69 protein-coding genes and 1 pseudogene (1 of these 70 running past the window's edge) are annotated in these 51,975 nt (G+C 70.6%); 15 read left to right on the top strand and 55 right to left on the bottom strand.

Features of this window, described 5'->3' with window-relative positions:
- The 3 genes from ACZ61E_RS04005 to ACZ61E_RS03995 all read left to right on the top strand — a co-directional run.
- Positions 1 to 318 carry the end of a Tox-REase-5 domain-containing protein gene (locus ACZ61E_RS04005; RefSeq protein ID WP_469697326.1) on the top strand. It extends 1,899 nt beyond the left edge of the window, so the window shows 318 of its 2,217 coding nt (coding positions 1,900–2,217); the start codon falls outside the window, past its left edge; it ends in the stop codon at positions 316 to 318.
- 73 nt (positions 319 to 391) lie between these two features.
- Positions 392 to 1,105 carry a hypothetical protein gene (locus ACZ61E_RS04000; protein WP_469697324.1) on the top strand — a complete coding sequence of 238 codons (714 nt, stop codon included), beginning with the start codon at positions 392 to 394 and terminating at the stop codon, positions 1,103 to 1,105.
- Complete coding sequence (locus ACZ61E_RS03995; RefSeq protein WP_469697322.1) at positions 1,102 to 1,653, top strand: hypothetical protein; 552 nt, start codon at positions 1,102 to 1,104, stop codon at positions 1,651 to 1,653. The genes ACZ61E_RS04000 and ACZ61E_RS03995 overlap by 4 nt, the downstream gene beginning before the upstream one ends.
- Before the next feature lie 190 nt (positions 1,654 to 1,843).
- Here ACZ61E_RS03995 and ACZ61E_RS03990 read toward each other — a convergent pair.
- Positions 1,844 to 2,200 (bottom strand): annotated as a pseudogene (locus ACZ61E_RS03990) (hypothetical protein); the annotation flags it as partial.
- A 154-nt stretch (positions 2,201 to 2,354) separates the two neighbouring features.
- Entirely contained in the window at positions 2,355 to 3,038 is a 684-nt protein-coding gene (locus tag ACZ61E_RS03985; protein WP_469697320.1) for a hypothetical protein, read from the bottom strand.
- Positions 3,039 to 3,100: 62 nt separating this feature from the next.
- Here ACZ61E_RS03985 and ACZ61E_RS03980 point away from each other — a divergent pair, with 62 nt between their 5' ends.
- On the top strand, positions 3,101 to 3,334 hold the full coding sequence (locus tag ACZ61E_RS03980; RefSeq protein ID WP_469697572.1) for an SRPBCC domain-containing protein: 234 nt from the start codon (positions 3,101 to 3,103) through the stop codon (positions 3,332 to 3,334).
- A gap of 59 nt (positions 3,335 to 3,393) precedes the next feature.
- Here the strand turns inward: ACZ61E_RS03980 and ACZ61E_RS03975 are convergent, their stop codons facing one another.
- The 6 genes from ACZ61E_RS03975 to tsaB all read right to left on the bottom strand — a co-directional run bounded on the left by ACZ61E_RS03975 (position 3,394) and on the right by tsaB (position 7,739).
- Entirely contained in the window at positions 3,394 to 4,650 is a 1,257-nt protein-coding gene (locus ACZ61E_RS03975) for an RNA polymerase sigma factor (protein ID WP_469697318.1), read from the bottom strand.
- A gap of 58 nt (positions 4,651 to 4,708) precedes the next feature.
- Complete coding sequence (locus ACZ61E_RS03970) at positions 4,709 to 5,062, bottom strand: YciI family protein (protein ID WP_469697317.1); 354 nt, start codon at positions 5,060 to 5,062, stop codon at positions 4,709 to 4,711.
- Between the two features lie 137 nt (positions 5,063 to 5,199).
- Positions 5,200 to 5,451, bottom strand: coding sequence for a hypothetical protein (locus tag ACZ61E_RS03965; RefSeq protein ID WP_469697316.1), 252 nt, complete (start codon positions 5,449 to 5,451; stop codon positions 5,200 to 5,202).
- Positions 5,448 to 6,557, bottom strand: coding sequence for a tRNA (adenosine(37)-N6)-threonylcarbamoyltransferase complex transferase subunit TsaD (gene tsaD, locus ACZ61E_RS03960; RefSeq protein WP_469697314.1), 1,110 nt, complete (start codon positions 6,555 to 6,557; stop codon positions 5,448 to 5,450). Before tsaD ends, ACZ61E_RS03965 begins: the two co-directional genes overlap by 4 nt.
- Positions 6,550 to 7,032 (bottom strand): ribosomal protein S18-alanine N-acetyltransferase, encoded by a 483-nt coding sequence (rimI, locus tag ACZ61E_RS03955; RefSeq protein WP_469697571.1) that lies wholly within the window; start codon positions 7,030 to 7,032, stop codon positions 6,550 to 6,552. Before rimI ends, tsaD begins: the two co-directional genes overlap by 8 nt.
- Before the next feature lie 47 nt (positions 7,033 to 7,079).
- Positions 7,080 to 7,739: a tRNA (adenosine(37)-N6)-threonylcarbamoyltransferase complex dimerization subunit type 1 TsaB gene (gene tsaB, locus ACZ61E_RS03950; protein WP_469697312.1), complete on the bottom strand. Its 660-nt coding sequence runs from the start codon at positions 7,737 to 7,739 to the stop codon at positions 7,080 to 7,082.
- A 102-nt stretch (positions 7,740 to 7,841) separates the two neighbouring features.
- On the opposite strand from tsaB, the gene ACZ61E_RS03945 reads away from it, so the two are divergent.
- Positions 7,842 to 8,393: a hypothetical protein gene (locus ACZ61E_RS03945; protein ID WP_469697310.1), complete on the top strand. Its 552-nt coding sequence runs from the start codon at positions 7,842 to 7,844 to the stop codon at positions 8,391 to 8,393.
- A 72-nt stretch (positions 8,394 to 8,465) separates the two neighbouring features.
- On the opposite strand, the gene ACZ61E_RS03940 is transcribed toward ACZ61E_RS03945, so the two are convergent.
- The 7 genes from ACZ61E_RS03940 to glmS all read right to left on the bottom strand — a co-directional run bounded on the left by ACZ61E_RS03940 (position 8,466) and on the right by glmS (position 15,681).
- Positions 8,466 to 8,648, bottom strand: a complete 183-nt coding sequence (locus ACZ61E_RS03940) for a hypothetical protein (protein WP_469697309.1) — start codon at positions 8,646 to 8,648, stop codon at positions 8,466 to 8,468.
- 181 nt (positions 8,649 to 8,829) lie between these two features.
- Complete coding sequence (gene tsaE / locus ACZ61E_RS03935) at positions 8,830 to 9,402, bottom strand: tRNA (adenosine(37)-N6)-threonylcarbamoyltransferase complex ATPase subunit type 1 TsaE (protein ID WP_469697308.1); 573 nt, start codon at positions 9,400 to 9,402, stop codon at positions 8,830 to 8,832.
- A complete protein-coding gene (locus tag ACZ61E_RS03930; protein WP_469697306.1) occupies positions 9,374 to 10,618 on the bottom strand; it encodes an alpha/beta fold hydrolase in 1,245 nt (414 codons plus the stop codon). The genes tsaE and ACZ61E_RS03930 overlap by 29 nt, the downstream gene beginning before the upstream one ends.
- Complete coding sequence (gene alr / locus ACZ61E_RS03925) at positions 10,615 to 11,829, bottom strand: alanine racemase (protein ID WP_469697304.1); 1,215 nt, start codon at positions 11,827 to 11,829, stop codon at positions 10,615 to 10,617. Before alr ends, ACZ61E_RS03930 begins: the two co-directional genes overlap by 4 nt.
- A 91-nt stretch (positions 11,830 to 11,920) precedes the next feature.
- On the bottom strand, positions 11,921 to 13,405 hold the full coding sequence (locus ACZ61E_RS03920; protein WP_469697302.1) for an NAD(P)H-hydrate dehydratase: 1,485 nt from the start codon (positions 13,403 to 13,405) through the stop codon (positions 11,921 to 11,923).
- A 29-nt stretch (positions 13,406 to 13,434) separates the two neighbouring features.
- Positions 13,435 to 13,803 (bottom strand): holo-ACP synthase, encoded by a 369-nt coding sequence (locus tag ACZ61E_RS03915; RefSeq protein WP_469697301.1) that lies wholly within the window; start codon positions 13,801 to 13,803, stop codon positions 13,435 to 13,437.
- Between the two features lie 30 nt (positions 13,804 to 13,833).
- The gene (gene glmS, locus ACZ61E_RS03910) at positions 13,834 to 15,681 is read right to left on the bottom strand and encodes a glutamine--fructose-6-phosphate transaminase (isomerizing) (RefSeq protein ID WP_469697299.1); all 1,848 of its coding nucleotides are present in this window, start codon (positions 15,679 to 15,681) and stop codon (positions 13,834 to 13,836) included.
- Between the two features lie 187 nt (positions 15,682 to 15,868).
- Here glmS and ACZ61E_RS03905 point away from each other — a divergent pair, with 187 nt between their 5' ends.
- Entirely contained in the window at positions 15,869 to 17,746 is a 1,878-nt protein-coding gene (locus tag ACZ61E_RS03905; protein ID WP_469697570.1) for a hypothetical protein, read from the top strand.
- 41 nt (positions 17,747 to 17,787) lie between these two features.
- Here ACZ61E_RS03905 and ACZ61E_RS03900 read toward each other — a convergent pair whose 3' ends face one another.
- Complete coding sequence (locus ACZ61E_RS03900; protein WP_469697298.1) at positions 17,788 to 18,492, bottom strand: TetR/AcrR family transcriptional regulator C-terminal domain-containing protein; 705 nt, start codon at positions 18,490 to 18,492, stop codon at positions 17,788 to 17,790.
- Between the two features lie 55 nt (positions 18,493 to 18,547).
- Here ACZ61E_RS03900 and ACZ61E_RS03895 point away from each other — a divergent pair, with 55 nt between their 5' ends.
- Entirely contained in the window at positions 18,548 to 20,176 is a 1,629-nt protein-coding gene (locus ACZ61E_RS03895) for an FAD-dependent monooxygenase (RefSeq protein WP_469697297.1), read from the top strand.
- A 49-nt stretch (positions 20,177 to 20,225) separates the two neighbouring features.
- Positions 20,226 to 21,227, top strand: coding sequence for a type I pantothenate kinase (gene coaA / locus ACZ61E_RS03890; protein WP_469697569.1), 1,002 nt, complete (start codon positions 20,226 to 20,228; stop codon positions 21,225 to 21,227).
- A 72-nt stretch (positions 21,228 to 21,299) separates the two neighbouring features.
- On the opposite strand, the gene glmM is transcribed toward coaA, so the two are convergent.
- From glmM to ACZ61E_RS03870, 4 genes are all read right to left on the bottom strand, one after another.
- Positions 21,300 to 22,658: a phosphoglucosamine mutase gene (gene glmM / locus ACZ61E_RS03885; protein ID WP_469697295.1), complete on the bottom strand. Its 1,359-nt coding sequence runs from the start codon at positions 22,656 to 22,658 to the stop codon at positions 21,300 to 21,302.
- A gap of 148 nt (positions 22,659 to 22,806) precedes the next feature.
- Positions 22,807 to 23,334 (bottom strand): 30S ribosomal protein S9, encoded by a 528-nt coding sequence (gene rpsI, locus ACZ61E_RS03880; protein WP_147874331.1) that lies wholly within the window; start codon positions 23,332 to 23,334, stop codon positions 22,807 to 22,809.
- Between the two features lie 42 nt (positions 23,335 to 23,376).
- Positions 23,377 to 23,820, bottom strand: a complete 444-nt coding sequence (gene rplM / locus ACZ61E_RS03875) for a 50S ribosomal protein L13 (protein ID WP_023539319.1) — start codon at positions 23,818 to 23,820, stop codon at positions 23,377 to 23,379.
- Between the two features lie 238 nt (positions 23,821 to 24,058).
- Complete coding sequence (locus tag ACZ61E_RS03870; RefSeq protein ID WP_469697294.1) at positions 24,059 to 25,681, bottom strand: ABC-F family ATP-binding cassette domain-containing protein; 1,623 nt, start codon at positions 25,679 to 25,681, stop codon at positions 24,059 to 24,061.
- Between the two features lie 94 nt (positions 25,682 to 25,775).
- On the opposite strand from ACZ61E_RS03870, the gene ACZ61E_RS03865 reads away from it, so the two are divergent.
- Positions 25,776 to 26,654, top strand: a complete 879-nt coding sequence (locus ACZ61E_RS03865; RefSeq protein ID WP_469697293.1) for a hypothetical protein — start codon at positions 25,776 to 25,778, stop codon at positions 26,652 to 26,654.
- On the opposite strand, the gene truA is transcribed toward ACZ61E_RS03865, so the two are convergent.
- The 31 genes from truA to rpsJ all read right to left on the bottom strand — a co-directional run bounded on the left by truA (position 26,622) and on the right by rpsJ (position 44,039).
- A complete protein-coding gene (gene truA / locus ACZ61E_RS03860; protein ID WP_469697291.1) occupies positions 26,622 to 27,530 on the bottom strand; it encodes a tRNA pseudouridine(38-40) synthase TruA in 909 nt (302 codons plus the stop codon). The genes ACZ61E_RS03865 and truA overlap by 33 nt on opposite strands.
- An 82-nt stretch (positions 27,531 to 27,612) precedes the next feature.
- Complete coding sequence (rplQ, locus tag ACZ61E_RS03855) at positions 27,613 to 28,134, bottom strand: 50S ribosomal protein L17 (RefSeq protein WP_469697290.1); 522 nt, start codon at positions 28,132 to 28,134, stop codon at positions 27,613 to 27,615.
- Positions 28,135 to 28,261: 127 nt separating this feature from the next.
- Entirely contained in the window at positions 28,262 to 29,284 is a 1,023-nt protein-coding gene (locus tag ACZ61E_RS03850; protein ID WP_147874337.1) for a DNA-directed RNA polymerase subunit alpha, read from the bottom strand.
- Positions 29,285 to 29,401: 117 nt separating this feature from the next.
- Positions 29,402 to 29,806 (bottom strand): 30S ribosomal protein S11, encoded by a 405-nt coding sequence (rpsK, locus tag ACZ61E_RS03845; protein ID WP_003956432.1) that lies wholly within the window; start codon positions 29,804 to 29,806, stop codon positions 29,402 to 29,404.
- Positions 29,807 to 29,870: 64 nt separating this feature from the next.
- On the bottom strand, positions 29,871 to 30,251 hold the full coding sequence (rpsM, locus tag ACZ61E_RS03840) for a 30S ribosomal protein S13 (RefSeq protein ID WP_469697288.1): 381 nt from the start codon (positions 30,249 to 30,251) through the stop codon (positions 29,871 to 29,873).
- A 185-nt stretch (positions 30,252 to 30,436) separates the two neighbouring features.
- Positions 30,437 to 30,550 (bottom strand): 50S ribosomal protein L36, encoded by a 114-nt coding sequence (rpmJ, locus tag ACZ61E_RS03835; protein WP_003956441.1) that lies wholly within the window; start codon positions 30,548 to 30,550, stop codon positions 30,437 to 30,439.
- Between the two features lie 55 nt (positions 30,551 to 30,605).
- On the bottom strand, positions 30,606 to 30,827 hold the full coding sequence (gene infA, locus ACZ61E_RS03830; RefSeq protein ID WP_003956442.1) for a translation initiation factor IF-1: 222 nt from the start codon (positions 30,825 to 30,827) through the stop codon (positions 30,606 to 30,608).
- 191 nt (positions 30,828 to 31,018) lie between these two features.
- Positions 31,019 to 31,855, bottom strand: coding sequence for a type I methionyl aminopeptidase (map, locus tag ACZ61E_RS03825; protein ID WP_469697568.1), 837 nt, complete (start codon positions 31,853 to 31,855; stop codon positions 31,019 to 31,021).
- Positions 31,856 to 32,083: 228 nt separating this feature from the next.
- Positions 32,084 to 32,746, bottom strand: coding sequence for an adenylate kinase (locus ACZ61E_RS03820; protein WP_469697286.1), 663 nt, complete (start codon positions 32,744 to 32,746; stop codon positions 32,084 to 32,086).
- Positions 32,746 to 34,065 (bottom strand): preprotein translocase subunit SecY, encoded by a 1,320-nt coding sequence (gene secY / locus ACZ61E_RS03815; protein ID WP_078075536.1) that lies wholly within the window; start codon positions 34,063 to 34,065, stop codon positions 32,746 to 32,748. The genes ACZ61E_RS03820 and secY overlap by 1 nt, the downstream gene beginning before the upstream one ends.
- Positions 34,066 to 34,331: 266 nt before the next feature.
- On the bottom strand, positions 34,332 to 34,787 hold the full coding sequence (rplO, locus tag ACZ61E_RS03810) for a 50S ribosomal protein L15 (protein ID WP_078075537.1): 456 nt from the start codon (positions 34,785 to 34,787) through the stop codon (positions 34,332 to 34,334).
- Position 34,788: 1 nt separating this feature from the next.
- Positions 34,789 to 34,971, bottom strand: coding sequence for a 50S ribosomal protein L30 (rpmD, locus tag ACZ61E_RS03805; RefSeq protein ID WP_041985698.1), 183 nt, complete (start codon positions 34,969 to 34,971; stop codon positions 34,789 to 34,791).
- Positions 34,971 to 35,573 carry a 30S ribosomal protein S5 gene (rpsE, locus tag ACZ61E_RS03800; RefSeq protein ID WP_469697284.1) on the bottom strand — a complete coding sequence of 201 codons (603 nt, stop codon included), beginning with the start codon at positions 35,571 to 35,573 and terminating at the stop codon, positions 34,971 to 34,973. The genes rpmD and rpsE overlap by 1 nt, the downstream gene beginning before the upstream one ends.
- 46 nt (positions 35,574 to 35,619) lie before the next feature.
- Positions 35,620 to 36,003 (bottom strand): 50S ribosomal protein L18, encoded by a 384-nt coding sequence (gene rplR / locus ACZ61E_RS03795; protein WP_469697282.1) that lies wholly within the window; start codon positions 36,001 to 36,003, stop codon positions 35,620 to 35,622.
- 2 nt (positions 36,004 to 36,005) lie between these two features.
- Positions 36,006 to 36,545 (bottom strand): 50S ribosomal protein L6, encoded by a 540-nt coding sequence (gene rplF / locus ACZ61E_RS03790; RefSeq protein ID WP_469697280.1) that lies wholly within the window; start codon positions 36,543 to 36,545, stop codon positions 36,006 to 36,008.
- Between the two features lie 21 nt (positions 36,546 to 36,566).
- Positions 36,567 to 36,965 (bottom strand): 30S ribosomal protein S8, encoded by a 399-nt coding sequence (rpsH, locus tag ACZ61E_RS03785; RefSeq protein ID WP_023539333.1) that lies wholly within the window; start codon positions 36,963 to 36,965, stop codon positions 36,567 to 36,569.
- A 210-nt stretch (positions 36,966 to 37,175) separates the two neighbouring features.
- Entirely contained in the window at positions 37,176 to 37,361 is a 186-nt protein-coding gene (locus ACZ61E_RS03780; RefSeq protein WP_003948630.1) for a type Z 30S ribosomal protein S14, read from the bottom strand.
- A gap of 2 nt (positions 37,362 to 37,363) precedes the next feature.
- Positions 37,364 to 37,921 carry a 50S ribosomal protein L5 gene (rplE, locus tag ACZ61E_RS03775; protein ID WP_469697278.1) on the bottom strand — a complete coding sequence of 186 codons (558 nt, stop codon included), beginning with the start codon at positions 37,919 to 37,921 and terminating at the stop codon, positions 37,364 to 37,366.
- On the bottom strand, positions 37,921 to 38,244 hold the full coding sequence (rplX, locus tag ACZ61E_RS03770) for a 50S ribosomal protein L24 (RefSeq protein WP_189107648.1): 324 nt from the start codon (positions 38,242 to 38,244) through the stop codon (positions 37,921 to 37,923). Before rplX ends, rplE begins: the two co-directional genes overlap by 1 nt.
- A 2-nt stretch (positions 38,245 to 38,246) precedes the next feature.
- Positions 38,247 to 38,615, bottom strand: coding sequence for a 50S ribosomal protein L14 (gene rplN, locus ACZ61E_RS03765; protein WP_023539336.1), 369 nt, complete (start codon positions 38,613 to 38,615; stop codon positions 38,247 to 38,249).
- A 117-nt stretch (positions 38,616 to 38,732) separates the two neighbouring features.
- Positions 38,733 to 39,023, bottom strand: a complete 291-nt coding sequence (gene rpsQ, locus ACZ61E_RS03760; RefSeq protein WP_078075544.1) for a 30S ribosomal protein S17 — start codon at positions 39,021 to 39,023, stop codon at positions 38,733 to 38,735.
- Positions 39,023 to 39,247: a 50S ribosomal protein L29 gene (gene rpmC, locus ACZ61E_RS03755; protein WP_030351440.1), complete on the bottom strand. Its 225-nt coding sequence runs from the start codon at positions 39,245 to 39,247 to the stop codon at positions 39,023 to 39,025. The genes rpsQ and rpmC overlap by 1 nt, the downstream gene beginning before the upstream one ends.
- Positions 39,247 to 39,666 (bottom strand): 50S ribosomal protein L16, encoded by a 420-nt coding sequence (rplP, locus tag ACZ61E_RS03750; protein WP_023539339.1) that lies wholly within the window; start codon positions 39,664 to 39,666, stop codon positions 39,247 to 39,249. The genes rpmC and rplP overlap by 1 nt, the downstream gene beginning before the upstream one ends.
- A 5-nt stretch (positions 39,667 to 39,671) precedes the next feature.
- Positions 39,672 to 40,523 carry a 30S ribosomal protein S3 gene (gene rpsC, locus ACZ61E_RS03745; RefSeq protein ID WP_242571925.1) on the bottom strand — a complete coding sequence of 284 codons (852 nt, stop codon included), beginning with the start codon at positions 40,521 to 40,523 and terminating at the stop codon, positions 39,672 to 39,674.
- Positions 40,523 to 40,870: a 50S ribosomal protein L22 gene (rplV, locus tag ACZ61E_RS03740; RefSeq protein ID WP_026290933.1), complete on the bottom strand. Its 348-nt coding sequence runs from the start codon at positions 40,868 to 40,870 to the stop codon at positions 40,523 to 40,525. The genes rpsC and rplV overlap by 1 nt, the downstream gene beginning before the upstream one ends.
- Positions 40,871 to 40,913: 43 nt before the next feature.
- Entirely contained in the window at positions 40,914 to 41,195 is a 282-nt protein-coding gene (gene rpsS, locus ACZ61E_RS03735; RefSeq protein WP_003966956.1) for a 30S ribosomal protein S19, read from the bottom strand.
- A 12-nt stretch (positions 41,196 to 41,207) separates the two neighbouring features.
- Positions 41,208 to 42,044 (bottom strand): 50S ribosomal protein L2, encoded by an 837-nt coding sequence (gene rplB, locus ACZ61E_RS03730; protein ID WP_147874343.1) that lies wholly within the window; start codon positions 42,042 to 42,044, stop codon positions 41,208 to 41,210.
- Positions 42,045 to 42,091: 47 nt separating this feature from the next.
- Positions 42,092 to 42,409 (bottom strand): 50S ribosomal protein L23, encoded by a 318-nt coding sequence (rplW, locus tag ACZ61E_RS03725; protein WP_147874344.1) that lies wholly within the window; start codon positions 42,407 to 42,409, stop codon positions 42,092 to 42,094.
- Positions 42,409 to 43,068: a 50S ribosomal protein L4 gene (gene rplD / locus ACZ61E_RS03720; RefSeq protein ID WP_469697274.1), complete on the bottom strand. Its 660-nt coding sequence runs from the start codon at positions 43,066 to 43,068 to the stop codon at positions 42,409 to 42,411. Before rplD ends, rplW begins: the two co-directional genes overlap by 1 nt.
- 4 nt (positions 43,069 to 43,072) lie before the next feature.
- Complete coding sequence (rplC, locus tag ACZ61E_RS03715; RefSeq protein ID WP_078075548.1) at positions 43,073 to 43,717, bottom strand: 50S ribosomal protein L3; 645 nt, start codon at positions 43,715 to 43,717, stop codon at positions 43,073 to 43,075.
- Between the two features lie 13 nt (positions 43,718 to 43,730).
- Entirely contained in the window at positions 43,731 to 44,039 is a 309-nt protein-coding gene (rpsJ, locus tag ACZ61E_RS03710) for a 30S ribosomal protein S10 (protein ID WP_003948644.1), read from the bottom strand.
- A gap of 506 nt (positions 44,040 to 44,545) precedes the next feature.
- On the opposite strand from rpsJ, the gene ACZ61E_RS03705 reads away from it, so the two are divergent.
- The gene (locus ACZ61E_RS03705) at positions 44,546 to 44,737 is read left to right on the top strand and encodes a DUF1059 domain-containing protein (protein WP_078079541.1); all 192 of its coding nucleotides are present in this window, start codon (positions 44,546 to 44,548) and stop codon (positions 44,735 to 44,737) included.
- 66 nt (positions 44,738 to 44,803) lie between these two features.
- Here ACZ61E_RS03705 and ACZ61E_RS03700 read toward each other — a convergent pair whose 3' ends face one another.
- The gene (locus tag ACZ61E_RS03700; RefSeq protein WP_469697272.1) at positions 44,804 to 45,013 is read right to left on the bottom strand and encodes a DUF397 domain-containing protein; all 210 of its coding nucleotides are present in this window, start codon (positions 45,011 to 45,013) and stop codon (positions 44,804 to 44,806) included.
- The gene (locus ACZ61E_RS03695; RefSeq protein WP_469697270.1) at positions 45,010 to 45,873 is read right to left on the bottom strand and encodes a helix-turn-helix domain-containing protein; all 864 of its coding nucleotides are present in this window, start codon (positions 45,871 to 45,873) and stop codon (positions 45,010 to 45,012) included. Before ACZ61E_RS03695 ends, ACZ61E_RS03700 begins: the two co-directional genes overlap by 4 nt.
- Before the next feature lie 132 nt (positions 45,874 to 46,005).
- On the opposite strand from ACZ61E_RS03695, the gene ACZ61E_RS03690 reads away from it, so the two are divergent.
- From ACZ61E_RS03690 to ACZ61E_RS03675, 4 genes are all read left to right on the top strand, one after another.
- Positions 46,006 to 46,476: an ATP-binding protein gene (locus ACZ61E_RS03690; RefSeq protein ID WP_469697269.1), complete on the top strand. Its 471-nt coding sequence runs from the start codon at positions 46,006 to 46,008 to the stop codon at positions 46,474 to 46,476.
- 94 nt (positions 46,477 to 46,570) lie between these two features.
- Positions 46,571 to 47,467 (top strand): RpnC/YadD family protein, encoded by an 897-nt coding sequence (locus tag ACZ61E_RS03685; RefSeq protein WP_469697268.1) that lies wholly within the window; start codon positions 46,571 to 46,573, stop codon positions 47,465 to 47,467.
- 133 nt (positions 47,468 to 47,600) lie between these two features.
- Positions 47,601 to 48,941 carry a HEAT repeat domain-containing protein gene (locus ACZ61E_RS03680; RefSeq protein WP_469697267.1) on the top strand — a complete coding sequence of 447 codons (1,341 nt, stop codon included), beginning with the start codon at positions 47,601 to 47,603 and terminating at the stop codon, positions 48,939 to 48,941.
- 36 nt (positions 48,942 to 48,977) lie between these two features.
- On the top strand, positions 48,978 to 49,964 hold the full coding sequence (locus ACZ61E_RS03675; RefSeq protein WP_469697265.1) for a BtrH N-terminal domain-containing protein: 987 nt from the start codon (positions 48,978 to 48,980) through the stop codon (positions 49,962 to 49,964).
- Positions 49,965 to 50,027: 63 nt separating this feature from the next.
- Here ACZ61E_RS03675 and ACZ61E_RS03670 read toward each other — a convergent pair whose 3' ends face one another.
- Positions 50,028 to 50,615: a hypothetical protein gene (locus tag ACZ61E_RS03670; RefSeq protein ID WP_469697264.1), complete on the bottom strand. Its 588-nt coding sequence runs from the start codon at positions 50,613 to 50,615 to the stop codon at positions 50,028 to 50,030.
- A 115-nt stretch (positions 50,616 to 50,730) separates the two neighbouring features.
- Positions 50,731 to 51,399, bottom strand: a complete 669-nt coding sequence (locus tag ACZ61E_RS03665; RefSeq protein WP_469697263.1) for a GOLPH3/VPS74 family protein — start codon at positions 51,397 to 51,399, stop codon at positions 50,731 to 50,733.
- A 108-nt stretch (positions 51,400 to 51,507) separates the two neighbouring features.
- On the opposite strand from ACZ61E_RS03665, the gene ACZ61E_RS03660 reads away from it, so the two are divergent.
- Positions 51,508 to 51,696: a hypothetical protein gene (locus ACZ61E_RS03660; protein ID WP_469697261.1), complete on the top strand. Its 189-nt coding sequence runs from the start codon at positions 51,508 to 51,510 to the stop codon at positions 51,694 to 51,696.
- The last annotated feature ends 279 nt before the right edge of the window (positions 51,697 to 51,975 follow it).

Raw genomic sequence — 51,975 nt, 5'->3', positions numbered from 1 at the left:
GGGGTGAAGCGCGGCAAGGAGTACGCGGTGAAGGACCCGGCCACCGGGCGCGACGTCGACTTCGACGGCTGGGACTCCGCCGGGCAGAAGTACAAGGAGGCGAAGTTCGGTTACGGGGGCAAGGTCCGTCCGGATGGCACCCTGGAACCCGCACAGGCCACCAAGTGGGTCGAACAGGCGCGGCGCCAGGTGCGGGTGGCGAACGGCAAGCCGGTCGAGTGGAACTTCTCCAACAAGCAGGCCGCCGACGCCGCGCAGAAGGCGTTCGATGATGCTGGGGTGGACGTGGACGTCGTCCACACGCCCTGGAAGCCGTGACGGGGCTGTGACGGCGAGAAGCGGCGAGGAGCGACAGGCAGATGCACCATCGGGAGTCTCGGGAGTGACGGGCATGGCGAGCGAAACCATCGTGAAGGCGTCCTGGGGTCCCAGGCCCGAGTCCTGCGAGGAGCTGGCCGGCCGCTGGCTGGAGCTGCTGGGGCGGCTGACCGATCTTTCGGCCGGTGAGCTGGCGGACTGGCGGTGGGACACCGACGGGGCCACGCCGGGCGAGGCCGTGCCGCGGGACATCACCGCCTTCGCGGCGGCGGTGGACGCGGCCAACCCGCAGGACGACGCGGACGTCGTCGGCCGCACGGCCGTCGTGGTGGCCCGGCGGCAGGACGGCGGTTACGCGCAGCTCAGGGTGGGGGCGGGCGGTACGGACGGATACACCCCGTTCGGCGCGACGCTGCTGCTCTTCCCCGGCTCCCCGGACGGCGCGGCGCCGCTCACGGACCGGCTCCCGGAGGCACTGGCGGCCGTGGCCGGGGTCTGGGACGCGGACACCGGCAGCGCGCACGACCGTGAGCTGTTCGCGGCGCTGAAGTCCGCCTACGGCCTGCGGGCCTCGCACCCGCGCGCCGGCTGGTCCGTCTTCCTGTCGGCGAACCGGGCCGCGCGGGTGCCCGCGGACTTCGCCGCGCCGCGCCTGGCGGCCGGGCCGGGCGGAGTCGTACTGGACGTCGGCGCCACCACGGACGCGGTGCTCGCGGCGCACAAGGCGCTGGCGGACGCGGGGGCGCTGGCCCCGGCGGCCACCCCGGCGGACCGGCCGAAGCTGTGACCTCCGGCGCTCCGGAGGCTTCGGCGGGGCGGGGACCGGGGCAGACGGAGGGACCGGGGCGCGACGCGCTCGCCTTCAAGGCGGCTGTCGACGCGCGGACCGCCGCCGTGGAACGCCTCGCCACCGCCCCGTACGCGCCGCCCCGGCCGGACGGCGCGGACCCCGCCCGGTCCGCGTCGGGGGCGGATTTCGCGATCGTCGCGCTGCGGGTCAGCGCCGATTTCTACGAGGACGAGGACCTCGGGCGCCATGACGCCGTCCTCGACGCGTACGAGACCGAACTCCGGGGCGTCGTCCACGCCCTCGACGCCCGGTGGGGCGCGCACCGGACCGTGGAGCTGACGGCGTACGCCGACCGGTATCTGGCCGACGAGCCGGTGCCGCCGTTCTACGCGGCCCTGTGCGGGCTGGGCTACTTCGGCGACATCGAGACATGGCGGGTCGGCGGACGGCTGGTGGCCGTGGGGGTGGGGCAGCAGGACGCGGAGGAGCCCGTCGTGCTGTTCGGGGCGGTCAGCGGCGCGCCGGAGCGGTACCCGGCCGGCTGAGGGCACCCCGGACGGCCCCCAGGGGCGCCGTCCGGTGTCAGTCCCCGTCCTTCTCCAGGCGCGGCTTCCCGGGCTTCGGCTCCGTCGGCTCGGTGGACCGCGCCGTGGCTTCCGCCGGCTCCGCGGGCCGCTTCCTCGGCTCCGCCGGTTCGGTGGCGCTGAGCTGCGCGTCCAGGATCGCGGTGTCCAGATCGGTGATGTCGTCCGCGTAGATCCGCGAGAGCGGCTGCGGACCGACGTACTGCTGGCAGTTGCACTGCGCCGGCTCGTACGCCTTCGGTTTCCTGTTCTCGTCCCAGGCGGTCGCGACCTCGACTCGCTCATGGCACTTGCCCTGTCTGTCGTGCTTGGCGAGATGGTGCGTACACCCGCAGACGGGCTCCGGCGGCTTGTGTGACTCCTCAAGGGCGAGCCGGCCGCCCTCGACGAGCTTGAGACGCTCCACTCTCCGCTCGTGCCGGGTGCGCAGCGCGCTCCGGCCCGTATCGGCGACCCAGCTGAAGCCACCGACCATGAAGAAGACGAATATCCACCACAGCCAGTTCATCCGCCGCCCCTTCACCCCATGAAATGGCGCATGCGTTCCACCCAGGATAGAACGGGCGGCGTAGGAACGGCCTCAGGGAGCGGGGGGAGACTTCGGGGCACATCCGGACATCAGGTGCCACTCACGTCCCCCAAATACCACGATTTTCGCGGTTTCAGCGATGGACGCCCGGTCCCGGCGTCCCGGCCGGGTCTCCCGGGGAGGTCGGCGAGGTCCTGGCCGTGGCCAGCCGGACGGCCCAGCGGTAGTGCGCGACGGCCTTCGTCACGCCGATCAGGCCGGCGATCCAGAAGAGGGTGCCCGCGCCCATCAGGTACCAGACCTCCGCGTACGTGTCCTGACCCCGGCGCGCGCTCGCGGGCGTCTCCAGGGCCAGCCACAGACCGAACGCCCCGGCCAGGAACGAGATCAGCAGCCAGCACAGGCTCACGCCCGGCAGCCGCAGCCCCGCGTCGCGCGCCGGGTCGCTCGCCAGCGCCGCCCACCGGTGCGTCAGCGTGCGCATCGCGCCGTCCCGGCGCAGCAGCAGCCCGAGGACGATCCCGCAGGCGGTCATGACGCCGACGCCGAACGCCGCGATCAGCCCGCCCATGACGACGCCGAGCGGATCGACGACCTCCTCGGCCAGCGCCCGCAGGGCCTGCCCCGTCATCAGCCAGCCGAACTGCGCTCCGGCGACGAGCAGCAGGAACTGCGCGAGCCGGGCGAACCCCATGCTTCGCCCCACGAGCAGACCGAGCACGCCCGCACGGTCGGCGAGCAGCGCCTGCTCGTCGGGCCAGGTGCGCAGGTGTACGGGCGGCGGAGGCGGCGGCAGCGCGGGCACACGGCGAGACATGGGGGCGAGCCTATTGCCCGGCCCCGGACCGTCTCTCCGCGCATTGACATGCAGCCAATCGGCTGCCCGAGGCGACCGGCCTCGGCGAGGAGTACCGCGTCAAGGCGGCGGCCGAGGGGCGGTCGAAGGTGACCTTCGAGATCGAGCCGATGGGTTCGACGGTCAGGCTGACCGTGATCCACGACGGCTTCCAGCCGGGCTCCACCGTCCTGTCGAGCGTCAGCGAGGGCTGGCCCGCGCTGCTGTCGAGCCTCAAGACGCTGCTGGAGACGGGTGAGCCGCTGCCCGAGGAGTGAGCCCTTCCCGCGGTACCGGCCGGCGGGCCGCAGGCTCATCGGGTGCGCCCCGCCCCGGCTCACCCGGTGCGGGCCGCCCGGTCCTCCAGGAGGGCGCGTTCCCGTTCGTTGCGGGTCAGTCCGGCTGCCCGCAGGAACTCCGACCGGGCCTCCTCCGCGCGCCCCAGCCGGGCCAGCAGATCCCCGCGCACGCTCGGCAGCAGGTGGTAGCCCTTGAGCGCGGGCTCCGCCGCGAGCGCGTCGACCAGTGCCAGCCCGGCCTCGGGCCCCTCGGCCATCGAGACGGCGACCGCGCGGTTCAGTTCCACGACCGGCGAGGGGGTGAGCGCGGCGAGCCGTCCGTACAGGGCGGCGATCGCGGCCCAGTCCGTGTCCTCGTACGCGGCCGCCCGCGCGTGGCACGCGGCGATCGCGGCCTGGAGCGCGTACGGGCCGGGGGCGCCGCCCAGCGCGTTCGCCCGGGTCAGGGCCTCGACGCCACGGCGGATCAGCCGCCGGTCCCACTGTGAGCGGTCCTGGTCGGCGAGGAGGACGGGCGCGCCGCCGGGGCCGGTACGGGTGGCCGTACGGGACGCCTGGAACTCCAGCAGGGCCGCCAGGGCGTGCACTTCGGGCTCGTCGGGCATGAGTCCGCCCAGTACGCGTGCGAGCCGCAGCGCGTCCTCGCAAAGCCCGGGGCGCAGCAGGTCGTCCCCGGCGGTGGCGGAGTAGCCCTCGTTGAAGACGAGGTAGATGACCTCCAGTACGGAGGCGAGGCGCGCGGCGCGCTCGGCGCCGTACGGCACCTCGAAGGGCACCCCCGCCTTGGCGAGACCGCGTTTGGCGCGCACGATGCGCTGGGCGACCGTCGGCTCCGGCACCAGACAGGCGCGGGCGATCTCGTCGGTGGTGAGTCCGCCGAGCAGCCGCAGGGTGAGCGCGACGCGCGCCCCGGTGGACAGCACGGGGTGGCAGGAGACGAAGACGAGCCGCAGCAGGTCGTCGTCGATGTCGTCGGGTTCGGCGGGCTCGGGCGGCGGCGCCGTCTCCTCCAGGGTGCGGCCGACCTCGGCCAGCTTGCGCTTGTACGTCTCCCGGCGGCGTACGAGATCGATGGCGCGGTGCCTGGCCGTGGCCATGAGCCAGGCTCCCGGTCTGTCCGGGACGCCCGACTCGGGCCACTGCTCCAGCGCGGCGACCAGGGCGTCCTGCGCCAGCTCCTCGGCGATGCCGACGTCCCGCACGACGCGCGCGACCGCCGCGATGATCCTCGCCTGCTCGATCCTGAATACCGCTTCCACCGCGCCCGCGCTGCCGCTGTCTGCCGTCACGGCCACCCATCAGAACACCGGGGGCGGGCGGACGCCAACGCGGGGCGACCGCGCGGGCCGGTGGTTACTCGCCGATCTCGCGGACCTGGATCGAGATCGTCCAGGCGTCCTCGTGGATCTGGAGGAAACGCTTGCTCCACTCGACGGCCTCGGCCTGGTTCTTGGCCTGGAGGATCGAGTAGCCGCCGATGACCTCCTTGGACTCGGTGAAGGGCCCGTCGGTGACCGAGATCCTGCCGCCGGACCACAGGACACGGGTGCCCTGCGCGGACGGGGTGAGCCCGGCGGTCTCCAGCAGTACCCCGGCCTTGTTCATCTCCTCGATGAGCGCGCCCATGCGGTCCATCAGTTCGGGGCTGGGGCCGTCGGAGGGGGTGTTGTTCTCGTCCAGGTGGATGGTGGTCAGATAGCGCGGCATGGTGACTCCTCGGTGTGCGTGCGGGCGGGATGTTCCCCGCCTCTCACCCTTGCGTCGAACGGGCGGGGACCGGATCGACACACGCCGCGAAATCCGTGCGAAGTCTCTTCCCGGGGTCGTGCGCGGGCGCCCGGACGCTACTGGGCCGTCTCGAACCGCCAGCGGTGCACCGGGCGGGCGACGAGTTCACCGGCCGGGGCCGGGAGCTCGGGCAGCTCCGCGTCGTACGGAGCGTCCCACCAGGTCATGACCAGGACCCGGCCGCCGGGGGCGGTGAGCGTCTCGCGGCGCTCCGGGGCGGGGTCGAGCGCTCGCGAGCGTGCCCACGCCAGCAGTTCGGCGGCCCGGCCGGGCGCGGCCTTGGCCTCCCACATCAGTGCGACGGTCATGAGTAGAGGTTGTCCTTGCTGACCTCGTGCACGTGGTCGTGGCCGTGGCCGTGCGCGTGACCCTGTCCCGGTACGTGCGTCTCGGTCACCGGCAGCGAGGAGTCCGCCGAGAGGTCCCAGTCCGACGCAGGCCGGTTCCGCGCCACCATCTCGGCGCCGAGCGCCGCGACCATCGCGCCGTTGTCGGTGCACAGACCGGGCCGGGGCACCCGCAGCCGGATGCCGGCCCGCTCGCACCGCTCGGCGGCCAGCGCGCGCAGCCGGGAGTTGGCGGCGACGCCGCCGCCGATCATCAGATGGTCCACGCCCTCGTCCTTGCAGGCGCGTACGGCCTTCCGGGTCAGCACGTCCACCACCGCCTCCTGGAAGGACGCGGCCACGTCCCGTACGGGCACGTCCTCGCCCGCCGCGCGCCTGGCCTCGATCCAGCGGGCGACGGACGTCTTGAGCCCGGAGAAGGAGAAGTCGTACGGAGCGTCGCGCGGGCCGGTCAGTCCGCGCGGGAAGGCGATCGACGCGGGGTCGCCCTCACGCGCGAGCCGGTCGATCACGGGGCCGCCGGGGAAGCCGAGCTGGAGCACCCGGGCGATCTTGTCGAACGCCTCGCCCGCCGCGTCGTCGATGGTCGCGCCCATGGGGCGCACGTCGGCGGTGATGTCGGGCGCGAGCAGCAGCGACGAGTGCCCGCCGCTGACGAGCAGCGCCATCGTCGGCTCGGGCAGCGGCCCGTGTTCGAGCTGGTCCACACAGATGTGCGAGGCGAGGTGGTTCACGCCGTAGAGCGGTTTGCCGAGCGCGTACGCGTACGCCTTCGCCGCCGAGACGCCGACCAGCAGCGCGCCGGCCAGTCCGGGTCCGGCCGTGACCGCGATCCCGTCGAGGTCACGGGCGCTCACGCCCGCCTCCTTCAGGGCGCGCTCGACGGTCGGCACCATCGCCTCCAGGTGCGCGCGGGAGGCGACCTCGGGGACGACGCCGCCGAAGCGGGCGTGTTCGTCGACGCTGGAGGCGATGGCGTCGGCGAGCAGGGTCGTGCCGCGGACGACGCCCACGCCTGTCTCGTCGCACGAGGTCTCGATGCCGAGGACGAGGGGTTCGTCAGCCATGGATCTCAGTTCTTCCTTGTCCGTGGGGGCCGTCCTGCAACGACAGGCGCATGACGAGCGCGTCGACATTGCCCGGCTGGTAGTAGCCCCGGCGGAAGCCGACGGGCTCGAAGCCGAAGCGCTCGTACAGCTTCTGCGCGCGGGGGTTGTCCACCCGTACTTCGAGCAGCACCTCCTCGCACTCGAAGGCGGTGGCGTGCTGGAGGAGATCGGTGAGCAGCCGCGAGCCGAGCCCGGTGCCCCACTGGTCCCGGGCGGCGGCGATGGTCTGGACGTCCCCGAGGCCGCCGGCGGCGGCGAGGCCGGCGTAGCCGACGATCCGGCCCTCGGAGGTCTCGGCGACGACGTAGCGGCGGGTGGCGGCCGGGCCGCGCGCGTGGGCCAGCTCGGACCAGAACATGCCGGGCGACCAGGCGTCCTCGGGGAACAGGTCGTACTCCAGGGCGAGCACGGTCTCGATGTCCCACCAGCGCATCTCGCGCAGCGCCGGGGCGCTCGGGCCGGTCGCGTCGCTCGTGTCGGTCACCGGGGAGTGACCACCTTGTAGTTCTTGGGCACCTGCGCGTCGGGGCGGCGCAGATAGAGCGGCAGCGGCGGCAGGAACCCGTCGGTGTCACCCGCCGTGAGCCTCTCGGCGGCGAGGGACGCGAGCGCGGCGGCCGACTGGTGCCCGGGGGCGCGGACGTCGGGGAACGCGTCCGGGTACAGCGCGCCGCCCGCTCCGACGACCGGCAGCCCGGCCAGCTCGGCGGCGATGTCGGCGGGCCGGTCGACGGCGGGCTCGGTCAGCCGCGTGCGGGAGTCCGCGTACCGCGCCCAGTAGACCTCCTTGCGGCGCGCGTCCGTCGCCACCGCGAAGGGCCGGTCGAGCCCGGCGGCGTGGGCGAGGCCGTCCAGCGTGCACAGTCCGTGGACCGGGACCCCGAGGGTCGAGCCGAAGGCGGCGGCCGTGACGAGGCCGACGCGCAGTCCGGTGTACGGGCCGGGGCCCACGCCGACGACCAGGTCCGTCACGGCGCCGAGCGCGAGACCCGCCCCGGCGAGCACCCGGTCGACGGCGGGCAGCAGCAGCTCCCCGTGCCGGCGGGCGTCGACCTGGCTCTCGGCGGCGAGGACGGAGACACCGTCGTGGAGGGCGACGGTGACGGCGGGGGTGGCGGTATCAACGGCGAGCAGGAGCACACAAACAGCCTACGGCTCCCGGCACCGGGCACGGCGCCCTGTCCCCTCTCCCGCCTGCTGCTACCGTCACCACCGAGACGTACGTACGAGAGGTGGATCAAGGTGTCCAGGAGCAGCTCGGGATTCGTGGCCGGGCTCACCGCGCTGGCCGTGGCCGCCGTCGGTTTCCTCGCGTACCAGGCGTCGGCGAACGTACCGGACGAGCTCTCGGCGCCGAAGAAGCCCAGCTCCTCGGCGTCCGGCTCCCCCGCGCCGGAGAAGACCAAGGACGCGCACGCGGTGCCCGCGAAGTCGGGCAGCGGTCCCCGCGTCGTCTACGCGCTGGACGCGAAGCGTGTGTGGCTGGCGGGCGGGCCGGGGCCCAAGACGCGGACCTTCGTGGTCATGCCGAGCACGGTGAGCCCGCCGCCGGGGACGTACAAGGTCACGTCGCGGTCGGAGAAGGTCACGGGGTCGGACGGCGTGGACATCGAGCACGTGGTGCGGTTCACGAGCGTCGACCAGGTCGCGATCGGGTTCAGCGCGGCGGTCGACGGGTCGATGGCGAGCCCGGACCCGGCGCTGCGGACGGGTGGCGTGCGGATGAGGACGGCGGACGCCGACGCGATGTGGGCGTTCGCGACCGTGGGTTCGAAGATCGTCGTGGTCCCGTAGTCCGGAGTCCCGCAGTCCGGTGGCCCGTCGGCCCGGTGGCGGACGTGCGTGGGCGCTACGCGGTACGGCGCGCTATGCGGCGTCCCCGGAGTCGCCGCCGTCGGGGACACCGGCCGGGCTCTCGGCGGGCGGGGTCGATACGGCGCTGGCCGCCGCGCACGATGCCAGCAGATCGCTCATCGACACGGACGAGGGATCGGCAGAGGGGACCGTCGGCTCCGACGGTCGCGCTTCGGTGCTCTCTGATGCCGGCATGGATGCCTCCTGAGGCTCCGGGGGCAAGCTTGGTTAGGCAGACCTAACCAAATCTCGTTTACCATGTGACCACGCGCCGCACGGCACACGCAAGAGTTTACCGACGTCTTGTCGGAAAGCACGGACGCCCGGTCGGCGCGGGACTCCCCGGCGCCTCCGGACGGCGGGGACGGACTCCCGCTCAGGCGAACAGCGCCGCCAGGTCGACGCCGGACCAGCGCCCGCCGACGCCCGTCAGGGTCACCTCGCGCCGGTCGTCCCCCTCGGCGGGCGGACCGGCCGCCGCGAGCGGATCCGCGGCCCCCACGGGGCGGTCGATCACCACGTGCAGCCGGTCGTCCGACAGCTCCTCGACCTTTCCCTCGCCCCACTCCACGACCACCACCGAGTCCGGCAGCGACACGTCGAGGTCCAGATCCTCCATCTCGTCCACGCCGCCGAGCCGGTACGCGTCCACGTGCACGAGCGGCGGACCCGAGGTCAGCGAGGGGTGGACGCGGGCGATGACGAAGGTCGGCGACGTGACCGCGCCACGTACGCCGAGCCCGGCGCCCAGACCGCGGGTCAGCGTCGTCTTCCCGGCGCCGAGTTCACCGGTGAGCATCACCAGGTCGCCGGGGCGCAGCAGAGCGGCGAGCCTGCGGCCGAGCTCGCTCATGCGTTCAGGTGAGTCGACGGTGGTACGGGCGGTGATCCGGGCCGTCGCGGCCGTGCGGTCGCCGGTCTCAGCTGCCGGGCTGTGCGGTGCTTCCATACGAACCCACGTTAGTGGCTGCCGGGACGGCGCCCACCCGTACCAGCAGGTCGGCGAGCCGGTCGGTGACCGCCTCCGGATGCTCCAGCATCACCAGGTGTCCGGCGTCGGGCACGATCACCAGCTCGGAGTCCGGCAGCAGGTCCGCGACGGCCTCGCTGTGCGAGCTGGGGGTGACGAGATCGCGGTCCCCGGCCAGCACCAGCACCGGGACGTCCCTGAAGACCGGCAGCGCGTCCGACTTGTCGTGCTCGGTGAACGCCGGGTAGAACTCCGCCACCACGTCGATCGGCGTCCCCTCGATCAGCCGCTCGGCGAACCGCGCGACGGCCGGGTCCACGTCCTTCGAGCTGAACGAGTAGCGCTTGATCAGCCCGGCGAAGAGGTCGGCGGTGGCCCGCCGCCCCCGCTCCACCAGCTCGGTCTGCGAGCCGAGCGCCTTCAGCACACCGGGCAGCACCCGGCGTACGGCGTTCACCCCGGCCACCGGCAGCCCGAAGCTGACCTCGCCGAGCCGTCCGCCGGAGGAGCCGACGAACGCGGCGCCGACGACCCGTTCCCGTACGAGTTCGGGACAGTGACTCGCCAGGGCCATCATCGTCATACCGCCCATGGAGTGGCCGACGAGGACGATCGGGCCCTCGGGTGCGGCCTCGTCGATCACCGCCCCCAGGTCGCGGCCGAGCTGGTCGATCGAGACGGGCACGCCGTCCGGGCCCTGCTGGGCCGCGCCCCGACCGGAGCGGCCGTGGCTGCGCTGGTCCCAGAAGACGGTCCGCACCAGACCGCGCAGCGCGGCGCGCTGGAAGTGCCAGGAGTCCTGGCTGAGGCAGTAGCCGTGGCTGAAGACGACGGTGACGGGCGCCGGGGCCTTGCGGCCGAAGAGGCGCCGGCGGCGCGGGGCGCCCGCGCCGGTCTCCGGGTCGACGTCGTCAACCTCGAAGTACAGCTCCGTGCCGTCGTCGGCGACCGCCGTGCCGGGGGTGCCGCGCAGCGCGCCGTACGGTCCCGCCGAGTCGAGTGCGAGCCGGGCCTTCTTCCGCATGCCCCGGCCCACGGTCAGCCGCTCGACGGCGACGCCCGCGGCGGCCCCGGCGGCGATCACGCCTATCGCCGTGCCGGCGATTCCGGCCAGCCGCCAGTTGCCTCCGCCGTTGGCGGCGCCGGCCGCCTTCGCGGCGGCCGACGCCAGGTCCCCCGCTGTGCCCTCGCTCAACGTCCCGCTCCTCGTCCGTCTCCGCCGGCACCCTCGTCCCGCCCGTCCGCGCCGTCGACGTGGACACGGGGGACGCGGGGGCCGATCCGGGTCACGATCTCGTACGCGATGGTGTCGGCCGCCTCGGCCCAGTCGGCGGCGGTCGGCTCGCCCCGGTCCCCGGGCCCGAACAGGACGGCGGGCGCGCCCTCCCGGACGGCGTCGGCGTCCGGGCCGCTGCCGAGGTCCACCACGAACTGGTCCATGGCGATCCGCCCCGCCACGTGCCGCACCGCCCCGCCGACGAGCACGGGGCCCCGGCCCGACGCGTGGCGCGGGATGCCGTCCGCGTACCCGAGGGGGATCAGGCCGAGGGTCGTGTCGGCGGGGGTGCGGTACCGGTGGCCGTAGCTGACGCCGTGCCCCTCGGGGACCCGCTTCACCAGTGCCACGGACGCGGTGAGCGTCATCACCGGCCGCAGCCCGAAGTCGGCGGAGTCGCCGAGTTCGGCGCTGGGTGAGATGCCGTAGAGCGCGATGCCGGTCCGTACGAGGTCGAAGTGCGACTCGGGGAGGGTGAGGGCGGCCGGGGAGTTCGCGATGTGCCGGACCTCGGGCTCGACACCCGCCTTCTCGGCGTACGCGACCATTTCGTGGAACACGTCGAGCTGCGCGGCGGTCGACGGGTGGCCCGGCTCGTCCGCGCAGGCGAAGTGCGACCACAGACCGGTGACGCGGGCGGTGCCCGCGACCTCGGCGGCGCGGGCGGCGGCGACGAGTTCGGGCCAGTCGGCGGGCTGGCACCCGTTGCGGCCGAGCCCGGTGTCGGCCTTGAGCTGGATCCGCGCGGGCCGCCCGGCCCGCCGCGCGGCCGCGGTCACCTCGCGCAGGGCCCACAGGGCGGACACGGACATGTCGAGACCGGCCTCGATGCCCTCGCGCCAGGGGTCGCCTGGGGTCCACAGCCAGCACAGGATCGGGGCCCGGATCCCGGCGTCACGCAGCGCGAGCGCCTCGTGCGGTGTCGCGGTGCCGAGCCAGCCCGCCCCGGCGTCGAGCGCGGCCCGCGCGCAGGGCAGCGCGCCGTGCCCGTAGGCGTCGGACTTCACGACGGCCATCAGGCCCGCGCCGGGCGCGAGGCGCGCCCGCAGGGCGCGGACGTTCCCGCGGAGCGCGCCGAGATCGATCTCGGCGCGCCCCCGGAGTGCTGAGGTATGAACGGTTCCGGTCATCCCCCACAGTCTCTCAGAGCCACCCGCCCCACCTGGGAGGGTCCACCGCCGGACGAGCCGCGCAGAGCCCGCCCGGCGAGGCCGGCGGGGCTCAGCGCTCCGCCGACACGTCCCGCCACGCCACCCGCAGCGCCGTCCCCACGTCCTCCGCGCTCACCGGCGCCCCCCGCGCCGCGCTCCGCGCCGCCAGACCGTGCAGATACGCGCCCACCGACCCGGCGTCCCGCGCCCCGAGCCCCGCCGCGAGCAGGGAGCCCGTCAGTCCGGAGAGGACGTCACCGCTGCCGGCCGTGGCCAGCCAGGGGGTGCCCGTGGGGTTCACCCGGACGGGGAGTGCGGGGTCCGGGCCGGCCACCAGGGTCGTCGAGCCCTTGAGCAGCACTGTCGCGCCGTAACGGGCGGCCAGTTCCCGGACCGCCGTCAGCCGCGCCGACTCGACCTCCGCACGCGGCACCTCCAGCAGCGCCGCCGCCTCCCCGGCGTGCGGGGTGAGCAGCGTGGGGGCGGTACGCGCCCGTACGGCCGCGGCGTCCAGCCCGCGCAGCCCGTCCGCGTCGACCAGGACCGGCACGTCGGACGCCAGCGCGTCCCGTACGCCCGGCTCCTCGCCCAGACCGGGGCCGACCACCCACGCCTGGACGCGGCCCGCGTCCGCCGGCGGACCGGCGTGGACCAGCGTCTCGGGGAAGCGGGCGATGACCGCGTCCCCGGCGGGCCCGACGTACCGCACCGCGCCCGCGCCGCCGTGCAGCGCGCCCGCCACCGCGAGCACCGCCGCCCCCGGATAGCGCGCCGAACCGGCGACGATCCCGACGACCCCGCGCCGGTACTTGTCGCTCTCACCGGTCGGCACCGGCAACAGCCGTGCCACGTCCGCGTGCTGGAGGGCCTCCAGCTCCGGCACCGGCGGCAGCACGGGACCGAGCCCGATGTCGACGAGCCCCACGGCCCCCGCGTACTCGCGCGCCGGGTCGATCAGATGGGCCGGTTTGTACGTGCCGAAGGTCAGCGTCACGTCCGCGCGCAGCGCCTCCCCCACCACCTCGCCGCTGTCCGCCTCGACCCCGCTCGGCAGGTCGACGGCCACGACCACCGCGTCCGCGTCGCGCGCCGCCCGTGCCAGCGGGACGGCGTCGGGCCGCAGCCCGCCGCGCCCGCCGATGCCGGTGATGCCGTCCACGACCAGATCGGCGGCGGCCACCACGGCGACCAGGGCGGCGGAGTCGGCGGGGCCGGCACCGTCGGCGGTGGTGTTGTCCATGAGCCGCCCGCCGGCGGCCGACAGCGCCGCGAGCCCGCCGGCGTGCGCGCGCCCCGCCGCGAGCAGCACCGCCGTCACCCCGGCCCCGCGCCGCGCCAGCCGGGCCCCGGCGTACAGCGCGTCGCCGCCGTTGTCGCCGCTCCCGACGAGCAGCACGACCCGCGCCCCGTACACCCGCCCTCTCCGCCGCAGCAGATCCGCGCACGCGGCGGCCAGTCCGGCGGCCGCGCGCTGCATCAGTACGCCGTCGGGGAGCCGGTCCATCAGCTCCCGCTCGGCGGTCCGTACGCTCTCCACGCTGTACGCAGTACGCATGCCACGAGTCTGCCGCACCGGACGCGGCGTCACCCCTCCGCGATCACCACCGCCGACGCGATCCCCGCGTCATGGCTGAGCGACACGTGCCAGGCCCGTACGCCCAGTTCCGCCGCCCGCGCCGCCACCGTCCCCTTCACCCGCAGCCGGGGCTGCCCGCTCTCCTCGACGTACACCTCGGCGTCCGTCCAGTGCAGACCGCCCGGCGCGCCGAGCGCCTTGGCCAGTGCCTCCTTGGCCGCGAAGCGGGCGGCCAGGGAGGCGACGCCCCGCCGTTCACCGCTCGGCAGGAGCAACTCCCGCTCCGAGAACAGCCGGTCGGCCATGGCCGGTGTGCGCTCCAGCGACGCCGCGAAACGTTCGATCTCCGCGACATCGATCCCCACCCCGATGATCACTGCACTGCCCCACCTCTCACTCGCCGTGGCTCACTCCACCGTCACGGACTTCGCCAGGTTCCTCGGCTGGTCCACCTCGTTGCCCCGCGCCGTCGCCAGTTCGCAGGCGAACACCTGCAACGGCACGGTGGAGACCAGCGGCTGAAGGAGCGTCGGTGTCACCGGGACACGGATGAGATGGTCCGCGTACGGCACCACCGCCTCGTCCCCCTCCTCCGCGATCACGATCGTCCGCGCTCCCCGCGCCCTGATCTCCTGGATGTTCGACACGATCTTGTCGTGCAGCACCGAACGCCCGCGCGGTGAGGGTACGACGACCACCACCGGCAGGTCCTCCTCGATCAGCGCGATCGGCCCGTGCTTCAGCTCGCCGGCCGCGAAGCCCTCGGCGTGCATGTACGCCAGCTCCTTCAGCTTCAGCGCGCCCTCCAGCGCCACCGGGTGGCCGACGTGCCGCCCCAGGAAGAGCACCGTCCGCTTGTCGGCCAGGGAACGGGCCAGCTCCCGTACGGGCTCCATCGTCTCCAGGACCTGCTCGACCTCCCGCGAGATCCGCGACAGATCACGGATCACGGCGCGGATCTCGTCGCCGTACTTGGTGCCGCGCAACTGCCCCAGATACAGGGCGACCAGATAGCAGGCCACGAGCTGGGTCAGGAACGCCTTCGTGGACGCGACCGCGACCTCGGGGCCCGCGTGGGTGTAGAGGACCGCGTCCGACTCACGCGGGATGGTCGAGCCGTTGGTGTTGCAGATGGCCAGGACGGTGGCGCCCTGGTCGCGGGCGTGCCGCAGCGCCATCAGCGTGTCCATCGTCTCGCCGGACTGCGAGATCGCGATGACGAGGGTGCGGGTGTTCAGGATCGGGTCCCGGTAGCGGAACTCGCTCGCCAACTCCACCTCGCACGGGACGCGCGTCCAGTGCTCGATGGCGTACTTCGCGATCAGCCCGGCGTGGAAGGCGGTCCCGCACGCCACGACGACGACCTTGTCGGCGGCCCGCAGCACACGGGAGGGGATCCGCACCTCGTCCAGGGTCAGCGAGCCCTCGGCGTTGATCCGGCCGAGGAGGGTGTCGGCGACGGCCTTGGGCTGCTCGGCGATCTCCTTGAGCATGAAGTAGTCGTAGCCGCCCTTCTCGGCGGCCGAGGCGTCCCAGTCGACGTGGTAGGCGCGCACGTCGGCCGGCGCGCCGTCGAAGTCGGTCACCGTCACGGCGTCGCGGCGCAGCTCCACGACCTGGTCCTGGCCCAGTTCGATCGCGGAGCGGGTGTGCGCGATGAAGGCGGCGACGTCGGAGGCGAGGAACGACTCGCCGTCGCCGACACCGACCACCAGGGGCGAGTTGCGGCGCGCTCCGACGACGACGTCCGGCTCGTCGGCGTGCACGGCGACCAGCGTGAACGCGCCCTCCAGCCGGCCGCACACCTGCCGCATCGACTCGGCGAGCCCGCCGCGGGAGGAGAACGCCTCGGCGAGCAGATGCGCCACGACCTCCGTGTCCGTCTCGGAGGTGAGGTCGTGGCCCCGGTCGGTCAGCTCGGCGCGCAGCGCGGCGAAGTTCTCGATGATCCCGTTGTGCACGACGGCGACGCGGCCCGCGTTGTCGGCGTGCGGGTGGGCGTTGGCGTCGGTCGGGCCGCCGTGCGTGGCCCATCTGGTGTGCCCGATGGCGGTGTTGCCGCTCGGCAGCGGCCTCTCCACCAGCGCCTTCTCCAGATTGACCAGCTTGCCCGCCTTCTTGGCCGAGGCCAGTCGGCCGTCGGTGAGGACCGCGACACCGGCCGAGTCGTAGCCGCGGTATTCGAGCCGCTTGAGACCGGCGACGACCACATCGAGCGCCGGCTGCCCGCCGACATAACCCACGATTCCACACATGGCGGGCAGCCTACGGCGACGGGGCCCGCGGCCCCGGCAGCGCTCGCGCGCGACACCCGGACACCTCGGCCCGCCCGGTCCCACCTGGGGCGACCGCCCGGCGCTGCTACTCCATGCGATACGGCTTTGTCACCGAAAGCCTCTGGTGGCGGCCACCTCCGACCGTTTTCAATGGATGACCGTGACGATGACCGCGACGCTGCGCACCTTGATCACCCTGCCGCGGATGCTCCGCCACGGGGCGGCCGTCGGCGCCCATCTGCCCCCCGACGCGGCCGTCGTCCTCGACCCGCCCGCGCCGGAGCTGCGCGCCGCGCTGACCGCGGCGTACGCCGGTGACCACGGGCCCGCCCGGGACCTGCTCGCGCGGACCCGTCTGGGCGCCGAGTGGGAGCGGCGCGGCGGATACGTGCCCCGGCTGGCCGAGAGCGCGCTGCACAGCCCCGGCTGGCTGGACGCCTGGCTCGCCGAGTCGCCGCGGGACCCGGACGCCGTACTGGTGAAGGCCGAGCACGCCGTCCGGCAGGCGTGGGAGATACGGACGAGCGCGCGGGCGAACAGTGTCTCGCGCGACCAGTTCCAGGCGTTCTTCGCGCTGCTCGACGACGCGGTCCCGGTGATCGGCGCGGCGGCGGAGCTGAACCCCACCGATCCGGTGCCCTGGCAGGTCGCGCTCACCCACGCGCGGGGCAGCCAGGCGCCGCGCGAGGTCTTCGACGCGTACTGGGCGGAGGCGACCGCCCGCGCGCCGCACCACTACGGCTGCCATCTGTCGGCGCTCCAGTACCTGTGCGACAAGTGGTACGGCTCGCACACCGAGATGTTCGACTTCGCCGAGCGCGCGGCGGAGCACGCCCTGCCGGGGTCGAGGCTGCACGCGCTGCCGCTGCTGGCGGCCGTCGAGTACGACGTGGTGGCCGACGGCACGCCGGCGCCGGACGACCGGATCGAACGGTCGCGGGTCCACGCCGCGCTGAAACGGGCGCTGGAGCTGTCCGACGCGTACCCGCAGGGCGATCCGGAGGTGGCGGGGGTCCGGAACCATCTGGCGCTGATGCTGCTGCTGGCGGGCCGGCACGGGGAGGCGCTGGAGCAGTTTCGGGCGCTGGGGGCGCACGCGACGGAGCACCCGTGGGCGTATCTCGGGGACGCGCGGGAGGAGTTCCTGGAGTTCCGGGCGGGGGTGCGGATGCAGGTGGCGGCGCGGATGCCGTTCTTCTCGCGGCCCAGACCCCAGGGGCCGCCGGAAGCGCCCGGCCGGCCCGGGTCCGCCCCGGGCGCCCCGCGCTGTCTCGCGCTGGTCGCGGCCCCGCCGCACACCGTCGCCGACGCCGCGCTGATGTGCGGTGTCCCGCTGCGGATAGCCCCGGCGCCGGGGCGGTCCTCGTACGTCGAACTCGCCGCCGACACCGGGCCCGGCGTGCGCGCGACGCTCCTGGGCGAGGACCGGCTCACGGCCGCCGCCGACAACTTCACGACCGGCGAACCCTGGCCCGCGCTGGTGCTGCGGCGGACCGGCGACCGGTACGGCTTCACCCTGCTCCACCAGGGCAGGAAGGTCGCCGCACACGACTGGGACCCGGCGGCGCCGGTCCCGGCCCACGCCGCCGCCGCGGCCACGGCCGGCGCCCTAGCGGCGGTGTACGGCGTCACCGACGCCCGCCCGGTCACCAGCCTCCTCCGCGGCTCCGACGATCCGGCCCGCCGCCTCTCCGCCCTGCTCGCCGCACTCGGACTGCCGCCGCTCCCGGCGGGTTTCGGCACCCGCGACGAGGTCCTCACCACCCTCGCCGACGCCCGGGTCCTGGCCGGGCGCGGCCTGATCGGCGGCATACTCGACACCCTGTCGGGCGACCCGAGGGGCCAGCCGACCCGGCCGCGCCGCCCCCGCTGGTGGGCCCTGCGCGTGGCGGCGCTGCTGCTGTTCCTCCCGGTGACGGCGTACGCGTGGTGGTCCCCGGACATCGGCTGGCTCCGCGCGTCCCTGTCGACGGTCGCGACGTGCTACATCGCGGGCCAGCTCATGGGCGCGTGGCGGCGCCGGGGCCGGCTCACCAGGGGCTGAGGCGCCCGCCGTCCGGGCCGGGCGGGCATCCGTGCGCGCGTTCAGCGCCCCGTACGGGCGGCGAGACCGTCGAGCAGGCACTCCAGGCCGAACGCGAACTCGACGTCGGGGTCGGGTTCCTCGGCCTCGTTGACCCGGCGGGCGAGCATGGGGTGCTCGCCCGCCGCGAGGACCTTGCTGATGTAGGGGCCGACGCTGCGCTGCCACTGCTCCTCGGTCAGTCCCGTGCGGCGCTCGGCCTGCCGTACGGCCTGCTGGGCGGCCACCGAGCCCAGCACGTACGCGTGCACGGCGCCGAGGGCCCGCGAGGCCAGGGTGATGTCGGGCGTGAGCGCGACGGCGGCCCGCAGCGCGGATTCGGACCGCCGCAGCGAGTTGGGGCCGAGCGAGGGCCGGCCGGCCAGTTCGCCCGCCAGCCACGGGTGCCGCAGCAGGGTCGCGCGCAGCGCGTGCGCGACCGCGGCCAGGTCGGCGCGCCACTCCCGCGCGGGCTCGGGGAGCGGATCCTCGCCCTGCGCCGCGTCGACCATCAGGTCCACCAGTTCGTCACGGTTGGTGATGTAGCGGTAGAGGGTGGCCGTTCCGGAGCCGAGATCACCCGCGACCCGGCGCATCGACACCGCCGCCAGGCCCTCCGCGTCGGCGACCGCCAGCGCGGCGGCCACGTACTGGTCCACCCCCGGCGCGCGTCGGCGCGGTTCGGGGCGCGGCCTGGTCCACACCGACGAGGGGGCGGGTTCGGTCATCGGGTGGTTCCTTTCCTCGTTGACCGCCATCCTATCTTCTGGCTACGGTGTAGCCATGACGGTAACAACGTATCCAGACGTGCCGGTGCTCGTGGTCGGAGGCGGCAGTGTCGGGCTTCTCACGGCGGCGCTGCTCGCCCACCACGGCGTCCCCGCGGTGCTCGTCGAACGCCGGTCCGGGCCGTCGGTCCATCCACGGGCCACCGGCATCGGGCCGCGCACCGTCGAGTTCCTCCGCGAGCTGGGGCTCGACTCCGCCGTCGACGCCGCCGCGGTCGACCTCCGGGGCGCCGCGGGCAAGGCGGTGGCGCGCACCGTCGTCGACATGGGCGCGGGCGACGTCGAGACCGTGCCCATGCCGGCTCCGCCCGCCGGAGAACCGGACACAACGCCCTTCAGGCTGCGCGGTGTCTGCGCGCAGGACCGCCTCGACGCCGTGGTGGCGGCCGACCTGGCGCGCCGGGGAGCGGATCTGCGCTGGTCGACCCGGCTGGTGGGCATCGCGCAGGACGCCGAGGGGGTCGACGCCGAGCTGGAGGGGCCCGACGGCCGCTACTCGCTGCGCTGCGCGCACGTGGTCGCCGCCGACGGCACGCACAGCGCCGTGCGGACCGCGCTCGGCGTGGGCACCTCCGGGGCGGGCGACCTGGGCAAGTCGATGATCAACATCCTGTTCCGCGCCGACCTCCGGCCCCACCTGCGGGGGATGTCCTTCGCCACCTGCACGATCACCACACCCGATGCGCCCGGCCTGCTGGCGACCGTGGACGGCGCGACGGACTGGGTCTTCCACGTGACCCTCGACGCCGACGGGGGCGAGCGCCCGGAGGACTTCACCCACGAGCGCTGCGCCGGGCTCGTGCGCGCGGCGGTCGGGGACCCGCGCCTCGATGTCGAGGTGCGCAGCGTGCTCCCGTGGCGGCCCCGCAGCTCACTGGCCGACCGCTTCGCCGTCGGCCGGGTGTTCCTCGTCGGCGACGCCGCGCACACCGTGTCACCCCTGGGCGCCTTCGGCCTCAACACCGGCGCCGCCGACGCCCACAACCTGGCGTGGAAACTGGCCGCCGTCCACCGCGGCGAGGCGGGCGCCGGCCTGCTCGACAGCTACGCGCGGGAACGCGAACCGGTCGCCGCGGCGACACTGGACCAGGCCATGCGCAGGCTCGCCGACCCGAAGCTGCACTGGGGGCGAGGTCCGGAGGCCGACGCCGCCAGGGCCGCGGCGGGGGTGTGGGCGGCGCCGGTCGTGCACCTGGGCCAGCGGTACGACTCGGCCGCCGTCATCGGCGCACGACCGCGGCTCCCGTCCACGGTGGACCTGGCGGTGGCACTGGACGGATCGCCGGGTTCACGGGTGCCCCACGCGTGGGTCGACGGGGTCTCCACACTCGATCTGGTCGCCTCCCGCTGGACCCTGCTGGTGGGCGCGGCGGGCGACCGGTGGCTCGCCGCCGCGTCGGACACCGGCCTGCCGGCGCACCGGGTCTCCGCTCCGTGGCTGGCCGACGACGGGGCTCTCCTCGTCCGGCCGGACGCGATCGTCGCGACGCGGGTCACGGCGCCGGGCCCGGACCCGGCGCGGTTCCTCGCCGGTGTCCTGGACCGGCTGCTGGACAGGAAGGCCGCCGCCGTCCCCGGGAGCCCGGTTCCGGCGGGCACCTCGACCGCCCCGGGCGCACCGTGATCCACCCCACCCCCCACAACCACCCCCCAGCCCCGACAATGGCGACGTGATCACACCGTTTTCGCCGTCACCGAGCGGCGGCCGGCGTCGGGCCGAGCCCGGGCCGACTCCGTTCGTCGATCTCAGCCGCGCCGAGTGGAGCGCGCTGCGGGACAGGACGCCACTGCCGCTCAGCGCCGAGGAGGTCGAGCGGCTGCGCGGGCTCGGGGACGTCATCGACCTGGACGAGGTGCGGGACGTCTACCTTCCGCTGTCCCGGCTGCTCAATCTGTACGTACAGGCCACCGGCCGGCTGCGCGGCGCGCTCAACACCTTCCTCGGGGAGGCCGGGAACGGGCACGGCGCCCAGAGCGGCACGCCCTTCGTCATAGGGGTCGCCGGGAGTGTGGCCGTCGGGAAGTCGACCGTCGCGCGGCTCCTCCAGGCGCTGCTCGCCCGCTGGCCGGAGCACCCGCGGGTGGAGCGGGTGACCACGGACGGGTTCCTGCTGCCGATGAAGGAGCTCCAGGCGCGGGGCCTGATGTCGCGCAAGGGGTTCCCGGAGTCGTACGACCGCCGGGCGCTGACCCGCTTCGTCGCCGACATCAAGGCCGGCAAGGACGAGGTGACCGCGCCCGTCTACTCGCATCTGAAGTACGACATCGTGCCGGGCGAGCGGCTCGTCGTACGGCGCCCCGACATCCTCATCGTCGAGGGGCTGAACGTCCTCCAGCCCGCGCTCCCCGGCAAGGACGGCCGCACCCGCGTCGGGCTGGCCGACTTCTTCGACTTCAGCGTGTACGTGGACGCCCGCGCCGAGGACATCGAGAGCTGGTACCTGGCCCGCTTCCGGGAGCTGCGTGAGACCGCGTTCCAGAATCCGTCCTCGTACTTCCGGAAGTACACCCAGGTCTCGGAGGACGAGGCCCTCGCCTACGCGCGCACCACCTGGCGGACCGTCAACCGCCTCAACCTGCTGGAGAACGTGGCGCCGACCCGCGGCCGCGCCACCCTGGCCCTGCGCAAGGGACCGGACCACAAGGTCCAGCGGCTGTCCCTCCGCAAACTCTGAGCGGACCCCCGGCGGTCACCGGGGGACGCGGGGCGGCGCCCGGCGCCCCGGCACGCCGCGCCACCGGCTGCCCTAACCCAGCGTCGACTTCACCACGTCCGCGAGCCGTCCCGCCACGGCGCGCGCCTGCTCGATGTCGGCCGCCTCCACCATGACCCGGACCAGCGGCTCGGTGCCCGAGGAGCGCAGCAGCACCCGGCCCGTCGTACCGAGCTGCTGCTCGGCCTCCGTGACCGCCGTCGCCAGCTCCGCCGACGTGGTGACGCGGGACTTGTCCACGTCCCGCACGTTCACCAGCACCTGCGGCAGCCGCCGCATCACGCCGGCGAGGTCCGCCAGCGAACGGCCCGTGCTCGCCACACGGGCCGCCAGCATCAGACCGGTCAGCGTGCCGTCGCCGGTCGTGGCGTGGTCGAGGACGATGACGTGCCCGGACTGCTCGCCGCCCAGCGCGTACCCGTGCTCCTTCATCGACTCCAGCACATAGCGGTCACCGACCGCCGTCTGGACGAGGGTGATGCCCTCCCGCTCCATCGCCATCTTGAAGCCGAGGTTGGACATCACCGTGCCCACCACCGCGTCGCCGCGCAGCGTGCCCGCCTCGCGCATCGCGAGGGCCAGCACGGCCAGGATCTGGTCGCCGTCGACCTCCTCGCCCGCCGCGTCCACGGCGAGGCAGCGGTCGGCGTCGCCGTCGTGCGCGATGCCCAGGTCGGCGCCGTGCTCGACGACCGCGGCCTTCAGCAGATCGAGGTGTGTGGATCCGCAGCCGTCGTTGATGTTCAGACCGTCCGGCTCGGCGCCGATCGTGACGATCTCCGCGCCGGCCCGGGTGAACGCCTCCGGCGAGACCCGGGCGGCGGCACCGTGCGCCTCGTCCAGGACGACCTTGAGCCCGTCGAGACGGTTCGGCAGTACACCGATGAGATGCGCGACGTACTGGTCGAAGCCCTGGTCGTAGTGCCGGACCCGGCCCACACCCGCACCGGTCGGCCGCTCCCACGGGGCCCCGGTGCGGTGTTCGTCGTACACGCTCTCGATCCTGTCCTCCAGTTCGTCGGCCAGCTTGTGGCCGCCGCGCGCGAAGAACTTGATGCCGTTGTCCGGCATGGCGTTGTGACTCGCGGAGAGCATCACGCCGAGGTCGGCACCCAGCGCCCCGGTGAGATACGCCACCGCCGGGGTGGGCAGCACACCGACGCGCAGGACGTCCACGCCCGCGCTCGCGAGACCCGCCACCACGGCGGCCTCCAGGAACTCGCCCGACGCCCGCGGATCGCGCCCGACCACCGCAGTCGCCCGATGGCCCTCGAACGTGCCCGCCTCGGCGAGCACATGCGCCGCGGCGACCGACAGACCGAGCGCCAGCTCCGCCGTCAGATCCGCGTTGGCGATGCCGCGCACGCCGTCCGTGCCGAAGAGTCGTCCCACAGCTGTCCCTCCGAAAAGTGCTCAGAAATTGCCCCGAAGAGCCCGGAAAACGAACGCCCCGGCAGCACAGAGTGCCGCCGGGGCGAACATATGCCATACATACGCCGGACGGCCGCAAGGGCCATGGCGTGGTAGGCCGAGCCAGCGTTTAGCGCTTGCTGTACTGCGGCGCCTTGCGGGCCTTCTTCAGACCGGCCTTCTTGCGCTCGACCGCGCGGTCGTCGCGGCTCAGGAAGCCGGCCTTCTTCAGCGGGCCGCGGTTGTTGTCCACGTCCGCCTCGTTCAGCGAGCGGGCCACACCGAGGCGCAGCGCGCCGGCCTGGCCGGAGACGCCGCCACCCGAGATACGGGCGATGACGTCGTAGCGGTTGTCGAGTTCGAGCACCTTGAAGGGCTCGTTGACAGCCTGCTGGTGAACCTTGTTCGGGAAGTAGTCCTCGAGCGAGCGACCGTTGATCTTCCACTTGCCGGTGCCCGGAACGATCCGGACACGGGCGATGGCGTTCTTGCGGCGGCCCAGGCCGGCGGCCGGCTGGGGGTCGCCGAACCGGGAGGCCAGCGACTCGGAGGTGTACTCGCCCTCGACGGGGGTCTCCGACTCGAAGGTCGTCACCTCGGCGAAGGTCTCCTCGCCCTCGGCGGCGTCCACGGGGGTCTCTGCAGTGGTCTCGGCCACGATGTTCCTCAGATTTCTTGTCGTCTTAGGCGGTGGCCGGAATTACTGCGCGACCTGGGTGATCTCGAACGGGACCGGCTGCTGAGCGGCGTGCGGGTGCTGGTCCCCCGCGTAGACCTTCAGCTTCGAGAGCATCTGACGGCCCAGGGTGTTCTTGGGGATCATGCCCTTGATGGCCTTCTCCACGGCCTTCTCGGGGTTCTTCGCGAGCAGCTCGTCGTAACGGACGGAACGCAGACCACCCGGGTAGCCGGAGTGGCGGTACGCCATCTTCTGGGTCTTCTTGTTGCCGGACAGGTGGACCTTGTCGGCGTTGATGATGACGACGAAGTCACCCATGTCCATGTGAGGCGCGTAGATCGGCTTGTGCTTGCCCCGGAGGAGGTTCGCTGCCGTAGTCGCCAGACGGCCCAGGACGATGTCCTGCGCGTCGATGATGTGCCACTGGCGCGTGACATCGCCGGGCTTGGGGCTGTACGTACGCACGGTCGTAGCCTTCGCTTCTTCAGTGAGTGGGTCCTGACAAGGCCACCCGGACGATCACGACAGCCCTGGCGGACATACGGGGACGCAACCCGTGTCTGCCGCTGGATCATCGGCCCGGTGGACCGGCGTAAGGGCCTCTCACGTGAGAATGAACAAGCCAATACGCATAACGAACCAGAAGGATACCCAGGGTGCGCCGTACGGGTCAAAACGAGGCCCCCGCCCACGGATACGGCCCCTACCGCGCCCGCACCACCCGGCGCTCGTCCCAGACCGGTTCCGGCGACTCCCGCACCACCCCGTCCGAGCCGAAGACGAGATACCGGTCGAAGGTCCTCGCGAACCACCGGTCGTGGGTCACGGCCAGCACCGTCCCCTCGTACGCCTCCAGACCGTCCTGGAGCGCCTCGGCCGACTCCAGGTCCAGGTTGTCCGTCGGCTCGTCCAGCAGCAGCGCCGTCGTCCCGCGCAGCTCCAGCAGCAGGATCTGGAAGCGCGCCTGCTGCCCGCCCGACAGCTTGTCGAACGGCTGGTCGCCCTGCCGCTCCAGCTCGTAGCGGCGCAGCACGCTCATCGCGCCGCCCCGGTCCTTCGCGTGCTCGGTCCACAGGATGTCGACCAGGCTCCGCCCCAGCAGCTCCGGATGCGCGTGCGTCTGCGCGAAGTGGCCGGCCACGACCCGCGCGCCCAGCTTCCACCGCCCGGTGTGCGCGACCGTCGGATCGCCCGCCAGCAGCCGCAGGAAGTGCGACTTGCCCGAGCCGTTCGATCCGAGCACGCCGATCCGCTCGCCGTAGTAGATCTCCAGCGAGAACGGCTTCATCAGCCCGGTCAGCTCCAGGTTCTCGCAGGTCACCGCCCGCACCCCGGTCCGGCCGCCCTTGAGCCGCATCCGGATCTCCTGCTCGCGCGGCGGCTCCGGCGGCGGCCCGGCGTCCTCGAACTTCTTGAAGCGCGTCTGCATCGCCCGGTAGCGCGACGCCATGTCCGGGCTGATCGCGGCCTGCTGCCGCAGCCGCAGCACCAGCGCCTTCAGCCGCGCGTGCTCCTCGTCCCAGCGCCGCTTCAGCTCCTCGAACCGCGCGAACCGCTCCTTGCGGGCCTCGTGGTACGTACCGAAACCGCCGCCGTGCACCCAGACGTCCGACCCGGCCGGGCTCGGCTCCACGCTCACGATCCGCTGCGCGGTGCGCGCCAGCAGCTCCCGGTCGTGGGAGACGAACAGCACCGTCTTACGGGTCTCCGCCAGCCGCTCCTCCAGCCACCGCTTGCCGGGCACGTCGAGATAGTTGTCGGGCTCGTCCAGCAGCAGGACCTCGTCGGGCCCGCGCAGCAGCGCCTCCAGCACGAGCCGTTTCTGCTCACCGCCGCTGAGCGTCCTCAGCGCGCGCCACTGCGCCTTCTCGTACGGGACGCCCAGCGCCGCGACCGTGCAGATGTCCCACAGGGTCTCGGCCTCGTACCCGCGCGCCTCCGCCCAGTCGCTCAGCGCCTGCGCGTAACTCATCTGCGCGGCCTCGTCGTCGCGCTCCATGATCGCGGTCTCGGCCCGGTCCACGGCCAGCGCCGCTTCCCTGATCCGCGGCTGCGCGACGGAGACCAGCAGGTCGCGGACGGTGCGCTCGTCCCGTACGGAGCCGACGAACTGCTCCATCACGCCGAGGCCGCCGGACACGGTGACCGTCCCGCCGTGCGGCTGGAGGTCCCCCGCCATCAGCCGCAGCAGTGTCGTCTTGCCCGCGCCGTTGGCTCCCACGAGCGCCACGACGGCGCCCTCACCCACCCGGAACGAGGCGTCGCCGAGCAGCACCCGCCCGTCCGGTAGGTAGTACTCCAGGTGCGCGGCCTCCAGATGTCCCATGCCTGGCATTGTGAGGGCCGCGGCCCCGCTGTCCCAACCCAATTCCGTTCTCGGCCCGGGACCGGACCCCCTTCGCGCCGTCTAAACTCCCGCCATGAGCTTTGGTCAAGGGGGGCCTTACGGGCCGCCGCCACAGGGGCCGTACGGATCGCGGGACCCGCAGGGGCAGACACCGGACTGGGCCGCGCTCGCCGACGCCTCGGCACAGCGGGCCCGCCGCAGGCGCTGGATGCTGATCGGGGGCGGCGTGCTCGCGACCGCCGCGGTCGCGGCGATCGTCGCCACGGCCGTCGTCTCGGCGAACGGCGACGGAGGCCGCGCGAGCGGCAAGAACAGCGAGCTGCCCGCGGCGCCCGACCTGCCCAGCGAGAGCGCCGAGCCGGAGCCGTCGTTCTCCGACGCCGAGCCGCTGCCGCCGCCGGACCCGAAGGACTTCATCTCCGCCGAGGACAAGGACAGGCTGCCGCTCAGCGCCGACACCCTCTTCCCCGGCGCGAAGCTGACGATGGGCGACCGCGACTACACCAAGGGCGCGACGAACCGCACCACGAACTGCGCGGGCGCCACCCAGGGCGACCTCGGCTCGATCCTCGCCGCCAACACCTGCGACCAGGTCATCCGCGCCACGTACACCCGCGGCGGCACGGCGGTGACCGTCGGCGTCGCCGTCTTCTCCACCGAGGCACAGGCGCTGAAGGCGAAGGAGGAGGCGCGCGGCGGTCTGGCCTCGCTCTCCGGGGCGGGAGTCCCGACGTTCTGCCGGGACGGCGTGATCTGCCGCAAGACCACCAACTCGTACGGCAGGTACGTGTACTTCACCGTCGGCGGCTTCACCGGCGGCAAGGACGTCGTGAAGACCGACAAGGACGTCTACACCACCGGTGACGACGTCGCGGAGTTCACCTTCCTCCAGATCCGCCGCCGCGGCGAGGCACAGGCGTCAGCCGCAGCCACCGCACCCGTCGACGAGTGACCCGGCGGCTCCCCCGGAGCCTCCGGCGGCCGGCAGCGTCCGCTTGTTCCGGGCCAGCCGGCTGCGCGCGGCGAGCTGGTCGTCGGCCGGGTAGCCGACCTCCTCCAGGGTGAGGCCGTGCGGCCGTACGACATGGACGGCCGAGTCCCGCACCCCGGCGGCCAGCACCTTCGCCGGCCACTCCACCGGCCGGTGCCCGTCGCCCACGAACAGCAGCGCGCCGACCAGCGAGCGCACCATGTTGTGGCAGAAGGCGTCGGCCCGGACGGTCGCGGTGATCACACCGTGCGCGTCCCGCTCCCACTCCAGCCGCTGGAGGGTGCGGATCGTCGTGGCGCCCTCGCGCCTCTTGCAGTACGCGGCGAAGTCGTGCTCCCCGACCAGCCCCGCCGACGCCGCGTTCATGGCGTCCACGTCCAGCGTCCAGTCGTGCCACAGGACATGGCCGCGCAGCAGCGGGTCGACACCGCCGGGATCGTCGGTGACGCGGTAGGCGTAGCGCCGCCAGATCGCCGAGAAACGCGCGTTGAACCCCGCCGGCGCCTCCGCGACCCTCCACACCCGTACGTCGTGCGCCAGGCGCCCCGCGAGGCGCCGCAGCAGCTTCTCCCGGTGCTCGGCCCACAGCTCCGCGGGCAGATCGACGTGCGCCACCTGTCCGCGCGCGTGCACCCCGGCGTCCGTGCGCCCGGCGACGGTGAGGTCGTAGGTCTCCGCGGAGCGCGTCACGATCCTCAGCGCGTCCTCGATCTCGCCCTGGACGGTCCGCCGGGTGGCCTGCCGCGCCCACCCGGAGAAGTCCTTCCCGTCGTAACTCAGGTCGAGCCGTACCCGTACGAACCCGGGCGCCGCGCCCTCGGTCTCCTCGCTCACCATGCATCCCATTCATACGGAACGGGCCCGCACAGCCCCCGGTGAGGGGGTGATGCGGGCCCGTTCTGCGACCTCGAAAAAACGGTCAGGCGTCCTTGGAGTCCTCGGACCCCGAAGAACCGGCCTCGGTCGCCTTGGCGTCCTCGACGGGGGCGTCCTCCTCGGAGGCCGCCTCCTTCTTGAGGGCGTCCTCCTTGACGGCGCGCTTCGTCGCCGCCTCGGCCTCACCGGTGGCCTTCTGCGCCACGGTCAGCGCCTCGACCAGCTCGATGACCGCCATCGGGGCGTTGTCGCCACGACGGGGGCCGATCTTGGTGATACGGGTGTAGCCACCGGGGCGGTTCTCGTACCGCGGAGCGATCTCGGTGAAGAGCGTGTGCACGACGCTCTTGTCCGTGATCGTCTGGAGAACGAGGCGACGGTTGTGGATGTCGCCCTTCTTCGCCTTGGTGACCAGACGCTCGGCGACCGGACGCAGGCGGCGGGCCTTGGCCTCGGTCGTCGTGATCTTGCCGTGCTCGAACAGCGACTTCGCGAGGTTCGCGAGGAGCAGCCGCTCGTGCGCTGCGCTGCCGCCCAGACGGGCGCCCTTGGCGGGCTTCGGCATGGTGTTACTCCTTCATATCTGCACCGGCCGTATCAGGTACCGGTGTCAGTTCCCCGCAGACGGTTGTCTGCGGAAAGGCATATCAAGCCGGTCCGGCGTCTGAGGACAGAACCCCGGGCCCGGGGTCCTAGTACTGCTCGGTCTCCACGAAACCGGCGTCCGCGTCGTCGTCCGCGCCGAACGCGTCGGCCGCGGCGGTCGGGTCGAATCCGGGCGGGCTGTCCTTGAGCGCCAGGCCCATGCCGGCCAGCTTCGCCTTGACCTCGTCGATCGACTTGGCACCGAAGTTGCGGATGTCGAGCAGGTCCGCCTCGGACCGCGCCACGAGCTCACCCACGGAGTGGATGCCCTCGCGCTTGAGGCAGTTGTACGACCGGACGGTGAGCTCCAGCTCCTCGATCGGCAGGGCGAGATCGGCGGCGAGCGCCGCGTCCGTCGGCGACGGGCCCATGTCGATGCCCTCGGCGTCGATGTTGAGCTCGCGCGCCAGACCGAACAGCTCGACCAGCGTCTTGCCCGCGGACGCCATGGCGTCACGGGGGCGCATGGCCTGCTTGGTCTCGACGTCGACGATCAGCTTGTCGAAGTCGGTGCGCTGCTCGACACGGGTCGCCTCGACCTTGTACGTGACCTTGAGCACCGGCGAGTAGATGGAGTCGACCGGGATACGGCCGATCTCCTGGCCCACCTGCTTGTTCTGGACGGCGGAGACGTAGCCGCGACCGCGCTCGACGGTCAGCTCCATCTCCAGCTTGCCCTTGCCGTTGAGCGTGGCGAGGACGAGATCCGGGTTGTGGCACTCGACACCGGCCGGGGGCGCGATGTCGGCGGCGGTGACCAGGCCGGGACCCTGCTTGCGCAGGTACATCACGACGGGCTCGTCGTGCTCCGAGGAGACGACGAGCTGCTTGATGTTGAGGATGAGGTCGGTGACGTCCTCCTTGACGCCCGGCACGGTGGTGAACTCGTGCAGGACCCCGTCGATCCGGATGCTGGTGACAGCGGCACCGGGGATCGAGGAGAGGAGCGTGCGACGCAGGGAGTTACCGAGCGTGTAGCCGAAACCCGGCTCCAGGGGCTCGATGACGAATCGCGAACGGTACTCGTCGACGACCTCTTCGGTCAGCGACGGACGCTGAGCGATAAGCATGGAAAATGCCTCCAGTCTTGGCACCCACTATTTGATGCCAACAGGACAAGGGTACGGGCGGTACGGAGCAGAGGCCCCGTACCGCCCGCGATCCGTACCCCAGGGGGGTACGAAGGGTCAGACGCGGCGGCGCTTCGGGGGGCGGCAGCCGTTGTGCGGGGTGGGGGTGACGTCCTGGATCGAGCCCACCTCCAGGCCGGTGGCCTGGAGCGAGCGGATCGCGGTCTCACGGCCGGAGCCGGGACCCTTGACGAAGACGTCGACCTTGCGCATGCCGTGCTCCTGCGCGCGGCGGGCGGCCGACTCGGCGGCCATCTGCGCGGCGAAGGGGGTGGACTTGCGCGAGCCCTTGAAGCCGACGTGGCCGGCGGAGGCCCAGGAGATCACGTTGCCCGAGGGGTCCGTGATCGAGACGATGGTGTTGTTGAACGTGCTCTTGATGTGGGCGTGCCCGTGAGCGACGTTCTTCTTTTCCTTGCGGCGCACCTTCTTGGCAGCGCCCTGACGACCCTTGGGGGGCATCTATTACTCCTACGGGAGGTGGTCGGTCCTACAGCGAAGACCGCTGATGAGCGTCCGCTGAGGACTACTTCTTGCCCGGCTTCTTCTTGCCGGCGATGGCGCGACGCGGACCCTTGCGGGTACGGGCGTTCGTGCTCGTGCGCTGGCCGTGGACCGGCAGGCCGCGACGGTGACGCAGACCCTGGTAGCAGCCGATCTCGACCTTGCGGCGGATGTCGGCCTGGATCTCGCGACGGAGGTCGCCCTCGGTCTTGAGGTTGGTGTCCACGTACTCGCGGATCTTGACGAGGTCTTCCTCGGCGAGGTCGCGGACACGGACGTTGGGGTCCACGCCGGTGGCGGCGAGGGTCTCCTTGGACCGGGTGCGCCCGATGCCGAAGACATAGGTGAGGGCGACCTCGACGCGCTTTTCGCGCGGGAGGTCAACGCCTGCGAGGCGTGCCATTCATGGCTCCTGAGTGATTTCGGAGGTCTTCCGCAGTGACTGTCCCGGACGTCGGTGCTCTCCGGGTCCCCGGCCTCCGCCGGGGGTGTCGGCGCCATCAGCCGATGCGGATGACGTCGGACACTGCGTATATACGTGTTTCGCTCGCGTCGCGCGAAGTACTGCGAGATGCAGGTGGTGCTGCGTCAGCCCTGGCGCTGCTTGTGGCGCAGGTTGTCGCAGATGACCATGACCCGGCCGTGACGGCGGATCACCTTGCACTTGTCGCAGATCTTCTTGACGCTCGGCTTGACCTTCATGGTGTGAGGTTCTCCGGGTCAGTGCCGGCACCCCTGAGACGGGGTGAGGCAAGATCTACTTGTATCGGTAGACGATCCGGCCACGCGTCAGGTCGTAGGGAGACAGCTCCACCACCACCCGGTCATCGGGCAGGATCCGGATGTAGTGCATCCGCATCTTGCCGCTGATGTGCGCGAGGACCTTGTGACCGTTCTGGAGCTCCACCTTGAACATGGCGTTCGGGAGGGACTCGATCACGGTGCCCTCAATTTCGATGGCACCTTGCTTCTTGGCCACGCTTCGCCCTTCGAATCGGCTACCTTGGTCGATTCTGGACCGCCGTATGTGGACACACGGGTACACCAGAGCCGACGAGTCAGTCTACGGCAGGGCTCCCGAAAAGACGAATCCGTTGAGCTTGCCCACCACGGGAGATCATCAATCCCCGCTCCCCCGAACGAGCCGGCCCCCGGACTCCGTCCGGCTGGTCAGCCCAGGGGGTCCGGGGCCGCCGTGACGCCCAGTTCCGCCAGCTTCGCCTTGCCGCCGTCGACCGCGGTCAGGACCAGCGGGCCGTCCTCCGTCAGGGCGATCGAGTGCTCCCAGTGCGAGGACCAGGTGCCGTCGGTCGTGATGACCGTCCACTCGTCGTCGAGGACCTCGGTGCGCGGGGTGCCGAGCGAGACCATCGGCTCGATCGCCAGACAGAAGCCGGGGACCAGCTTCGGACCCTTGCCGCGCTTGCGCGAGACGTAGTTCAGCAGATGCGGCTCCATGTGCATCTGGCTGCCGATGCCGTGGCCGCCGTAGTCCTCGACGATGCCGTACTTGCCGCCGCCCGGCTTCGGCTGGCGGCGGATGTACGTCTCGATCGCCCGTGACACGTCGACCAGCCGGTTGCCGAGCCGCATCGCGGCGATCCCGGCCCACATCGACTCCCGCGTCACGCGCGACAGCTCGACCAGCTCCGGTGCGTGCCCCTCGCCGACGAACGCGGTGAAGGCCGCGTCGCCGTGCCAGCCGTCCACGATCGCGCCGGCGTCGATCGAGATGATGTCGCCGTCCTTCAGCACGGTCTCCGTGTCCGGGATCCCGTGCACCACCACCTCGTTGACCGAGGTGCAGATCGTCGCGGGGAACCCGCCGTAACCAAGGAAGTTGGGCTTCGCGCCGTGGTCCGCGAGGACCTTGCGCGCGACCTCGTCCAGGTCCTTCGTGGTGGCGCCGGGCACCGCGGCCGCGCCGGTGGCCGCGTGGATCGCGGCCACGACCAGTCCCGCCTCACGCATCTTCGCGATCTGCTCGCGGGTCTTGATCTCCACCATGACGGCGGCCTGCCTCACTCGGTCGATGAAACGCTGTCGTCCCGGCGGCGACCGCCGGGACATCTACGGTAGTGCCCGGACAGCAGTACGGCCGTGGTGCCCCTCGGGGCGCCCCGGCCGTATCACTGTGCCGTGCTGTGTGGTGCGGTGTTGCCGTGGTGCGGTGTTGCCGTGGTGCGGGTGCCGCGGTCCGTACGGGGGCCGCGGGCGACGGGTGGACGGACCGGCCTAGGCCGCCCGGCCGCCCTGTTCGAGGGCCGCCATCGCGCGCTCGGTCACCTCGGCGACCTTGCCCAGCGCGGAGATGGTGACCACGAGCCCCTGCTCCCGGTAGTGGTCGATGATCGGCTCGGTCTGCGTGTGGTAGACCTCCAGCCGGGTGCGGACCGTCTCCTCGGAGTCGTCGCCACGCTGGTACAGCTCGCCGCCGCAGTCGTCACAGACACCCTGCTTCTTCGGCGGGCTGTACGTGACGTGGAAGACGTGCGAGCTGTCGTTGCGGCAGACGCGCCGACCGGCGATCCGCTTGACCACCTCGTCCTCGTCGACCTCCAGGTCCAGCACGGCGTCCAGGTGCAACCCCTCGGCCGTGAGCGCCTTGTCGAGCGCCTCGGCCTGGAAGACGTTGCGGGGGAAGCCGTCCAGAAGGAAGCCGTTCTCGGCGTCCGGCTGTGCCATCCGGTCCAGCGCCATCGCGATGGTGACCTCGTCGGGAACCAGGTTCCCGGCGTCCATGAAGCTCTTCGCCTGCCTGCCGAGGTCGGTGCCCTGGCTGATGTTGGCGCGGAAGAGATCACCGGTGGAGATGTGTGGAATGGACAGGTTCTTGGCGAGGTACGCAGCCTGCGTTCCCTTGCCGGCACCGGGCGGTCCGACGAGGACGATTCGCATCAGCGGAGGAACCCTTCGTAATTACGCTGCTGGAGCTGGCTCTCGATCTGCTTCACGGTCTCCAGACCCACACCCACGATGATCAGGATGCTTGTCCCGCCGAACGGGAAGTTCTGGTTCGCACCGCCGAAGCCTGCCAACGCCATCGTTGGGACGAGAGCGATCAACCCGAGGTACAGCGAGCCCGGCCAAGTGATCCGGTTGAGTACGTAACTCAGATACTCGGCAGTAGGTCGACCTGCCCGGATGCCCGGGATGAAGCCACCATACTTCTTCATGTTGTCCGCGACTTCTTCGGGGTTGAACGTGATGGCCACGTAGAAGAAGGCGAAGAACACGACCAGCACGAAGTAGGTCGCGATGTAGTACGGATGGTCACCCTTGATGAAGTGGGCTTCGATCCATGTCTTCCAGCCGGACTGCGAGCTGGAGAACTGCGCGATGAGCGCCGGGATGTAGAGCAGCGACGACGCGAAGATGACGGGAATCACACCCGCCTGGTTGACCTTGAGCGGAATGTACGTGGACGTACCGCCGTAGGACCGGCGCCCGATCATCCGCTTCGCGTACTGGACGGGGATGCGGCGCTGTGCCTGCTCGACGAAGACGACGAGACCCACCATCACGAACCCGATGAGGATGACCGTGCCGAACTCGATCCAGCCCTGAGCGAGCTTGCCGCTCTCCTTGATGGCCCACAGCGCGCCCGGGAAACCGGCGGCGATGGAGATGAACATCAGGATGGACATGCCGTTGCCGATGCCCTTGTCGGTGATCATCTCACCGAGCCACATGACGGCGGCCGTACCGGCGGTCATCGTGATGACCATCGTGACGGTGATGAAGATCGACTGGTCCGGAACGATCTCCGAGGCGACCGGGCAGCCGCTGAACAGCGCGCCGCTGCGGGCGGTGGCCACCAGACCGGTGCCCTGGAGCACCGCGAGGGCGACTGTCAGGTAACGGGTGTACTGGGTGATCTTGGCCTGGCCGGACTGCCCTTCCTTCTTGAGGGCTTCGAGTCGGGGGATGACCACAGTCAGCAGCTGCAGGATGATGCTTGCCGTGATGTACGGCATGATGCCGAGCGCGAAGATCGTAATCTGCAGCAGCGCTCCGCCGCTGAACATGTTCACCAAGCCGAACAGGCTGTTATTGCCCTTCTGGGCTGCGTCGACGCACGTCTGGACGTTCTCGTAACTGACGCCCGGCACGGGGATGTGCGCCCCGAACCGGTACAGCACGATGATGAACAGCGTGAAGAGCAGCTTCTTGCGCAGGTCGGGCGTCTTGAACGCCCGGGCGAACGCGGTGAGCACGGTGCCTCCTGCGACCCCCGCGCTCGCGCGTCAAGGGTGACGGTCTTGAGGATCGACGGATACATATCAGGCAAGAAGCCACGCGACCACCCCTGCGGAGAGTCCGCGTGGCTCGGGGTCCGGGGGCGGACCCCCGGGTTCAATACAGCAACAGTGCACGCCACCTTACCGGCGTACCTGCCCCCCTAGGAACGACCAACCGGGGATGCCCCTTATGAGAGGCATCCCCGGTTGGGTGTTCAGTCCATCAACTTGTCCGAGACGTCTCAGACGAGTTCGGTGACCGAGCCGCCGGCGGCCGCGATCTTCTCCTTGGCGGAGCCGGAAGCGGCGTCAACCGAAACCGTCAGTGCCACGGAGATCTCGCCCTGGCCCAGGACCTTGACGAGGCTGTTCTTGCGGACCGCACCCTTGTCGACCAGATCGGCCACCGTGACCTCGCCACCCTGCGGGTAGAGCTCGGCCAGCTTGTCCAGGTTCACGACCTGGTACTCGGTACGGAACGGGTTCTTGAAGCCCTTCAGCTTCGGCAGCCGCATGTGGAGGGGCATCTGCCCACCCTCGAAGCGGGCCGGAACCTGGTAACGGGCCTTCGTACCCTTGGTGCCACGACCGGCCGTCTTACCCTTGGACGCCTCGCCACGGCCCACACGGGTCTTGGCGGTCTTGGCTCCGGGGGCGGGACGGAGGTTGTGGACCTTCAGCGGCTTCTGCTCCGCCATGTCAGTCGACCTCCTCAACCGTCACGAGGTGCCGCACGGTGTTGGCCATGCCGCGGAACTCGGGACGGTCCTCCTTGACAACCACGTCGTTGAGCCGCTTGAGGCCCAGCGAACGGAGGGTGTCGCGGTGGTTCTGCTTGCTACCGATGTACGACTTCGTCTGCGTGATCTTGAGACGGGCCATCACGCACCCGCTCCCGCACGCGCACGCAGCAGGGCCGCGGGGGCGACGTCCTCAAGGGGCAGACCGCGGCGGGCCGCGATCTCCTCGGGACGCTGAAGACCCTGGAGGGCCTCCACGGTCGCGTGCACGATGTTGATCGGGTTCGACGAACCGAGCGACTTCGACAGGATGTCGTGGACGCCGGCGCACTCGAGCACCGCACGCACCGGGCCACCGGCGATGACGCCGGTACCGGGGGACGCGGGCTTGAGCAGGACGACGCCCGCCGCCTTCTCACCCTGGATCGGGTGCGGGATGGTGCCCTGGATACGGGGGACCTTGAAGAAGTGCTTCTTGGCCTCCTCAACACCCTTGGCGATGGCGGCCGGCACCTCCTTGGCCTTGCCGTAACCGACACCCACGGTGCCGTCACCGTCGCCCACCACGACCAGCGCGGTGAAGCTGAAGCGACGACCACCCTTCACGACCTTGGCGACACGGTTGATCGCGACGACACGCTCGACGTACGCGGTCTTCTCGGCGGCAGCGCCACCGTCACGGCCCTTCCGGTCCCGCCGCTCGCCGCCACCGGCACCGCTTCCGCGGCGCTGGGGTCCAGCCATTGGATTTACCTCTCTCTGTTACGTCCGCTAGCTCCGGAACCGGGGCTTAGAACTTCAGCCCGGCTTCACGGGCGGCGTCAGCCAGAGCGGCAATCCGCCCGGCGTACTGGTTGCCACCACGGTCGAACACGACAGCCTCGATACCGGCGGCCTTGGCGCGCTCGGCGACCAGGGCACCGACCTGCTGTGCCCGGGCGCTCTTGTCGGCGTCGCCGCCGCGGATCGACGTGTCCAGGGTCGACGCCGAAGCGAGCGTGTGGCCCGCGATGTCGTCGATGACCTGAGCCACCATGTGGCGGTTGGAACGCGTCACAACGAGCCGGGGGCGAGCCTGCGTGCCCGAGACCTTCTTGCGTACGCGGATGTGACGGCGCTTGATGGCAGCGGCCTTGTAGGCCTTGCCCTTGGCGATCTTTACACCGTATGCCATGGCTACTTACCCGCCTTTCCGACCTTGCGGCGGATGACCTCGCCGGCGTACTTGACGCCCTTGGCCTTGTACGGGTCGGGCTTCCGCAGCTTGCGGATGTTCGCCGCGACCTCGCCGACCTTCTGCTTGTCGATGCCCTCGACACTGAGCTTCGTCGGGGACTCGACCTTGAAGGTGATGCCCTCGGGGGCCTCGACGACGATCGGGTGGCTGTATCCGAGCGCGAACTCCAGGTTGGAGCCCTTCGCCTGGACGCGGTAACCGACACCGCTGATTTCGAGCGCCTTGCTGTATCCCTGGGTCACACCGGTGATCATGTTCGCCACCAGCGTGCGGGACAGGCCGTGCAGGGCCTTGTTCTGACGCTCGTCGTTCGGGCGCAGCACCGAGAGGGTGCCGTCCTCGCCCTTGGAGACCTCGATCGGCGCTGCGACGGTGTGCGAGAGGGAACCCTTGGGGCCCTTCACCGCGACCGTACGGCCGTCGATGGTGACGTCCACACCGGTGGGAACCTGGATGGGGAGCTTGCCGATTCGCGACATGAGCTTTTCCTCCGTTCCCGACTACCAGACGTAGGCGAGGACTTCCCCACCTACGCCCTTCTTGCCTGCCTGCTGGCCGGTCAGAAGACCGTGGGACGTGGAGATGATCGCCACGCCCAGGCCGCCGAGCACCTTGGGCAGGTTGGTGGACTTGGCATACACGCGCAGACCCGGCTTCGAGATGCGCTTGATGCCGGCGATCGAACGCTCGCGGTTCGGGCCGAACTTCAGCTCGAGGGTGAGGCTCTTGCCGACCTCGGCGTCCTCGACCTTCCAGCCGGTGATGAAGCCCTCCTGCTGGAGGATCTCCGCGATGTGCGACTTGATCTTGCTGTGCGGCATCTCGACGGTGTCGTGATACGCCGAGTTCGCGTTACGCAGACGCGTGAGCATGTCTGCGATGGGATCAGTCATGGTCATGAATTGGCCTTCGGCCTCTCTCGCCGGGGTTTCCTGTATGCGCCATCCCTCTCCCCGCTCGATGGCGGGACGGGTGCGGCACGGGGACCTACGGCGTAGTAAGTTTTGGGCGGCGGACGCCCAACCCCCCAAGCCTACGGCATGTGGAGCAGGGCTTCCGCCGACCAGTTGCTTACCGAGAGCTTCTGGTTGATTCCCCCAGGGGGAGAATTACCAGGAGCTCTTGGTGACGCCCGGCAGCTCGCCGCGGTGTGCCATCTCGCGAAGGCAGACACGGCAGAGGCCGAACTTGCGGTAGACGGAGTGGGGACGCCCGCAGCGCTGGCAGCGGGTGTAACCGCGCACGCCGAACTTCGGCTTGCGGGCGGCCTTAGCGATCAGAGCCTTCTTCGCCACGGTCAGTTCTCCTTGAACGGGAAGCCGAGGTGACGAAGGAGGGCACGACCCTCGTCGTCGTTGGTCGCCGTGGTCACCACGGTGATGTCCATGCCCCGGACCCGGTCGATCTTGTCCTGGTCGATCTCGTGGAACATGACCTGCTCCGTGAGACCGAAGGTGTAGTTGCCACGGCCGTCGAACTGCTTGGGCGACAGGCCGCGGAAGTCACGGATACGCGGCAGCGCGAGCGACAGCGTACGGTCCAGGAACTCCCACATGCGGTCACCGCGGAGGGTGACGTGGCAGCCGATCGGCTGCCCCTCGCGCAGCTTGAACTGCGCGATCGACTTGCGGGCCTTGGTGACGGCCGGCTTCTGACCGGTGATCGTGGTGAGGTCCTTGATGGCACCCTCGATCAGCTTGGAGTCGCGGGCGGCGTCGCCCACACCCATGTTGACCACGATCTTGATGAGACCGGGGACCTGCATGACGTTCTCGTACGAGAACTCGTCACGCAGCTTGCCGGCGATCTCCTCGCGGTAGCGCAGCTTCAGACGCGGTGCGGTCGTGGTCGTCATCAGATGTCCTCACCGGTCCGCTTGGCAACGCGGATCTTGTTGCCCTCGTCGTCAAAGCGGTAGCCGACGCGGGTGACGACCTTCTTGCCGTCCTTCTCCACGACCAGCTGAACGTTGCTGATGTGGACGGGGGCTTCGGTCGTCACGATGCCGCCGGTCTGCGAACCACGTGCGGTCTGGCCGGCCTTGGTGTGCTTCTTGACCCGGTTGACACCCTCGACGAGAACACGGTTCTGCGTGGGGTAGGCCACGATGACCTTGCCCTGCTTGCCCTTGTCCTTACCGGTGATGACCTGGACCAGGTCGCCCTTCTTGATCTTCATGCTTACAGCACCTCCGGCGCGAGCGAGATGATCTTCATGAACTTCTTCTCGCGCAGCTCACGGCCCACCGGGCCGAAGATACGGGTGCCACGAGGGTCGCCGTCGTTCTTCAGAATGACGGCGGCGTTCTCGTCGAAGCGGATGTACGAGCCGTCCTGGCGGCGGCGCTCCTTCACGGTGCGAACGATGACCGCCTTGATGACGTCACCCTTCTTCACGTTGCCACCGGGGATCGCGTCCTTGACGGTGGCGACGATGACGTCACCGATACCCGCGTAGCGGCGACCCGAGCCACCGAGAACACGGATGCAAAGGATCTCCTTGGCACCAGTGTTGTCGGCGACACGCAGTCGCGACTCCTGCTGGATCACGTCTATCTCCTGATCGTCTGCCGGTTCCCGGCGGGGGCCGTCCTGTGCGGGCGGCCCCCGCCGAGCCTGGCGGAACTACTCCTAGGGAATGCCCTGGGAGGGATTACCTGGCCTGGGTTACTTGGCCTTCTCAAGGATCTCGACGATGCGCCAGCGCTTCGTCGCGGACAGCGGCCGCGTCTCCATGAGGAGGACACGGTCGCCGATCCCGGCGGCGTTCTGCTCGTCGTGAGCCTTGAGCTTGTTCGTACGGCGGATGACCTTGCCGTACAGGGCGTGCTTCACGCGGTCCTCGACAGCGACGACGACGGTCTTGTCCATCTTGTCGCTGACGACCAGGCCCTCACGGGTCTTGCGGAAGCCGCGCTCGCTCTTCTCGGTCGTCTCAGTCACGTTGCTCTCAGTCATCAGGCGCTCTCCACCGTCTCGATGCCCAGCTCGCGCTCACGCATCAGGGTGTAGATCCGCGCGATGTCCTTCCGGACCAGCTTCAGCCGGCCGTGGTTCTCGAGCTGACCGGTCGCCGCCTGGAAGCGGAGGTTGAACAGCTCTTCCTTGGCCTCGCGAAGCTTGGCGACAAGCTCCTCGTTGCCCAGTTCACGCAGCTCGGACGCCTTGGTAACGGCCGCCATCACGACTCACCTGCCTCGCGCCGAACGATGCGGCACTTCATCGGAAGCTTGTGGGCGGCGCGGGTGAGCGCCTCCTTGGCAACCTTCTCGTTCGGGTAGGACAGCTCGAACATCACCCGACCGGGCTTGACGTTCGCGATCCACCACTCGGGAGAACCCTTACCGGAACCCATGCGGGTCTCGGCGGGCTTCTTCGTGAGGGGACGGTCCGGGTAGATGTTGATCCAGACCTTGCCGCCACGCTTGATGTGACGGGTCATCGCGATACGAGCGGCCTCGATCTGACGGTTCGTCACGTACGCCGGCGTCAGCGCCTGGATGCCGTACTCGCCGAACGCAACCTGCGTGCCACCCTTGGACATTCCGCTGCGCTTCGGGTGGTGCTGCTTGCGGTGCTTGACCCTACGGGGGATCAGCATTTCGGTCAGGCCTCCGTTCCGCCGGTAGAAGAGGGCGCGGCCTCCGCGGCCGGAGCAGCCGTCGCTTCGGCCTTGGGGGCCTCGGCGCCGGGAGCCTGCTGCGGCTTGCGGCCACCGCGACCGCCACGCTCGCCACCGCGGCCACCGCGGCCGGCGGGACGGTCGCTGCCGCCACCACGGGCCGGGCGGTTGCCCGCGCGCGCCGCGGCGTTCTCGGCGCGCACCTCGGCGATGTTCTTGACGTCGCCCTTGTAGATCCAGACCTTCACGCCGATGCGGCCGAAGGTCGTCTTGGCCTCGAAGAAGCCGTAGTCGACGTTGGCACGGAGCGTGTGCAGGGGCACGCGGCCCTCGCGGTAGAACTCCGAGCGGGACATCTCGGCGCCGCCGAGGCGGCCACCGCACTGGATCTTGATGCCCTTGGCGCCGGCCTTCATCGTCGACTGCATGCTCTTGCGCATGGCGCGACGGAAGGAGACACGCGAGGACAGCTGCTCGGCGACGGCCTGGGCCACCAGCTGAGCGTCCACCTCGGGGTTCTTGACCTCGAGGATGTTGAGCTGAACCTGCTTGCCGGTCAGCTTCTCCAGCTCGCCGCGGATGCGGTCGGCCTCGGCGCCGCGGCGGCCGATGACGATGCCCGGACGTGCGGTGTGGATGTCCACGCGGACGCGGTCACGGGTGCGCTCGATCTCCACCTTGGAGATACCGGCACGCTCCATCCCCTTCGTCATCATGCGACGAATGGCGACGTCTTCCTTGACGTAGTCCTTGTACAGCTTGTCGGCGTACCAGCGGGACTTGAAGTCCGTGGTGATACCGAGCCGGAACCCATGCGGGTTAACCTTCTGGCCCATTACCGGGTTCCTTCCTTGCTGCTGACGACCACGGTGATGTGGCTGGTCCGCTTACGGATCCGGTAGGCACGGCCCTGGGCACGCGGCCGGAACCGCTTCAGGGTCGGACCCTCGTCCACGTACGCCTCGCTGATGACCAGCGAAGAGGCGTCAGGGTGGTCGTAGTTGTGCGCGGCGTTGGCAATGGCGCTGTCCAGCACCTTGCCGACCGGCACGCTCGCGGCCTGCGGGGCGAAACGCAGGACCGCCTGAGCCTCCGTGGCGTCCATGCCACGGATGAGGTCCACCACGCGGCGGGCCTTCATGGGCGTGACGCGGATGTACCGCGCCTGGGCCCTGGCTTCCATGGTTGTCCCTTCGGTGTAAGTCATAGTCGTTTCCACCCCGCGGTTAGCGGCGCTTCGACTTCCGGTCGTCCTTGACGTGGCCGCGGAAGGTGCGAGTCGGCGAGAACTCGCCGAGCTTGTGGCCGACCATCGACTCGGTGACGAACACCGGGACGTGGATCTTGCCGTTGTGCACCGCGATGGTGTGGCCCAGCATTGCCGGGACGATCATCGAGCGACGGGACCAGGTCTTGATGACGTTCTTGGTGCCAGCTTCGTTCTGGACGTCCACCTTCTTGATGAGGTGGCCGTCGACGAAGGGCCCCTTCTTGAGACTGCGCGGCATCTGAACCCGCTCCTAGCGCTTCTTGTTCGTCTTGCGGCGGCGGACGATGTACTTGTTGCTCGCCTTCTTCGGCGAACGCGTACGACCTTCCTTCTGACCCCACGGGCTGACCGGGTGGCGACCACCGGAGGTCTTGCCCTCACCACCACCGTGCGGGTGGTCAACGGGGTTCATGGCGACACCGCGGACGGTCGGGCGGACGCCCTTCCAGCGCATACGGCCGGCCTTGCCCCAGTTGATGTTCGACTGCTCGGCGTTGCCGACCTCACCGATGGTGGCGCGGCAGCGGACGTCGACCAGCCGGATCTCTCCGGACGGCATACGAAGGTGGGCCATGGAGCCCTCCTTCGCCAGCAGCTGTACGGAAGTGCCCGCGGAACGGGCGAACTTCGCGCCGCCGCCGGGACGCAGCTCGATGGCGTGGATGGTCGTACCGACCGGGATGTTGCGCAGCGCCAGGTTGTTGCCGGGCTTGATGTCGGCGGACGGGCCGTTCTCGACACGGCTGCCCTGCGTGAGGCCACGCGGCGCGAGAATGTAGCGCTTCTCGCCGTCCGCGTAGTGCAGGAGCGCGATGCGCGCGGTGCGGTTCGGGTCGTACTCGATGTGCGCGACCTTGGCCGGCACGCCGTCCTTGTCGTGACGACGGAAGTCGATCACGCGGAAGGCGCGCTTGTGGCCGCCACCCTGGTGGCGAACGGTCACACGACCGGCGTTGTTACGGCCGCCCTTGCTGTGCAGGGGGCGGACCAGCGACTTCTCCGGCGTGGACCGCGTGATCTCTACAAAGTCGGCGACGCTGGAGCCACGACGGCCCGGGGTCGTCGGCTTGTACTTGCGGATACCCATTTCTCAGTCCTCGGAATATTCCGGACTTCGATTCGATCCGACTCCCGTTAGGAAGTCGGGCCGCCGAAGATGTCGATTCGGTCGCCCTCGGCGAGGGTCACGATGGCGCGCTTGGTGTCAGCGCGCTTGCCGAAACCGGTGCGGGTGCGCTTGCGCTTGCCCTGCCGGTTGATCGTGTTGACCCCGGTGACCTTGACCGAGAAGACCGCCTCGACGGCCTGCTTGATCTGGGTCTTGTTGGAGCCGGGCGCGACGATGAACGTGTACTTGTTCTCGTCGAGCAGCGCGTAGCTCTTCTCGGACACCACGGGCTTGACGAGAACGTCACGCGGGTCCGTGAAGGTCTTGCTGGTGATCTCGGCCATCAGGCTTCGCTCCCCTCGGTCTCGGCAGTCTGTCGCGCAGCCCCGCCGGACACGAAGGACTCGAAGGCGGCCTTGGTGAAGACCACGTCGTCGGAGACAAGCACGTCGTACGTGTTGAGCTGTCCCGGGTCCAGCAGGTGGACCTCGGGGAGATTGCGCGCGGACAGCCACGCGGTCTCGTCGCTCCGCTCGACGACCAGGAGCACGTGCTTGCGCTCGCTGACCTTGCCGAGCAGGGTCTTGGCGGCCTTGGTGGACGCCGCGCCCTCGACCACGTCGGAGACGACGTGGACGCGAGCGTTGCGGGCCCGGTCCGAGAGGGCCCCGCGCAGGGCGGCGACCTTCATCTTCTTCGGGGTCCGCTGCGAGTAGTCACGCGGGGTGGGGCCGTGTACGACGCCACCGCCGGCGAACTGCGGCGCACGGGTCGAACCCTGACGGGCGCGGCCGGTGCCCTTCTGGCGGTAAGGCTTCTTGCCACCACCACGGACCTCGCCGCGGCGCTTGACCTTGTGCGTGCCCTGACGGGCGGCGGCCAGCTGCGCGACGACGACCTGGTGGATCAGCGGGATGCTGACCTTGGCGTCGAAGATCTCGGCCGGGAGTTCAACGGTCCCGGTCTTGTCGCCCGAGGGCGACAAGATGTCGATGGTGCTCATGTCTTCAGGCCCCCTTCGCGGCGGTGCGGACCAGGACGAGGCCGCCGTTCGGACCGGGGACCGCGCCCTTGATGAGGAGCAGGCCCTTCTCCGCGTCAACGGCGTGAACGGTCAGGTTCTGGGTGGTGACCCGCTCGTTGCCCATGCGGCCCGCCATGCGGAGGCCCTTGAACACACGGCCCGGGGTGGCGCAGCCACCGATGGAGCCGGGAGAGCGGTGCTTGCGCTGGGTTCCGTGACCGGCGCCGAGGCCCTTGAAGTTGTGACGCTTCATGACACCGGCGAAGCCCTTGCCCTTGCTCTTGCCCGTGACGTCCACGCGGACGCCGGACTCGAACACAGCGGCGGTGACCTCCTGGCCGAGCGTGTACTCGGACGCGTCGGAGGTGCGGAGCTCCACCAGGTGGCGGCGGGGGGTCACGTCGGCCTTGGCGAAGTGGCCCTTGAGGGGCTTGTTCACCTTGCGCGGGTCGATCTCGCCGAAGGCGATCTGGACCGACTCGTAGCCGTCGGAGTCATTCGTACGGACCTGGGTCACGACGCAGGGTCCGGCCTTGACCACGGTCACCGGGACGACACGGTTGTTCTCGTCCCAGACCTGGGTCATGCCGAGCTTCTCGCCCAGGACACCCTTGATCTGCTTTGCCATCTGTCCGCGCCTCTCAGAGCTTGATCTCGATGTCGACGCCGGCCGGGAGGTCCAGGCGCATCAACGAGTCAACGGTCTTGGGCGTCGGGTCGAGGATGTCGATCAGGCGCTTGTGCGTGCGCATCTCGAAGTGCTCGCGCGAGTCCTTGTACTTGTGCGGCGACTTGATGACGCAGTACACGTTCTTCTCAGTGGGCAGCGGCACCGGGCCCGCGACCGACGCACCAGTGCGAGTCACCGTCTCGACGATCTTCTTCGCCGAGGAGTCGATGACCTCGTGGTCGTAGGCCTTGAGCCGGATGCGGATCTTCTGTCCCGCCATGGCTACTCAGTAGTCCTGTTCTCTCAAACGCTCTGGCCCCTGGTGGGGTGTGCGCCAGCTGACCGCGCACTGCTCGCCTCCGACCCACGCGGTCGGGCGTGTCGCAATCCCTCCACATAGGAATCCCGAAGGATTTTCCCTGCCAAGGGGTTGCGGGCCCGAAGTCCGCGAGACCGGGGACGAACGCCCACCGGGTGCCTGGCCGGTACCCCGCTGACACTTCCCGGAAGATTCCCGTACGTCCGTCCCAGCGCTGCCGTGGGAGGCAGATGGGCCGACGAGTACTGTGGGACTCGCTTCCGGTCCTCCCGGCGGGAGGCGCGCAGCATCGGCACTCAACCGAGCAACCTGTGCAGTGTGCCATATGGCCCGGAGCCCTGGCCAATCGCGGCCCGAGAGCGTACCCCACGGGGTGACGAGCGAACCCCACGGCTGACGCGTCAGGCGCACACACCATGTCCGGAGCCACCCGAAGGGGTGGATACTGGTACATGGAGGTGTGAATCATGCGCAAAGTAGTGGATTGCCGTGACATGCCGAGCGAGACGAACTGCACCCTCGCCATCACGGGCGAGGAGGACGAGGTGGTCCGCGCCGCGAGCGAACACGCGGCCTCGGTACACGGCCACGAGAACACGGCGGAACTGCGGGCCCAGATCCGCTCCAACCTGAAGGACGAGATGCCGCAGCACGCGTAACGCTGCGCTGAGCGGTCAGCCGTGGGCTCCGGGGGTTCTCGGAGCCGCGGTGTGCGTATGTACGTATCAGCGCTCGGACGCGTACGACACGAAGCTCGCCCACGCGGTGGGTGAGAGACCGAGGCGCGGTCCTTGGAGGTCCTTGGAGTCGCGGACGAGCACCGCTGTGGGGGTGGCGGCGACCTCGACACAGTCGTTGGGGTTGCTGCTGTCGCTGTAGCTGCTTTTGAACCAAGCCGGCTCGAACGTGTCCTCGGAAGAGGTGCTGCGGATCATGTCTCCCCTAGAGCTTCCTCGATGAAGGCCAGAGACTCGCGTGCGTTCAGAGCCTCCGCCCGGATGATTCCGTAACGCAGTTCCAAGATCCTTACCTGCCTCGGATCGGAGACAGGGCGGCCACCGAACTCCTCATCCGTGCGTCCGACGGACGTGCCGTCCCCGAACTTCAGCACCTGGATCCGCCCGCTCGTCCCGGGATGATCTCCGCGTGAAGTCGGCATCACCTGAATCTCGACGTTTCGCAACTGCCCCACCTCCAACAGGTGTTGGAGCTGCCTGCGTAACACCATTTTGCCACCGACGGGACGGCGGAGCGTGACTTCTTCCTGGACAAAGCTCAGCTCAGGAGCCGGTGAACGGCCGAGAACAGACCGCCGGGCCATTCGCGCGGCCACCGCTCGCGCCAGTTCGTCGTCCGACAGGGCGGGCCTCCTCGTCGCGAGCAGAGCACGCGCGTACTCCTCCGTCTGAAGCAGACCGTGCAGGTTGTGGTTGCCGTACGACAGCCACTCGACGGCCCGCGCCTCCATCCGCGCTAGATCCCGAACCTTCTTCGGGTAGCGGACCTCCGCCACGTCCTGCTTCATAGCGGAGATCATCCCCTCCGCCCGCAGGACCTTGTCCGCCTTGTCCAGGTACTCCTGGCGGGGAATCCGCGTGCCCGCCTCCACCTTGTAGACCAGGTCCTCGCCGTAGCCGATCGCCTGGCCGAACTCCGCCGCTCGCAGGCCGGCCGCCTCCCGGCGGAGCCGTAGCTGGCGGCCCACCGTCGCGACGACCGCCGCACCGGATTCGTCGTCGGGGTCGACCTCCCAACCGGGCTCATCCGTCTCCGTACCCTCCGCCTCCACGCTCACCGCACACCCGCCTCCCTGGTACCGCTGCCCCCTCCGGACAGGTTGGACAGCGCTGGACACGCCCCGGACAGTCACCGTACGTACCGGAGTCATCACTGGTCAGCGTATGCGCGGGCCGCCACGCTGAGTGACGTGAACCAAGAAATCACCCAACTCGGTCTTTCGGGCCGCCACTTCGGCGTACTCCTGTCACCCACGCCACGCGGCGCCCGTCTCGCCCGGCGGCTCACCACCGCGCATCTGCTCGCCTGGGACCTGCCGCCCCGGACCATCGAGACGGCGGAACAGGTGACCGCGGAGCTGGCGACGAACGCGGCCACGCACGGCCGGCTGTCCGGGCGGGACTTCCTGCTGGAGCTGCGCAGGACGGACGACGGCCGGATTCTCCGCATCGAGGTGACCGACACCCGAGGCGACCGCGCCCCCGAACTCAACCCCAAACTGCCACCCCCGGACGCCGAGTCGGGCAGAGGCCTGCTGCTGGTCGAGGTGCTGGCGGACCGATGGGGGGTGACACAGGGCCCGGTGCCACGGAAGACGGTGTGGGCGGAACTGGACCTCGTACGGCCGGCCTCACCCCTGCGAGTGAATATGCCCAACTGAGCTACGGCCAGGGCGGATTGTCCGCTTATGCTCAGCGAAGTCGAAGCCCTGGCATGTGCCAGAGGCAAACTCCACTCACTCCACGGGAACCCGCATGGTCAGCTCGCCCCATGAGGCGATGCATCGCATCTTTCAAGACCACCCCGGGCTCTTCTCCGGTGTCTCCGAAGTACTCGGAGTCGACTTCGGCCCGCTCGTAGGGGTCACGATCCTGCCCACGGACCTCACCGAGGCCCGGCCCGTCGAGCGACGCGTGGACACGCTGTTACGAGTCGAGACAGAGGACGATGGGTCTTATCTCCTCGCGATCGAGGCCCAAGGGAAGAAGGACCGGGACAAGCCCGCAAGCTGGGCCTACTACCTGTCGTATCTGCACACGAAGTACCGGCTGCCGCCCGTACTTCTGGTCGTCTGCCAGGACCCCGCCACGGCTGAATGGGCCGCGCGGCCCGTCGACATCGGCCCCCCGCAGTGGGCGGCACTCACCCTGCGCCCGCTGGTGGCGGGCCCGCACAACATGCCGGTGATCACCGACGCGGCCGAGGTCCGCAAGGATCTGGCGCTCGCCACGCTGTCTCTCATTACGCACGGTGCCGATCGGGACCCCGATGCCATACTCAAAGCGATGACGACCGCGCTGCGGGAGACCCCGGAAGCCATCAAGAACCCGATCGTCGAACTCATCTCACAGGGCCTGGGTAATCTGCCCGCCGCAGCACTCTGGAGGAAACTGGTGGCCGTGGACCTTTCTTTCTACAAGTCGCCGCTCTCGGAGGAAATCCGGGACGAGGGCCGAGCTGAGGGCCGGGACGAGGGCCGAGCGGAAAGCCGGGCGGAGGACATCCTCTTCATCCTGGAACTGCGCGGCATCGAGGTCTCCGAGGATGTCCGAGGGCGCATTACCGGCTGCAACGACACCGAGACCCTGCTCGGCTGGCTCGCCCGCGCCCTCAACACGCCGTCCGCCGAAGGGCTCTTCTCGGATTACTAGCGCCACCGACACCCGAGCCGTGACCGCTGTGTCCCTCGAAGAGGTCTTCGCGCCGGAGTAGCCCGGCTCCGCCGGCCGCACCCCGTGGTCGGCCCTGTCTCGTAGGCGGGGACTGTCAGTGCCGTGTACCACCATGGGCTCCAGGAACAGCGCGCCCGAGAAGGAGACCGTGGTGGATGCGATCAAGGCCCTTGCCGATCCCGAGCTGCGGGAGGCGGCGCGGGAGAGGCTGGCAGCGCGGGGTGGTGCCGCCGTGGGGCCGTTGCTCGACGCGTTGCTGGGCGCGGACTCGCCCGTCCTGCAAGGGCAGATCGAATTCGTGCTGGCCAAGCGGATCGGACCGGTCGCCTTCGACCTGGTGCGGGCGGAGCTGGCCGTCGCCGGGGACGAGGAGTCGCGCCGCCGCCTCAGCCGCGTGTTCGTCGCCCTGCGCACGGTGGACCGGTACGTCGAGGCGCTCTCGCACCCGTCCGCGGAGGTGCGGAGCTCCGCCGCGTACGGAATCCAGTGCGCCTGTTCCGTGGCCTACGGCCGTGAGCCCAACCCCGACGTGGACTACCCCCTGGTGATCGACGCGTTGACCCCGCTGCTCGCCGATCCGGACCCGGACGTCGCCCAGCGCGCCGAGTGGGTGCTGACGATGCTGGGGCCGGACGTCGTGGACCGCATGCGCGGCGTACGCGTCCACGGCCCCGGGAAGCTCCGGTCCCGCGCCCTGTCCGTCCTGTCGTCGGTCGGCGGCGAGGAGGCGCTGTCACCGGCGGACCGTGCAGCCGTGGAGCGGCTGATCCGTATCAAGGTGCTGGACGACCGGCCACAGCCCCTCGACACCTGCTTCACCTCCTGGATAGCCGTCCCCACCGGCGACCAGCGGGGAGTCATGGAGGTGCTCGACCTCTTCGAGGCGCGGCCCGCGACGTTCGAGCTCGGGCTGAACGTCGGAGTGCACGACAGCCACGACGGCGCCGAGTACGGCAGGGTCTACGTCACTCCGGAGGTCGACGGATGGACGCTGGTGCTCGGCCCCTGGTGCAATCCCGTCGCCCCGGAGCGCGCGGAGGACGTGCTGCGCGTCGTGACCGAGCTGAGCCGCCGCTACGGCCGGGCCCAGGCGTACTACTACGGGGAGCAGGGCGGCGGGGCGGGGTGGCTCGTCATCGAGGAGGGGACCGTCGTGCGCCGCTTCGGCTGCTACTGGGACGACGACGGGGCGCGGCTCACCCTGGGTGAGCCACTGCCCGAGGAGCGCGCCGCCTGCGTCGAGGAGGGCATCACGCCGGTGGGGGATCCCGGGGCCGACGACGAGGAGTGGGCGGACCTCGCCGCGTATCTCTCCCCGCAGCTCGCGGAACAACTGGGCGTGAGCCCAATGGACTTGGGCCCGAGGAACACGGTGCGAGGGATCGGGGCGGTGGCTCTCACCCCGTACGCGCGCGAACACGGAAGACCGCAGACGGGCGCGTACGCGATCTGACGCGCGGCCACGACCGGCCTGAGAGGAATGAGCGCCATGAGCATGGTGAAGGACATCGATGTCCGCGGCACACAGCACTGCGAGACGACCGCGCTCGGCGTGCTGCTGAGGCACGAGGGAATCGATCTCTCCGAGCCCATGCTGTTCGGGCTCGGCTCCGGGCTGTCCTTCATCTACTGGGACAGCAAGGCCATGGACTTCCCGTTCCTCGGCGGCCGGGTCAAGCCGTTCGAGCTGACCAGGAATCTGGCCTCCGCACTCGGACTCGATCTGCTGGTCGCGGAGACCACGTCCGCGCGCAAGGCGTGGCAGAACGTGGCGGCGCACATCGACGCCGGCCGCCCGGTCGGTCTTCAGCTCGACAGCTACCACCTGGACTACTTCAGTACCAAGGTGCACTTCGGCGGGCACGTCGTGGCGATGTACGGGTACGACGAACAGGACGCCTATCTGGTGGACACCGGCCCGCAGGGGGGAGCGGTCACGACCGGCCTCGCCTCCCTGGCCAGGGCACGGGCCGAGCGCGGCCCGATGACCGCCCGGCACCGTTCGTTCACGATCACGGCACCCGGCGGCCCGGCGGTGTCCCCGCGCGACCGGATCATCCCCGCGATCAAGACCTGCGCGGACGCGTTCCTGAATCCGCCCATCGCGAACCTGGGCCACCGGGGCATCGAGAAGACCGCGAAGCAGGTGCCGAAGTGGCTGGAGCGCGGCGACGATCCGGGGGAGGACCTGCCACGGGCCGCCGCCCTCATGGAGCGGGCCGGCACCGGCGGGGCGCTGTTCCGCAACCTCTACCGGGACTTCCTCGCCGAGTCCGCCGGGCTGATCGACAGCGACCACCTGCGGACCGGCCACCGTCTGTACGCGGAGGCCGCCGCCCGCTGGACGGAGGTGGCCGAACTCGTCGCGTCGGCGGGCGAATCGGGTGATGCGAAGACCCTCACGCGGGCCGGCGCCGTCCTCCACGAACTCGCGCGCATCGAGCGCGAGGCGATGCAGGCGCTCAGCAAGCTGTAGCCGCCCTGCCGAGCGGTCAGCCCCCCCCTGGGCCCGGCGGAGGCGCGTCCGGTACGAACACGCTCAGCCGGGCCACGTCGCAACGAGGTCGGCGTGACCGTCGAAGTTGGGTCCGGGGACCGTGTCCCGCACCGGTCGGCCGTTGAGCCAGCAGATCTCGAAGGTGTCGCTCTCGGTGTCCAGCAGACAGCACACCCCGCCACTCCCGGCGGTGAGGCCGGTGAATACCTCTCTGACGGCCGCGGACCGCTCGAACATCCTGCTCATCCCCGAGGTGGCCGCGGTGAACTCCAGCGCGGCATGGCCGGGGTGCTGCTCCGGCGCGAACCGCACCGTGAGGTAGATGTACCCGATCTGGACTCTGCCCAGCTCATCGAGTTCGAGGCCGCGGCCCGCAACGTACTCGCGCACCGCGTCGTCCACGCCGAACAAGATCGAGGTGTCGAGTTCGAGCGTGTCGCTCGTGGAGCAATCGACCGGGTCACTCTTGAAGTTGGACGTGAACGGGACGGAGAGACGGCCGCCGCCGGGCAGGGTGAGGGCGAGCGGCGGTACCCGATCGGTTCGTGGCGCCAGCTCGGAGAGCGCGACCAGTGCCCTGTCGACGTTCCGCGCCGGGACGAATATCTCGTAGCCGTAGTCGAGCCCCATGCGCCCCACCCCCTGGCCCTGGCCCCTGTAGACCGAACGAATCCTTCCATGACATGCCTGCGGGGGCTCCTGGGTTTCGCAGGCGTCGGCAGGGGGCGAACCCGACTCGCGCGCTCTAACTCGTCACGGCGATGGCCGTCCCCACGGAGATCGCCGCCACGGTCCGCATCACCGCCGTGTTCACCGCCTCGGCGCCCCAACTGCCCTGCTCCAGCTCCTTCGCGCGCTTGTAGACCTTGCCCGACCACGGGATGGACCGGTGCAGGTTCGGCAGGGTGCCGCTCGCCGAGAGCAGGCCGATAAGAGCCGTCGTACGGGTATCGGGCTCCGCGCCGTCGATCAGGACGGCGCGGACCTTCTCCATGAGGGCCTTCTTGTGCCCGGTGTCCGCGGCCTTCGTCGCGGTCGTACGGAACAGCCCCAGCGTCTTCTTCGTCTCCTGGCGCAGCATGCCCCGCTCCACGAGCCGATCGAGCACGGTCTGGCGCATCCCGGTGCCGATCTCGATGAGGAGGGTCTGCACTCCGCGCTTCCGTTCGGCGACCTTCTCGTGCGCGGCCCTGAGCACCGGATCGGCCGGCCGGTCACCGGCGACGGCGTGCACCTTCAGGCCGTTCAGTCCCTGATCGTTCTCGTCGACCCTGACGTACTTCCCGAGTCCGAGCTCCACGAGTACGGCGCCGCCCAGCGTGTAGTACAGGGTGCCCTCTCCCGCGATCGTTCCCGATTCGTCGTCGAACATCAGCAGGAGCAGGTCTTCGACGATGAGCGTCTCGTTCGGCATGGTCTCTTCCAACCGTTGACGTGGGGGGAGCCGTCCTGTGCCGGCCCCTGGGCCCAAGCTAGGCGGGATCCGGACGGCGGGAGCAGTGGCGGCCCGTCATCACTGTTCATGACAGATGTCATCCCCGGCGATGTCGGCCGGCCTGAGTGCCGGATCAGGCCGATGACGTCGGCGATCGGGGTCCTGTCAACTCCCCCGGGGCGCGGTCTCGACCGGATCGCGGTGTGCCACGACCCGGTGCACCCCGACCCGGTGGGCCGGGACGTGGTCGCCCACGACGTAGAAAACCTTCAATGACCTGGAGAGAAGAAACCTTCCCAACCCCACCAGCCTCCCATCACCCGCATGGGTGAACTCCCGCAACTGGGCTGGATTTCGTACGGGTTGGCGGGCATATGCTCGCGGCGACAGCTCAATACAGACAGCGGCCCCCGGCCGGGACTGGCATCCCGAACGAGGGCCTCACCACCTAGGAAGCAACACCTTCCCAATGGATGTTCAGCACCTTAGCGCGCCGTCGCGCGCCACGTCCGGAGTTCCCAGGCCCGTCGCCCGATCCGGTGTCGTACACGCCAA

It is taken from the genome of Streptomyces sp. NPDC104581 (assembly GCF_055583685.1).
The sequence above is the reverse complement of the archived record's forward strand: the minus strand, read 5'-3'. Positions and strand labels throughout refer to the sequence as shown.

What these genes read in the sequence shown, in the direction of transcription:
- ACZ61E_RS04000 (WP_469697324.1), top strand. Translation starts at nt 392, where the DNA reads ATGGCGAGCGAAACCATCGTGAAGGCGTCCTGGGGTCCCAGGCCCGAG.
- ACZ61E_RS03985 (WP_469697320.1), bottom strand. Translation starts at nt 3,038, where the DNA reads ATGTCTCGCCGTGTGCCCGCGCTGCCGCCGCCTCCGCCGCCCGTACAC.
- ACZ61E_RS03970 (WP_469697317.1), bottom strand. Translation starts at nt 5,062, where the DNA reads ATGCCGCGCTATCTGACCACCATCCACCTGGACGAGAACAACACCCCC.
- ACZ61E_RS03965 (WP_469697316.1), bottom strand. Translation starts at nt 5,451, where the DNA reads ATGACCGTCGCACTGATGTGGGAGGCCAAGGCCGCGCCCGGCCGGGCC.
- tsaD (WP_469697314.1), bottom strand. Translation starts at nt 6,557, where the DNA reads ATGGCTGACGAACCCCTCGTCCTCGGCATCGAGACCTCGTGCGACGAG.
- rimI (WP_469697571.1), bottom strand. Translation starts at nt 7,032, where the DNA reads ATGCGCTGGTGGGACATCGAGACCGTGCTCGCCCTGGAGTACGACCTG.
- ACZ61E_RS03940 (WP_469697309.1), bottom strand. Translation starts at nt 8,648, where the DNA reads ATGCCGGCATCAGAGAGCACCGAAGCGCGACCGTCGGAGCCGACGGTC.
- tsaE (WP_469697308.1), bottom strand. Translation starts at nt 9,402, where the DNA reads ATGGAAGCACCGCACAGCCCGGCAGCTGAGACCGGCGACCGCACGGCC.
- alr (WP_469697304.1), bottom strand. Translation starts at nt 11,829, where the DNA reads ATGACCGGAACCGTTCATACCTCAGCACTCCGGGGGCGCGCCGAGATC.
- ACZ61E_RS03920 (WP_469697302.1), bottom strand. Translation starts at nt 13,405, where the DNA reads ATGCGTACTGCGTACAGCGTGGAGAGCGTACGGACCGCCGAGCGGGAG.
- glmS (WP_469697299.1), bottom strand. Translation starts at nt 15,681, where the DNA reads ATGTGTGGAATCGTGGGTTATGTCGGCGGGCAGCCGGCGCTCGATGTG.
- ACZ61E_RS03905 (WP_469697570.1), top strand. Translation starts at nt 15,869, where the DNA reads ATGACCGCGACGCTGCGCACCTTGATCACCCTGCCGCGGATGCTCCGC.
- ACZ61E_RS03900 (WP_469697298.1), bottom strand. Translation starts at nt 18,492, where the DNA reads ATGACCGAACCCGCCCCCTCGTCGGTGTGGACCAGGCCGCGCCCCGAA.
- ACZ61E_RS03895 (WP_469697297.1), top strand. Translation starts at nt 18,548, where the DNA reads ATGACGGTAACAACGTATCCAGACGTGCCGGTGCTCGTGGTCGGAGGC.
- ACZ61E_RS03870 (WP_469697294.1), bottom strand. Translation starts at nt 25,681, where the DNA reads ATGGGACATCTGGAGGCCGCGCACCTGGAGTACTACCTACCGGACGGG.
- ACZ61E_RS03865 (WP_469697293.1), top strand. Translation starts at nt 25,776, where the DNA reads ATGAGCTTTGGTCAAGGGGGGCCTTACGGGCCGCCGCCACAGGGGCCG.
- truA (WP_469697291.1), bottom strand. Translation starts at nt 27,530, where the DNA reads ATGGTGAGCGAGGAGACCGAGGGCGCGGCGCCCGGGTTCGTACGGGTA.
- rplQ (WP_469697290.1), bottom strand. Translation starts at nt 28,134, where the DNA reads ATGCCGAAGCCCGCCAAGGGCGCCCGTCTGGGCGGCAGCGCAGCGCAC.
- ACZ61E_RS03850 (WP_147874337.1), bottom strand. Translation starts at nt 29,284, where the DNA reads ATGCTTATCGCTCAGCGTCCGTCGCTGACCGAAGAGGTCGTCGACGAG.
- rpsK (WP_003956432.1), bottom strand. Translation starts at nt 29,806, where the DNA reads ATGCCCCCCAAGGGTCGTCAGGGCGCTGCCAAGAAGGTGCGCCGCAAG.
- rpsM (WP_469697288.1), bottom strand. Translation starts at nt 30,251, where the DNA reads ATGGCACGCCTCGCAGGCGTTGACCTCCCGCGCGAAAAGCGCGTCGAG.
- rpmJ (WP_003956441.1), bottom strand. Translation starts at nt 30,550, where the DNA reads ATGAAGGTCAAGCCGAGCGTCAAGAAGATCTGCGACAAGTGCAAGGTG.
- map (WP_469697568.1), bottom strand. Translation starts at nt 31,855, where the DNA reads ATGGTGGAGATCAAGACCCGCGAGCAGATCGCGAAGATGCGTGAGGCG.
- ACZ61E_RS03820 (WP_469697286.1), bottom strand. Translation starts at nt 32,746, where the DNA reads ATGCGAATCGTCCTCGTCGGACCGCCCGGTGCCGGCAAGGGAACGCAG.
- rplO (WP_078075537.1), bottom strand. Translation starts at nt 34,787, where the DNA reads ATGGCGGAGCAGAAGCCGCTGAAGGTCCACAACCTCCGTCCCGCCCCC.
- rpmD (WP_041985698.1), bottom strand. Translation starts at nt 34,971, where the DNA reads ATGGCCCGTCTCAAGATCACGCAGACGAAGTCGTACATCGGTAGCAAG.
- rpsE (WP_469697284.1), bottom strand. Translation starts at nt 35,573, where the DNA reads ATGGCTGGACCCCAGCGCCGCGGAAGCGGTGCCGGTGGCGGCGAGCGG.
- rplR (WP_469697282.1), bottom strand. Translation starts at nt 36,003, where the DNA reads ATGGCATACGGTGTAAAGATCGCCAAGGGCAAGGCCTACAAGGCCGCT.
- rplF (WP_469697280.1), bottom strand. Translation starts at nt 36,545, where the DNA reads ATGTCGCGAATCGGCAAGCTCCCCATCCAGGTTCCCACCGGTGTGGAC.
- rpsH (WP_023539333.1), bottom strand. Translation starts at nt 36,965, where the DNA reads ATGACCATGACTGATCCCATCGCAGACATGCTCACGCGTCTGCGTAAC.
- rplE (WP_469697278.1), bottom strand. Translation starts at nt 37,921, where the DNA reads ATGACGACCACGACCGCACCGCGTCTGAAGCTGCGCTACCGCGAGGAG.
- rplX (WP_189107648.1), bottom strand. Translation starts at nt 38,244, where the DNA reads ATGAAGATCAAGAAGGGCGACCTGGTCCAGGTCATCACCGGTAAGGAC.
- rpsQ (WP_078075544.1), bottom strand. Translation starts at nt 39,023, where the DNA reads ATGACTGAGAGCAACGTGACTGAGACGACCGAGAAGAGCGAGCGCGGC.
- rpmC (WP_030351440.1), bottom strand. Translation starts at nt 39,247, where the DNA reads ATGGCGGCCGTTACCAAGGCGTCCGAGCTGCGTGAACTGGGCAACGAG.
- rplP (WP_023539339.1), bottom strand. Translation starts at nt 39,666, where the DNA reads ATGCTGATCCCCCGTAGGGTCAAGCACCGCAAGCAGCACCACCCGAAG.
- rpsC (WP_242571925.1), bottom strand. Translation starts at nt 40,523, where the DNA reads ATGGGCCAGAAGGTTAACCCGCATGGGTTCCGGCTCGGTATCACCACG.
- rplV (WP_026290933.1), bottom strand. Translation starts at nt 40,870, where the DNA reads ATGGAAGCCAGGGCCCAGGCGCGGTACATCCGCGTCACGCCCATGAAG.
- rpsS (WP_003966956.1), bottom strand. Translation starts at nt 41,195, where the DNA reads ATGCCGCGCAGTCTCAAGAAGGGGCCCTTCGTCGACGGCCACCTCATC.
- rplB (WP_147874343.1), bottom strand. Translation starts at nt 42,044, where the DNA reads ATGGGTATCCGCAAGTACAAGCCGACGACCCCGGGCCGTCGTGGCTCC.
- rplW (WP_147874344.1), bottom strand. Translation starts at nt 42,409, where the DNA reads ATGGCCGAGATCACCAGCAAGACCTTCACGGACCCGCGTGACGTTCTC.
- rplD (WP_469697274.1), bottom strand. Translation starts at nt 43,068, where the DNA reads ATGAGCACCATCGACATCTTGTCGCCCTCGGGCGACAAGACCGGGACC.
- rplC (WP_078075548.1), bottom strand. Translation starts at nt 43,717, where the DNA reads ATGGCAAAGCAGATCAAGGGTGTCCTGGGCGAGAAGCTCGGCATGACC.
- rpsJ (WP_003948644.1), bottom strand. Translation starts at nt 44,039, where the DNA reads ATGGCGGGACAGAAGATCCGCATCCGGCTCAAGGCCTACGACCACGAG.
- ACZ61E_RS03705 (WP_078079541.1), top strand. Translation starts at nt 44,546, where the DNA reads ATGCGCAAAGTAGTGGATTGCCGTGACATGCCGAGCGAGACGAACTGC.
- ACZ61E_RS03700 (WP_469697272.1), bottom strand. Translation starts at nt 45,013, where the DNA reads ATGATCCGCAGCACCTCTTCCGAGGACACGTTCGAGCCGGCTTGGTTC.
- ACZ61E_RS03685 (WP_469697268.1), top strand. Translation starts at nt 46,571, where the DNA reads ATGGTCAGCTCGCCCCATGAGGCGATGCATCGCATCTTTCAAGACCAC.
- ACZ61E_RS03680 (WP_469697267.1), top strand. Translation starts at nt 47,601, where the DNA reads ATGGGCTCCAGGAACAGCGCGCCCGAGAAGGAGACCGTGGTGGATGCG.
- ACZ61E_RS03675 (WP_469697265.1), top strand. Translation starts at nt 48,978, where the DNA reads ATGAGCATGGTGAAGGACATCGATGTCCGCGGCACACAGCACTGCGAG.
- ACZ61E_RS03670 (WP_469697264.1), bottom strand. Translation starts at nt 50,615, where the DNA reads ATGGGGCTCGACTACGGCTACGAGATATTCGTCCCGGCGCGGAACGTC.
- ACZ61E_RS03665 (WP_469697263.1), bottom strand. Translation starts at nt 51,399, where the DNA reads ATGCCGAACGAGACGCTCATCGTCGAAGACCTGCTCCTGCTGATGTTC.
- ACZ61E_RS03660 (WP_469697261.1), top strand. Translation starts at nt 51,508, where the DNA reads ATGACAGATGTCATCCCCGGCGATGTCGGCCGGCCTGAGTGCCGGATC.